This is a genomic window from Donghicola mangrovi, from assembly GCF_013377535.1.
Classification (GTDB): domain Bacteria; phylum Pseudomonadota; class Alphaproteobacteria; order Rhodobacterales; family Rhodobacteraceae; genus Donghicola; species Donghicola mangrovi.
Map to the genome: position 1 here is coordinate 57,672 of NZ_JABCJE010000011.1, position 54,569 is coordinate 112,240.

The window sequence follows — 54,569 nt, forward strand, 5'->3', positions numbered from 1 at the left end:
TGCTGAGGATCGCAAGATCACCCTGATCCTGCCCTGCCTCTATTCCGAACTGGAGCTGCCCGCGATCGACCACATCGTCGACGAGCTGTCCCGCATCCCCTATCTGCACCGGATCATCATCGGTCTGGACCGCGCCAACGCCGAGCAATACGCCCACGCGGTCAAGTTCTTCTCGCGCTTGCCGCAGGACCATGTGGTGATCTGGAACGACAGCCCGCGCAATCTGGCCATTGGCGATCGGCTGAAATCCCACGGGCTCTATCCATCCGAACCGGGCAAGGGCAAGAACGTCTGGGGCTGTCTGGGCTACATGATGGCGTGCCGCGATACTTCGGTCATGGCGATCCACGACTGTGACATCGTCACGTACCAGAAGGACATGCTGACCCGTCTGGTCTATCCGGTGGCGAACCCGCGCTTTTCCTATCAGCTGTCCAAGGGCTATTACCCGCGCATCGGGGACGGCAAGATCAACGGCCGTGTGACCCGCCTCTTGGTCAGTCCCCTGCTGATCGCCTTGAAAAAGGTGGTCGGGGACAAGGACTATATCGATTTCCTGCGCAGCTTCCGCTACCCGCTGTCGGGCGAATTCGCGATGCGGACGGCGATGCTGCCCGACCTGCGCATCCCCAGCGACTGGGGTCTGGAAATCGGCGTTCTGTCAGAGGCTTGGCGCAATCTGGCCCCGAAATCGGTCTGTCAGGTGGAAATCAGCGACGCCTATGATCACAAGCATCAGGACCTGTCCCCCGAGGATGCCGCAACCGGCCTGAACCGCATGTCCACCGACATCTGCAAGGCGATCTTCCGCAAGCTGGCCGCCGATGGCACGGTCTTTACGCCCAACGTGTTCCGCACGCTCAAGGCCGTGTATTACAGGACCGCGCTGGATATTCTGGAAAGCTACTACAACGACGCCGAGATGAACGGCCTGATGATCGACCGCCACAAAGAAGAACAGAGCATCGAGCTGTTCGCCGAGAACATCATGAACGCGGGTCATGCCTTTCTTGATAACCCGTTCGAGACACCGTTTATCCCCACGTGGTCGCGGGTTCATGCGGCTGATCCGACCCTGATGGCGGATATGCTGACGGCGGTGAAACAGGACTATGCCGATCTGGCGTAAAGCAAAGGGGCCCCACGCGGGCCCCTTGGTTTATTGGCGGTTGCTGATCCAGCGGCACTGGTATGGCTCCAGCCGGATTTTCGCGCCGTGGGGGTGGATCACATCGCCGGTCAGCAGATCGTACCAATCGTGCCCGTCGATCAGGTTGATGGCCACGGGGTCAATCTCGACCAATTCGTCGCTGACGTTGTGCAGGGCGAATATGGACTGGTCCCGCTCCAGGCTCTGGCGCCAGATGCCGAAAATCCGGTCGTCCAACTGCAAGGTGAACTGGGTGGCGTTCGGGTGGAAGGCAGGTTGGCGGCCGCGGATCGCGATGCGGCGCTTCATCTCGGTCAAGACGCGGGACTGGGTGCTTTGCGGGTCCATCAGGGCGGCGTTCAGCGCAGGGTAATCCCAGCGATGACGGTTGATCGCACGGTTCACGCCGGTCTTTTCCACGCCCGCCAGATCGTTCGCGGTGGCCAGCAGCACGTGGATGTAGAAGGCAGGAATGCCCTCCAGCGCCATGACGATGCTCTGGGCCGCAAGGAAGCGGTCGATCTGTAGATCATCCTCGCCCTTCATCGTGCCCTTCAGCGCATCAAAGAAGGTGATGTTCAGCTCATAGGGGCTCTGGCTACCGTCGGGCAGGCTGCGCATGGAGACAAGGCCACCGTGGGCCTTGACCCGATCAATCACTTGCTCGGTCTCGGTAGGGGGCAGGATGCCTTCGGCGGGGCGCATCCCGATCCCGTCATGACTGGCCGAGAAGTTCAGATAGGCGCATCCCATCTGCGCAGGCGGCATGGTCGCCTGCCAGCGGTTCAAATATCGCGCTGACCCCGACAGCATCGCGTGCAGCAGCAGCGGAGGGAGCGAGAAGTTATAGACCGCGTGCGCCTCGTTCCGGTTGCCGAAATAGGACAGGTTTTCCGCGTTGGGCACGTTGGTTTCGGTCAGCAGGATCACAGGCTCCTGCGCGAAATCTGCCAGCAGGCGCATCAGGCGTACGATGGCGTGGGTCTGGGGCATGTGGATCGACTTGGTGCCGATTTCCTTCCAGATAAAGGCGACCGCATCCAGCCGCACAATCCGCACGCCGTTGTCGATATGCAGGCGCGTGACCCGCAGGAATTCCAGCAGAACCTCGGGGTTACGGAAGTCCAGATCGACTTGATCGTGGCTGAAGGTACACCAGACGTGGCGCGTGCCGTTGGCGGTGTGAACCTCGCGCAGTAGGGGGTGGGTGCGGGGGCGGACAACCTCGGACAGGTCATCCTCGGGCGAGGCTTCGAAGAAGAACTTGTCGTAGGGCTCGTGGCCCTGACGGTATTCATTGAACCAAGTGGACTGGCTGCTGACGTGGTTCAGCACCAGATCGGACATCAGCTTGAATTCCTTGGCGATGCGCTGGATGTCGGGCCAATCCCCCAGCGTCGGGTTCACCGCGCGGTAGTCGGTCACCGCGAACCCGTCATCCGAGGTAAAGGGGAAGAACGGCAGGATATGCACCCCGTTCACCACGCCCTTCAATTGGCGGGTCAGGAAATCCCGCAGCAGGTCCAAGGGCTTGTGCTGCCCGTCGCGGATCGAGTTGCCATAGGTGATGACCATGCAGTCGCGCTCGGACCACAGATTGTTCGATGGCGCGCGCGCCCGTTTGCGGCGGGACGTCCCCTCTGGCCAGAAGGCATCCTGCACCGATTGGCTCAGGGCTTTGACGTCGTGGTCGGGATAAATCTGCGCCAACAGATCGTTCAGGCGGATCAGAAAAGGGTCGCGCATAATCAAAATGGCCTTCTTTTTAGGCCAGATTAAGCGCTAGGGGGACGAAGTGAAGGGCAGTTGCCCGCATTTCGCCCCGCAAGAATGCAATCGCCGAATTTGTGTGCGTTCGTTAGGCGTCGGGATTGCAGAACAGCTTGTAAAGCAGGTTGATCATCTGCGAGGTCCGGTCATCGGCCAGACTGTAATAGATGGTCTTGCCGTCACGGCGGGTGGCCACCAGACCCTCTTCGCGCAGGCGCGCCAGCATCTGGCTGACAGCCGCCTGACGCATCTCGAGCCGCTGCTCCAGTTCGCCAACGCTGCATTCCCCCGAACCCAAGTGGCACAGGATCATCAGGCGACCCTCGTGGGCCAAGGTTTTCAGATAAGCCGCGGCAGCTTTTGCACTGGCGGACATTTCTACGGGTTCTGCTTCCAGTTCTTCTAGCTGCACTTTTGCGATTCCGAAGTTGTCATTCGAAACAATATACCCACGTTTTCTGATGGTTTCGAGTGTTTCAACCGGATTAATTATCGCCCGCAATCATATGAAGAAGACCAGCCAATCGGATAGGGTCGGCAAAGAAGGGTGAATGGGAACAATTCATCGCATGCACATCCTCGGCCGGCCAGTTTTCGGTCATGGTGCGCTGGTATTCGGGCGGAATGGTGCGGTCCTGATCGCAGCGGATATAGGATTTCGGGACGGACGCGTAATTGGCACCAATCTCGATCGCGGTCTCCTGCGGCTTGATCGGCTGCTGGCCCAAGCGCGTCTGGGCATAGGACACGGTCTCGGGCGGGCAGTCGTGGTAGAACACGTCGGGCGCCATGGTGGGATCAATGCCAAAGCTGATGCCATCGGGCGCTTTGATCACGGCCTTCATCAGGGGCTGATAGGGGGCCTCGCGGCGCATATCGGCCAGCGTCATCCCGTTGCGGGGCGCATAGGCGCAGACATAGACCAGACGGCGGATGTTGGTCGGGTCCAGTTCGGCAGCGCGGGAAATCGGAAAGCCTGCCATGCTGTGGCCGACCAGAATGGTGGGGCCGGTCATCGCCTTGAGGATGGCTTCGGCGTACATGTCCAGCGTCACATCGGCTAACGGCGTCCCGTCCGAGCCGTGGCTCGGCAGGTCGATGGCGCGGGCCTGATGGCCACGGGCACGCAGGGCAGGGATCAGGTCACGCCAGCACCAAGCGCCGTGACAGGACCCGTGGATCAGGAGAAAGTTGCTCATTTCAGGTGCCCCGTGGCGGTCAGGAAATCGGTCAGGATACGTGCATAGGTTTCGGGCTGGTCCACGCAAGGCAGGTGGCCCGCGCGGCGGATCAAGGTGAACTCTGACCCCGGCACGAGTTCGGTGGTTTCGCGCACCAGATCAGGCGGGGTCGAGGCGTCGTTCACACTGCCAATCCCCAAGGTGGGCAGGCGCAGCCCGCTGGTGGGGGTGTAGAAATCGGTGCCGCGGATCGCCTCCATCGAGGCGATGTATCCCTCGGGGCTGGTGCGGCGCAGGATGTCTGCGATCTGCTGGATGTGGGGCTGGGTCAGGTCCTGACGGGGGAACCAACGCTCTAGCGAAGCCTGCACCATCGCCTCGTGCCCTTGGGTGCGGGCGTCTTCGATCCGCTTCTCCCACAGGCTTTCGTGGCCGATGCGGGCGGCGGTGTTCGAAAGGATCAGCGTACGCACCAGATCAAGCCGTTTGACCGCGATCCCTTGGGCCACCAGCCCGCCGATGGACAATCCGCAAAAGGCAACGTCCTTGACGTTCAGGTGTTCCAGCAGGCGTTCGGCATCGCGGACCATGGCGCCCATGGCATAGGGGCCGGTGGGCACATCGGACTGGCCGTGGCCGCGCAGGTCATATCGGATCACACGCAGGTTCGCAGGCAGCATCGCGCAGACCTGGTCCCAAATGGTCAGATCCAACCCCAAGGCATGAACCAGCACCAACGCTGGCGCGTTTTTCGGGCCCTCGTCGCGGTAGTGGAGCCGCAGGTCAGGCAGAAAGGCAAAAGGCATATTTTTTCTGTATCGTTTTTTGGCGCGCACCCTAGCCCGCGCAGAAGGGGCTGGCAATAACGTCGGAAAGGCTGGGAAGAAACCCGCCGATCAGCCCAGTGTTCCCAGCGCCTGCACAAAGATATCGGGGTCGACATTCCCGCCCGAGACCACAGCAATCACCGCATCCCCTTGGATCTGGTCACCGTGATACAGGGCCGCCGCCAGCGCCACAGCGCCGCCGGGTTCCGATACGATCTTCAGCCGCAAGAACGCCTGCGCCATCGCTTGCAGCGCCTGAGTGTCGCTGACCGCGATGCCCGGTCCGCAAAGGCGCTGCTGGATCGGAAAGGTCAGATCGCCCGGCTGGGGTGTGACGATGGCGTCGCAGATGCTGCCCGAGGGGCGGTCGTTCGACAGGATTTGGCCAGCGGCCAGCGAACGGGTGGTGTCGTCGAACCCTTCGGGCTCCACGGGGCGGGCGCGCAGGGCAGGGGCCTTGGCCTCTAGCGCCAAAGCGATGCCCGATGTCAGGCCACCACCCCCGCAGCAAACCAGCACATCGCCCGAGGTCACGCCCAACTCGGCGGCTTGCTCGGCGATCTCCAGACCCACGGTGCCTTGGCCCGCGATGACCATCGGTTCGTCATAGGGGCGGATCAGGGTCAGGCCACGCTCGGTGCTGACGGCCTGACCGATTTCTTCGCGGCTCTCGCCGCCCGCACGGTCATAGGTGATCACCTCGGCCCCCAAGGCGCGGGTGTTGGCCAGCTTCAGCGCGGGCGCGTCGGCGGGCATGATGATGACCGAGGGCACACCGTGCTGTGCCGCCGCATAGGCCACCCCTTGGGCGTGGTTGCCGCTGGAAAAGGCCAGAATGCCCCGCGCCCGAACTTCGGGCGGCAGGGCAGATACTGCAGACCATGCGCCGCGGAACTTGAACGACCCTGTGTGCTGGAGGCACTCTGGCTTTACCAGCACGCGGCGACCGGCGATCTCGTTCAGGAACGGAGATTCCAGCAGCGGGGTGCGGCGGGCATGGCCCTTCAGGCGTTCGGCAGCGGCGGTAATGGCGGCAAAGTCGGTCATGCGGGGACCTGGACACTCTCTAATACGGCGTTGATCGCCTGTAGGGCTTCGGGTTCGTCCAGAAACGGCACATGTCCGCGGTCGGGAACGGTCACGGCGACCAACCCTTTGTGGCGGCGGGCCATTTCGGCGAGCGTTTCGTCGGACAACAGGTCCGAGTTCGCGCCCCGAATGACTGCCACAGGTTTCCCCTGAAGTGCATCAAAAAACGGCCAAAGATCGGGCATGGCCGCACTTGCACCGTCATCGCTCAGGGTGTGGGCAAGGCGGGGGTCATAGCGGATGGCGATCTTGCTGTCCGCCTGCCGATAAAGGTTCGCCGCATGGGCCCGCCAGCGCGCCATCGGCACCGCGGGGAAGTGGGCATCGCGCGCCATGGCTTGGGCCACCGACTCCAGGTCGGGGTGATCGGGGGTGGTGCCCAGATAGCCCTTGATCCGGTCCAGACCCAACGTGTCGATCACGGGGCCGATGTCGTTCAGGATCACCCCCGCCAGCAGTTCGGGATGCGTCACCGCCAGCCCCATCGCGATCAGGCCCCCCCGAGAGGTTCCGAGGATCACGACCCGTTCCAGCCCCAGATGCTGGCACAGCTCGACCACGTCCAGTGCTTCGCGCGGGATGGAATAGTTGGTGTAGTCGCCGTCCCACTCGGACAGGCCGCGCCCGCGGCTGTCCAGCGTGATGGCCCGCACGCCCTTGAGATGGGGCAGGACGAACTGGAAATCATCGCCGTTGCGGGTCAGTCCGGGCAGGCACAGGACAGGCAGGCCCTGACCCTGATCGGTGAAGTGCAGGCTTAGTCCATCGCTGGTGTCAAAGCGGGGCATCTGATTTCTCCAGTAGCTCGGTGATGATCGTCAGGTCATTCGAAATAAAGCGGGGCCGCCAAGGCATCCGGTCCACCGGAACCCCCATGCGGTTAACCCATAACGTGTTAAATCCGTAACCGGCAGCACCTGCCGCATCCCAACCGTTGGACGAAACGAACAGAACGTCCAGCGGGTTGGTGTCGTAATGGGCGCCGACCAGATCATAGACGGCGTAATCAGGTTTATAGACCCCGGCCTCCTCGACCGAGATCAGGCTGTCCAGCAGATGTGCGATGCCCGCGGAATTCACCGCGTCCTCAAGCATCGGCAGCGATCCGTTCGACAGAATAGCACAGCGCACGCCCATATCATTCAGCGTCTGCAGTAGAGCAGGCACCTCTGGGTAAGCGGGCAGAGTGCGGTACAGATCCAGCAATTGGCTGCGCAGGGCCTCGTCCCCGCTCAGCTTCAGCGCCTCGAGCGACCAGTCCAGACTGTCCTGTGTCACCTGCCAGAAATCGGTATGTGCGCCGGTAATGGCCCGAAGCCACGTGTATTCCAGTTGTTTCGCCCGCCAACGTTCGGCCAGTTGCGGCCAGCTTTGGGCCAGCGCCTGTCCCCCCGTTGTGGACGCAGCCTGCCTTGCGGCGCCTGCCACGTCAAAAAGCGTGCCGTAGGCGTCGAAGATACATGTCCTCAGTGTCATCAAGGTCTCCTCCCCTTGTGGCGCATAGACTGCACAGATTCCCCATAAAATAAAAGCGGTTTGCAATCCGAGGGTTGGATGCCTAAGTTTGTGGCATTCGCACGGAGAACCCGCGAAACGCACCGTGGCCTCCTCTAATTCACCCCTCCGAAGACATATGAAAGCGAGACACGATGACCCTAGCGAAATCGGGCGATACCGTACGTATTCACTATACCGGCACTCTGGATGACGGCAGCCAGTTCGACAGCTCGGCTGGTCGCGATCCGCTGCAGTTCACCCTTGGCAGCGGTCAGGTGATCCCCGGTTTTGACAGCGGCGTCACTGGCATGACAGTCGGCGAGAAGAAGTCGATCACCATCCCCGCCGCCGAAGCCTATGGCGAGCGTCAGGAAGATGCCTGCCAGCCGATCCCCCGCGCGGACATCCCCGCAGATATCCCGCTGGAAGTCGGCCTCGAGCTGCAGATGCAGACCCCCTCGGGTCAGGTTGTGCCCGTGGTTGTGGCCGAGATCACCGAAGAGTCGGTTGTTCTGGACGCCAACCACCCGCTGGCCGGCAAGGACCTGACCTTTGCGCTGGAGCTGGTCGAGATCGTCTGATCCCCGGTCTGGCAAATGTTCAGAGGGCGTCCCACGGGGCGCCCTTTTTGTTTGGCCCAACGAAAAACGCGCACCCGTGGGGATGCGCGTTTCACTAATCCGATGTCGGCCTGATCACAGGTTGTCGGGCTGCGGCATCCCCAGAACGTGGAAGCCGCCGTCAACGGTGATGATCTCGCCGCTGGTGCACGCGCCGTAGTCCGAAGCCAGATAGACAGCAGTGCCGCCCACAGCTTCGAGCGTGGCGTTGTCCCCGAGGGGGGCGTTCGCGCCGGTATGCTTGAAGGTCTTGCGGGCACCGCCGATAGCTGCGCCTGCCAGCGTCTTCATCGGGCCGGGAGAGATCGCGTTCACGCGGATGCCCTGCGGGCCCAGATCGTTCGCCAGATAGCGGGTTGCCGATTCCAGCGCCGCCTTGGCCACACCCATCACGTTGTAATAGGGGGTCACGCGGTTCGAGCCCTGATAGGTCAGGGTCAGCAGAGTGCCGCCGTTGGGCATCATCTCGGACGCGCGGCGCGCCACGTCGATGAAGCTGAAGCACGAGATATCCAGCGAGTTTTTGAAGTTCGCACGGCTGGTGTTGATGAACCGGCCGGTCAGCTCGTTCTTGTCCGAATAGGCGATAGCGTGGACCAGAAAGTCGATGCTGTCCCAACGTTCCTTGAGCGCGGCGAAACCGGCATCAAGGGATTCATCGCTGGTGACATCCATATCGACCAGCAAGTCGGACCCGACACTGGCGGCAAGGGGTTCGACACGCTTGCCGAACGCTTCGCCCTGATACGAGAACGCCAGTTCCGCGCCCTCTGCGGCCATCGCGCTGGCGATGCCCCACGCGATCGAACGGTCATTGGCGACGCCCATGACCAGACCGCGTTTGCCCTTCATCAAATCAGCCATTCTTCAAATCACCCGAGATATTTGCTCAGCAGCATGGACCCGTTGGTCCCGCCAAAGCCGAAAGAGTTGGTCATCACGGTATCCAGTCCGGCGTTGTCCACGCGGGTGGTCGCGATTTCGTTGGCGTTCAGCGCGGGGTCCAGATCGATCACGTTGATCGACGGTGCGATGAAGTCGTTTTCCAGCATCAGAAGGCAGTAGATCGCTTCTTGTGCGCCGGTTGCGCCCTGGCTGTGGCCGGTCATCGACTTGGTCGACGAGATCAGCGGGGTCGAACCTTCGCCAAAGACACGGCGCACGGCCTGCACTTCGCCCACATCGCCGACGGGGGTCGAGGTGCCGTGGGCGTTGATGTAGCCAACCTTGCGATCGGGGTTCAGGCCCTGCAGAGCCAGACGCATGGCGCGCTCGCCGCCCTCGCCCGAGGGGGCAACCATGTCGTGACCGTCCGAGGTGGCCGCATAGCCGGTGACTTCGGCGTAGATTTTCGCGCCGCGGGCCAGAGCGTGCTCCAGCTCCTCGAGGACAACGATACCGCCGCCACCCGAGATCACAAAACCATCGCGGTTCGCATCGAATGCGCGGCTGGCCAGTTCGGGGGTGTCGTTGAATTTGGACGACATCGCACCCATCGCGTCAAAGAGGCACGACAGGGTCCAGTCCAGTTCCTCGCCGCCGCCAGCGAACATCACGTCCTGCTTGCCCATCATGATCTGCTCGGCTGCGTTGCCGATGCAGTGCAGAGAGGTCGAGCACGCCGAGGTGATCGAGTAGTTGATGCCCTTGATCTTGAACGCGGTCGACAGGTTCGCCGAGATGGTCGAGCTCATGCATTTCGGAACCGCGAAGGGCCCGATCCGCTTGGGCGACATGTTCTTCAGAACGGTCTGGTGGGCCAGCAGCATCGAGCTGGTCGAAGGACCGCCCGAACCGGCAACCAGACCGGTGCGTTCATTCACGATATCGGCTTCGGTCAGGCCCGCATCGGCGATCGCCTGTTCCATTGCGATATGGGCATAGGCCGCACCGGGGCCCATGAAGCGCAGGGTGCGCTTGTCCACGTGATCCGCCACGTCCAGCTTGATGTTGCCGGCGATCTGGCTGCGGAAACCGTATTCCTGCATGTCCGCATTGGCGGTGATGCCGGAGGTGCCGGCCTTGAGCGAGGCCAGAACCTCGGTGGCGTTGTTACCAATGGACGAGACGATACCAAGTCCGGTTACGACGACGCGACGCATAGGGAAACTCCTTGCAGATGGGCCTTGGTGGATCAGCTCTCGGAGAGAGCGACCTTCATGTCCTTGACCTGATAGATGACTTCGCCATCGGCTTCGACGATACCGTCGGCAACGCCCATGGTCAGGCGGCGGGTTTGCACGGCCTTGGTGAAGTTCACGCGATAGGTCAGCATTTTGCGGTCGGGGCGGACCATGCCGGTCAGCTTGACCTCGCCGACACCCAGCGCATAGCCGCGACCCAGCCAGCCACGCCAGCCCAGGTTAAAGCCGGTCAGCTGCCACAGGCCGTCCAGACCCAGACAGCCGGGCATGATCGGGTTGCCGGGGAAGTGGCAGTCAAAGAACCACAGATCAGGGGTAATATCGAATTCGGCAATCACGTGGCCTTTGCCATGCTCGCCGCCGTCTGCCGAAATCTCGGTGATCCGGTCCATCATCAGCATCGGCGGTGCGGGCAGCTGTGCGTTGCCGGGTCCGAACAGTTCACCTCGTGCACATTTCAGCAGCTCTTCCTTGTCGAAGCTGGTGGGATAATCGGCCATCGAGGCGGCTCCTTGCTTTGATTGACGGTATTCTTACGTTTCGCACCCCTTAGCACCCGCGCACAAAGGGTGGCAAGTGATTGACGACGATCCGCCGCGTTATACGTCCCTTTGATCATCGGTTTCGGGGGGCGTTGAAAATGTGTATGAAAGCGTCCTATATTCCCCTTAACCCAAAGGGACCCAAGGTAGCATGACGACCAAAGCAACTGAACGCGGAACCGACTGGCTGGCAACGGCAGGTCTGCGCCCGACGCGCCAGCGTCTGGCCTTGGCCGAACTGCTTGTGGGCGACGGCGAGGACCGGCACGTCACCGCCGAGAGCCTGTTTTCCGCAGCCAAAGCCAAGGGTCACAAGGTTTCGCTGGCAACGGTCTATAACACGCTGCGGGCCTTCTGCGATGCGGGCCTGATGCAAGAGGTCACCGTGGACGGGTCGAAAAGCTATTTTGACACCAACACCTATGATCACCCCCATTTCTATTGGGAGGATGAGGGCCGTCTGACCGACGCTCCGTCCGAGGATCTGGAAATCCTGCGCCTGCCGAACGCGCCCGCAGGCACCCAGATTGCCAAGGTCGATGTGGTAATCCGCCTGCGCCGCACCTGATCCGTCAGGGCACATAGGGCAGACAGAAATTCGGGGCCTCGCGGGCCCCGTTTTCGTTTATGCGTCGATCTTGATTTTCAGGTCGTCCAGTGTGGCGATGACCTCTTTGCGGGCGATCTGCCAGCTTTGACCCAGTTGCGCCATGCTGGCCGAGATGTCGTAATCCGGGTCCGTTTTCAGGCCCGTCTGCGCGGCGGCCAGATCGTGGTGGAAATCGCTGAGACCAAAGCTGCCTGCGGACCCTGCGGTCTTGTGAACCATCGAGGTGATCTCGACGCGGTGGTCTTCGTCGTGGGGCATGTCAGCCAGCGCGGCGATCACGCTGTCGGTCTCGGTCAGGAAGCGGCCCACCAGTCCGGCCAGATCCTCGGCGGGCAGGTCGCGGGCCAGAGAGCGGATCACGTTCTCTTCATAGCCTTCGTCCAGACCATCGTCGTCATCCTCGTCCATGTCATCCTCACCGATCCATTGGTTCAGAACACGGAAGAGGTCGCCGCGAATGACGGGCTTGTTCAGGACGGCGTTCATGCCCGCGTCGACAAAGGTGCTGACTTCCTCGGGCAGGGCGTGGGCGGTGACCGCGATGATCGGGGTCATGTTGTTGGGGCCTTCGCCCGCGCGGATGTGGCGGGTGGCGGTGATGCCGTCCATGCCGGGCATACTGATGTCCATCAGGATCGCATCGAACCGCTCAAGGCTGGTTTTCTCGACCGCCTGCATGCCGTCATGGGCCTCGGCTACGATGTGGCCTTGGGATTCCAGCATCTCGCGCAGGACGCGGCGGTTGATCTCGTTGTCCTCGACCATCAAGAGGTTGGCGCCGCGGGGCAGGGTGGCCAGCGCGGGGAACATCTCGTTGTCGTCTTTTTGCTGGGTGATCACGACGGGCAGGCGGACCCAGAACAGGCTGCCTTCGTCCAATTCGCTCTCGACCCCGATCTGACCGCCCATCATACGCACCAGTCGGCGCACGATGCCAAGGCCCAGACCCGACCCTTCGTTGATGCGGTCGTAGTTGTTGTCCACGGTCTCGAAGTCGTCGAACACGCGGTCCAGATCGGTCTCGGGGATGCCGCAGCCGGTGTCCAGAACGCGCAGCTCCAGCTCGTAGCGGCCGTCCACGGTCAGGGGCTCCAGAATCTCGGCCTCGACGGTGATCTCGCCGTTGCGGGTGAACTTGATCGCGTTGTTCACAAGGTTCAGCAGGATCTGGCGCAGGCGGGCACGGTCGGACAGAACGCCCGACACCGGATCGCCGACCCATTCGTAGTTCAGGTAGTTCTCGTTCTTGCGGGCCAGCGCCATCTGCGAGGCCAGAACCTCTTGGACCAGACGGGCGGGATCGAAGCTGGAGTTGTTCAGGACATCGACCGCGGTATCCAGCTTGGTCAGGTCCAGAACGTTGTTGATCAGGTCCATCAGGACGCGGCCCGAGAACTCCATATTCTCGATGTAGAAGTTCTGTTTGTCGTCGGTCTTGGACTGGCGCATCAGGTCCAGCATCCCCAGAAGGCCGTTCAAGGGGGTGCGCATCTCGTGGCTCATGATGGCGAGGAAGCGGGACTTGGTCCGCTCGCCGGCCAATGCGCGGTCGCGGGCCTCGACCAAATCACGCTCGGCGCGCTTGCGGTCCGAGATGTCGCGCACAAAGCTGACGAACAGGATGCCTTCGTTGGTTTCGACCTGCTCGATCGACAGTTCCACGGGGAAGACGGCGCCATTCTTGCGCAGGGCCTCGATCTCGATCCGGCCACGACCAACTAGACGCTTTTCACCGCGCTCGCGCATCCGCTGCATGCCGATGTCATGGGCGCGCTTGTATTCGTCGGGGATGATCAGATCGGCAAGGTTCTGGCCGGTGGCCTCTTGCTGGGTGTAGCCAAAGACCTTTTCGGCGGCGCCGTTGAATTCCTCGATGATGCCGTCCGCGTCCACCACCAGAACCGCATCCAGCGAGGTGTTCACGATGGTCTTCATGCGGGCGGCCAGCAGGCGTTGTTCCAGCGCGATGCGTTCGTTGATGCTGGACATCCGGAACAGGATGAAAATCACCACGATGAGGGCGATCATCATCCCGATGGTCATCGCCCCCAAGAGCTGCATGGTGCTTAGAACGGATTCGCGGGCCTGGTTCGAGACAGCCACAAAGTTCTGAAGGTTCTCGAGCGAGGCTTTGCGGACATCGGCGGCGATCCGGTCATTGGCTGCGGACAGCTGCGGCAAGCCCGCCTGAAGGCCGATGTCGTTGGCGTCGATGTAGATGATCGCGGCGTCCAGTTCCTTGCGGATACCGGCAAAGATCGCGCGGGTGCCTTCGCCGCCCTCGTAGTTGCGAAGACCAGCCAGATTGCTAACCGTGTCCACGCGGCTGTAAAAGATGTCGAACTTCTGGCGCAGCTCTCGCAGACGGGCAGGGTCGTCGGGCTGCGCCACGGCATCCCCGATCGCCAACGAGAATTTTAGATATTCGACCTCGAGCTGCGAAAGGGTCCAGATCACGCTGTCAGAGCTGGCGGTTTGCAGCTCTTGTTGTTTCTGGAACACTTTCAGGGTCATCGTCGACACGGACAAAAGAGCCATCGCAATAAAAACCACGAGCGCGACCATGCGTAGGCCGCGCCCCTTGGGCTTGATAGAGCTGGTGGTCTCTGGTCCTGCCAAAGCTGTACCCTCGGCTTAGTTCGCGACCTCGATGGATCTAAGCTGCCAGATGCTGTTCGAGAAAATCAGTTCGTTCTGGAACTTCTGGTCCAGATCGTACGGATATACCAGCCACAGCGGGCCTTTGGTGCGCACGGACATTTCTTCGCCGTTCAGCTTGGTCGCGATGACGGGGCCGGGGAAGTCGTCGGTGCCCGCATCCATCTGGATGGTATAGTCGTTCAGGGCGGTCGCGCTCATCTTGGTCGAGCCTGCGCCAACGGCCTTGAGCACGGTCAGCAGGGTCGGGCCGCTAAAGGCGGTTTTGCCTTCGGTCCAGTTGGTGGTGGTTTCAAAGTTCTGGACCCCCAGAGCCTCGAGCATGGCGATGTCAAAGTCCGCCTGATCACCGTTGTTTTTCTCGGTGATGTTGCCGGTGATGGTCAGAACGACCTCGCCGGTGGGCGCATCCAGCGCACTGGCCAGCGCAGGCGCCAGACAAAGTGCTGCGATTGCACCGGTTTTTCCAACGATACCCCAGAAGTTCATGAGCGGGTCCCCCACATATTTGTTCTCGAAAATTGAATATCACGCGGCCCTATGAGCGGGCACCTGATCAATGGGGGGTCTCTTACGTCCTAAAGGTTGTATTGAGGTCAGAACCACTGCCCTGGTTCCATCAGGCCCAGGTCCATGAGTTGCGCCGAATCCCACTCGAATTTTGTCGAGGCGTGCCACATAAAAGTGTTGATATTGAAGGAGCTACCGGGATTTCGCCGCAACGCTTTTGCCGCGCGGAACGAGGCCACGGCGGCGGTCAGGTTGTGGTGCCACGGACAGGCATAGGTATTGTACTCTTCGACGGTAAATGTGTGATCGCCCATTAAACGGGCATCGGGGTTGGCCCGGAAAATAGAGATTCGGTCGATCTTGCGGCGGGGCTTGGGGACGTATTCCTCGAACCGCCAGCGCAGCCCGCCAAAGAAATCGAGCTGCCGTTCCTTTGGGTGGCGGTTGGCATCGGGGCGCCCCAGCGCGAAATAGCCAGAGCGGTCCAGATAGGCTTCGTTCAGGTCCACGGCGTCGGGGTGGTCGGTCAGGTCGCGCGCATAAAGGTCCACCGCATAGGTCAGCATTGCATCGCGGCGTTCCTCGGTGTGGAAGGTGACCATCTCGCCGATGGTGCGGGTCTCGCAGAACGGGAAGAACAGGTATTCGGCGTTGTAGCAGTAATAGATCCACTGGCCGACCATGACGTCCGACACCGCATTCACCGCTTGGGGCAGGGCGTTATCGGGCAGCAGATCATAGCTGACGAAATGCACACGGGCCGCGCTGGGGCCTTGGGTGATGTCCTGATCGATCTCGATCGTGGGGCCCCCGAAAACGACCACATTGCGGAAGCCGATTTTCAGGTGGTGCAGGATGGTCGAGTCCACCTCGACCGGATCTTCGGCAAAAATCAGTGCCACGGGGCCCTTGGCAAATACGGGCTGCCCGCGTTTCAAAAACTCGTTCAAATTCGCGTAGTTCATCATCCAGCCTTCCGATGTGACCGGCCCCACGTTGGGTCATTCCGCCTGCCATTGCAAGATAGGCCCCGAGGCGATACAAGCTGCGCTCAAATTTCCCCATCCACAATCGGAAGCGCGCCATGGCCGAGCCTAAGAAGCTGTACATCAAAACCTATGGCTGTCAGATGAACGTCTATGACAGCGAGCGGATGGCCGAGGTCATGGACGGCTACGTCAAGACCGAGAACCCCGAAGAAGCGGACATGATCCTGCTGAACACCTGTCACATCCGTGAAAAGGCAGCAGAGAAGGTCTATTCGGAACTGGGCCGCTTCAAGCCGCTGAAGGCCGCGAAACCCGATCTGCGGATTGGTGTCGCGGGCTGTGTCGCTCAGGCCGAGGGCGAGGAAATCATGCGCCGCCAGCCGATGGTGGATCTGGTGGTCGGCCCCCAAAGCTATCACCGTCTGCCCGAGCTGGAGGCAAAGTCCCGTGCGGGCGAGAAGCCGATCGACATCGACTTCCCCGATGAGGACAAGTTCGAAAAGCTGAAAGGCCGCCCCAAGGCGTCCCGCGGTCCGACCGCGTTCCTGTCGGTGCAGGAAGGCTGCGACAAGTTCTGCGCCTTCTGCGTGGTGCCCTATACCCGCGGTGCCGAGGTCTCGCGCCCCGTCGAGCAGGTCCTGCGCGAGGCGAACGATCTGGTTGAACGCGGCGTGCGCGAGATCACACTCTTGGGTCAGAACGTGAATGCCTATCACGGCGAGGGCGTCGGCGGCACGTGGTCCTTGGCCAAGCTGATCTGGGAACTGGACAAGATCGACGGGCTGGAGCGCATCCGCTTTACCACCAGCCACCCCAACGACATGACCGACGACCTGATCGAGGCGCACGGCACCTGTTCCAAGCTGATGCCCTATTTGCACCTGCCTGTGCAGTCGGGCTCGGACCGCATCCTGAAACGGATGAACCGCAGCCACACCGCCGAGGAATACCTGCGCCTGATCGAGCGTATCCGCGAGGCCCGTCCCGATATTCTGATGTCCGGCGATTTCATTGTCGGTTTCCCCGAAGAAACCGAAGAGGATTTCCAGGCAACAATGGATCTGCTGCATGCCGTAAAATACGGCTATGCCTATTCCTTTAAATATTCGACCCGCCCGGGCACGCCGGCGGCCGAACGCCCGCAGGTGGACGAGGATGTGTCCTCGGACCGCCTTGCACGACTGCAGGCTCTGATCACCCAGCACCAGCGCGAAGTGCAAGATTCGATGGTCGGTCGCAAGGTAAACGTGCTTTTTGAAAAGGCCGGCCGACTGGAAGGTCAGATGGTAGGTAAATCAGAATACCTCCATGCGGTGCACGTCCAGGCGGACGGCTTGACGACCGGTGATCTGCGCGAGGTGGAAATCACTGAAAGTGGGCCCAATTCCCTGCGCGGCCGCCTCGTCTGATTCGGTCTTTAGACCTCTCGAACAGTTGACTGTCCCGTTATTCTCATCATTATGAGGGTAACGGGCTTATTGTTTTCATTTGGTCGAGTGTTCTGTTTCCTTAGCCGGAATTAAACCCTTTTTCCCTAATGGATTAGAAGTAAGCCTTCGGGTAAGTTTCATTTAATGTTCCTAATTGCGGAATTGTTCGGACCGGGGAAGGAAATATGCGAAAAGGTATAACTCGCACTGTGGGCGCCGCTGCGGCGATCTGCACTGCACTTGTGGCTGGCACTGCGTTCGCGGATCAGGGCTATGTCACCAACGAGACCTACGGGGTCCAGAAGGTGCAGCAGGGCGCAACCGTCACCGTCAAGGGCGAGCGCTACATCCCGACCATCTGGATCGATCCGGATGGCTGTGAACACTGGGTCATGGACGATGGTGCCGAGGGTTATATGGACCCCCACCTGCGCCGTGATGGCACCCCCGTGTGCCATGAACGCAACCTGTGCGGCGTGCTGAACACCGACCAGTACTTTGCGACCGATAAGTGGGCAATCAATGCGGGTGGCCGCCAGCGTCTGGAAGAATTCTTCCGCGATGCCGATGCGCGCGCCTACATCATCACGGGCCACACCGACAGCCGCGCCAGCGACGAGTACAACATGAAACTCTCGCTTCGCCGTGCGAATGCGGTGGCAAAGGTTGGTAACTCGGTCGGCGCCCCTGTGATCGACATCCGTGGCTATGGCGAACGTCAGCCCAAGGCCTCGAATGATTCTGCAGAGGGCATGGCGGCGAACCGTCGTGTCGAGATTTTCTGCATCCGGTAACGTGAGGAAGACATGAACGTAATCAAATCCCTGCTTATCGGTTCGTGCGTCCTGTCCCTGGCTGGCTGCGAGGGCGGCACTTGGGAAGGTGGCTTTCTGGGTGGCAACCACGGTGACATGACCCGTGACCGTGGCATCGATTCCAAGGACCTGAGCCAGCTTCAGGCCGGCATCTGGGTTGACCCCAACGGCTGTGACCACTGGATCATCGACGATGGCGTCGAGGGCTATCTGTCCCTGCGTCTGGACAAATACGGCAAGCCCGTCTGTTCCGGTGCCGCCCCGCCGACCTACGCGACCGGCGACTTCAAAGAGGGTGCGACCAAGATTATCGGCGACCCGATCTAAAAATCGCAACTGCTTCAAAATTCACAGGAACCCCGGCCCTTGGTCGGGGTTTTTCATTATGTGTTTGTCACAACCTCGTTCCAAGACTTGCGCGACGCGGAACAACTTGGCAGCATCAAGAAAAGACTTAGCGGAGAGCAACTTGGAAATACGTGCCCCGTCCGCCAGCATAAGAAGTGAGCTGGTCCATGGCTGAATTGTTTATCGAATTCGAAGACAATCGTTTGCTGTCATCGCTTTGCGGCGAATACGACAGACACCTTACCCAGATTGAAAAGGCGCTGACCGTTCAGTTGGTGCGCCGCGGCAATCAAATCACCATCATCGGCGAACAGGAAGGCGTGGATGACGCGCTGGATGTCCTTGAAACGCTCTACGAGCGGCTCGAGACAGGGCGCCCCGTGGAAGCCGCCGATGTGGACCGCGAACTGCGCATGGACACCCATCCGCAGGAAAAAGCGCCATCTCAGCTCGAGATGTTCGGTCGCGGCAACTTCGAGATTAAGACCCGTAAAAAGGTCGTCGAGCCCCGGACAGATGCCCAGAAGGCCTATGTGAAATCGCTGTTCGAACACGAGCTGGCGTTCGGCATCGGGCCCGCGGGTACGGGTAAAACCTATCTGGCTGTGGCGGTCGGCGTGTCGATGTTCATCGACGGCAAGGTCGACAAGATCATCCTGTCCCGTCCTGCCGTTGAGGCGGGCGAACGCTTGGGCTTCTTGCCCGGCGCGATGGAGGACAAGGTCGATCCCTACATGCAGCCGCTTTATGACGCGCTAAACGATTTTCTGCCCGGAAAACAGCTGGCCAAGCTGAAAGAGGAAAAGAAGATCGAGATCGCGCCGTTGGCCTTCATGCGCGGGCGGACCCTGTCGAATGCATTCGTTGTGCTGGACGAGGCGCAGAATGCCACGACCATGCAGATGAAGATGTTCCTGACCCGCTTGGGCGAGGGCAGCCGCATGGTGATCACCGGCGACCGCTCACAGGTGGACTTGCCGCGCGGCGTGCAGTCCGGTCTGGCCCATGCCGAGCAACTGCTCAGCGGGATCAAGGATATCAGCTTCAGCTACTTCACCTCGAGCGATGTCGTGCGTCACCCGCTGGTGCGCGCCATCATTGAGGCGTATGACGAGGACTCGCAGAAGGCGTTCGAACGCCAGCAGCAACGTCAGCAACAACAGTAGGACGAAGCATGATTACCGATTGCGTCATCGAGGACGAGCGCTGGGATGCGGTCGCCCTTGATGATCTGGCCGAACGGGCCGCCGTGGCGGTTCTGGAGCATCTGGATCTGGGCACAGAGGGCTATGAAATTGCCGTTCTGGCCTGTGATGACGCGCGGATTCAAGAGTTGAACGCCGACTTCCGTGACAAGGACAAGGCCACGAACGTGCTGTCGTGGCCTTCCGAAGAACGCGCCCCCGACGAACCGGGCGAAGAGCCCTATTACCCCGAGACCCCCGATCCCGACGGCCCGCCCGAGGAACTGGGGGATATCGCGATTTCCTACGACACCTGCCTGCGCGAGGCGAACGACGCCGAGATCCCGTTCGAGAACCATGTGACGCACCTGATGATACATGCGGTCCTGCACCTGTTGGGGCACGACCACATTGATGACCGGGATGCCACGCTCATGGAAGGAATCGAGACGGAAATACTTGGCAAAATGGGTATTCCTGACCCATATACTATTTGAAGTGGCAGACTGGCCGCGGCTTTCGGAACAGGATTAATGGGCGATACCAACGACGGACCTTCTATGGCAGCGCAGAGCGCGCTTCCGGACGATCAGGATGACAGTACGAATAACGGCGGTTTCCTGAGAAAATTCTTTTCGATTATTGGCCCCTCGGGGGACAGTGCCGACGCGGGCGAAGACACGCCCGAAGGTCCGAATGGCGCTGTCGGTCTGGCGAATTTGCGCCGGATGCGGGTCGAGGATGTGGCCATCCCCAAGGTCGAAATCGTCGCCGTTCCGAACGATATTACTCTGGACGGATTGGTGGATGTGTTCCGCGAAAGCGGCATGTCGCGTTTGCCGGTTTACGAAGGCACGCTGGACACGCCGGTCGGCATGATTCACCTCAAGGACTTTGCACTCAGGCACGGGTTCGGCGCGACCGAGCCGTTCGACATTGCGGGTATGCTGCGGCCTTTGCTGTTTGTGCCGCCATCCATGTCGATCGGGGTGCTGCTGCAGAAGATGCAGACAGAGCGTCGGCACATGGCGCTGGTGATCGACGAATACGGCGGTGTGGACGGTTTGCTGACCATCGAGGACCTGATCGAACAGGTCGTCGGCGAGATCGAAGACGAGCACGACACCGACGATGACCAGTTCTGGACCGCCGAGCCCAACGGTCGCTACATCGTGCTGGCCAAGACGCCTCTGGACGACTTCGAAGAGGAACTGGGCCTGTCCCTGACCGACAACGAAGACGTGGACGCCGAAGAGATCGACACCCTTGGGGGGCTGGTCTTTATGCTGGCGGGGCGCGTGCCTGCGCGTGGCGAGGTGATCCAGCACCCAGCGGGCCTCGAGTTCGAGGTGATTGACGCCGATCCCCGCCGCATCAAACGTCTGCGCGTGCGTCCGACCCCCGAAGGCGGAGTTCCGGCGGAATGACCCCACGCGCGCGGCGCTACCTGAGCCAGTGGGTTCCCCCGCTGGCATCGGGCGCGGTTGCCGCGCTGGGGCAGGCGCCTTTTGGGTTGCTGCCCGCTTTGGCCGTGGGGTTTGCCGCCGGTTTCTGGCTGTGGAGCCGGTGCACCGATGCCCGTCAGGCCGCATGGTTCGGCTGGCGGTTTGGCACGGGATACTTCGCGGTCACGCTGCTGTGGATCGTCGAACCCTTTCTGATTGAACCCGAAGTCTTTGGCTGGATGGCCCCCTTTGCCCTCTTGTTCATGGCGGGCGGGTTGGCGCTGTTCTGGGGCTTGGCCGGTTTCATCGGGCGCAAAGTCGGGGGCAGCGGAATTGCCTATGCCGCGGCCTTGGCCGGGGCCGAGATGCTGCGGGCCTATGTGTTCACGGGGTTCCCTTGGGCGTTGGCGTCGCAGGGGCTGGTGGATTGGGCGGCCTATCAGGCGGCGGCGTGGATCGGGTCCCATGGGGTCAATATCGCGTTTCTGGTCTGGTGCGCGGCTATCCCGCTGGTGATGTCCCGCCGCTGGATCGTGTTCCCCTTGGCCATCACGGCGGCTGCGGGCGTGTTCCTGCCCATCCCCAAAGCTGACACCGAGGGCGCGCCGATCGCCCGCGTGATCCAGCCCAACGCCACACAGGAACTCAAATGGACCGAGGAAAACGTCCGCAAGTTCTTTGACCGGCAGGTGGCACTGACCGCGGTGGAAACGGAGCAGAAACCCGATTTGGTGGTCTGGCCTGAAACCGCTGTGCCTTTCCTGCTGGAATACGCTGATCCGGCGCTTGGATATGCTGCGGCCCGTGCCCATGGGGCCGAGCTTTTGGTCGGGATACAGCGGTCGGATGGGTACCACTATTACAACTCGGCGGTGGTGGTGACCCCCGAGGGCAAGGTGGACGCGGTCTACGACAAATACCATCTGGTGCCCTTTGGCGAATACATGCCCTTTCAGGCGCTGTTTGACCGCTACGGGATCACCGGTTTGGCGGCCATCGGGGTGGGGGGCTATAGCGCCGGAACCGGCCCGATGCTGGTGACCGCGCCGGGGATCGGCAAGGTGCTGCCCCTGATCTGCTACGAGGCGATCTTTCCCCAGAACATCTTTTCGGCGCCTCGGCCGGATGTGATTGTCCACCTGACGAATGACGCGTGGTTCGGGAAATTCTCGGGGCCCTATCAGCATCTGGCCATCGTGCGGATGCGCGCGATCGAGAGTGGTCTTTCCGTGATCCGGTCGGCCAATACCGGCATTTCGGCTGTGATTGACCCCTATGGTAACGTGCTTGGCTCCATTCCCTTGGGGCAGCAGGGGCTGCTGGATATGCCCGTTCCGCCTGCTCGAAAGGCTACGCTGTATAGCAGAACTGGGGATTGGCTGGGATTGCTCTTGATTTTAATGATAGTTGCAACAGCTTTCCGGTTTCGCGGTCCGATTTCCGTTGACGCGGATGCGGCAGAGGCTTAGGCCACCCTTCATATTCCTGTCACAACGGCTTCCTGGCGTGACAGGCGACATCTAATGGAGCACTTCAATGACCAGGCAGAATTACATCTTCACCTCGGAATCGGTCTCCGAGGGGCATCCCGACAAGGTGTGTGACCGGATTTCCGACGCAGTGCTGGACGCGCTTCTGGCCGAAGAGGCCAACGCCCGCGTGGCGTGCGAGACCTTTGCCACCAGCGGCATGGTCGTCATCGGCGGCGAAGTGGGGCTGACTGATCAGGACGCACTGAAAAACTATATGGGCAAGATCAGCCAGATCGCCCGCGACTGTATCCGTGACATCGGCTACGAGCAGGAGAAGTTCCACTGGAACACCTGCCACGTGCAGAACTTCTTGCACGAGCAGTCGGCGCATATCGCGCAGGGTGTGGACCGTGACGGGGCAGGCGATCAGGGGATCATGTTCGGTTTCGCGACCAACGAAACCCCCGAGTTGATGCCCGCACCGATCCAGTACGCCCATGCGGTTCTGCGCCGCTTGGCCGAGGTCCGCAAGGATGGCACCGAGCCGACCCTGCGTCCTGATGCGAAATCGCAAATCTCGTTGCGGTACGAGGGCGGCAAGCCCGTCGAGGTGACCTCGATCGTGCTGTCGCACCAGCACTCGGACATCAACCAGACCAGCGACGACATCCGCGCAATCGTAGAGCCCTACATCCGGGAGATCATCCCCGCAGAGCTGCTGACCGAGAACACCGAGTGGTGGGTGAACCCCACCGGGACCTTCGTGATCGGCGGCCCTGATGGCGACGCGGGCCTGACCGGCCGCAAGATCATCGTGGACACCTATGGCGGCGCGGCCCCCCATGGCGGCGGTGCGTTCAGCGGCAAAGACCCGACCAAGGTGGACCGCTCGGCGGCCTATGCGGCGCGTTATCTGGCGAAGAACATCGTGGCGGCTGGTCTGGCGGACAAATGCACCCTGCAGGTCAGCTATGCGATCGGTGTGGCCAAGCCCTTGTCGATCTACGTGGACTTCCACGGCACCGGCAAGATCGAGGAGGCCGCCATCGAGGCTGCGATCCCCCGCGTGATGGACCTGTCGCCCCGCGGCATCCGTACCCATCTGGACCTGAACAAGCCGATCTATTCGCGCACCGCGGCCTACGGTCACTTTGGCCGCGCGCCCGAAGAGGACGGCGGTTTCAGCTGGGAGCGCACCGATCTGGTCGACGCTCTGACCCGCGCGATCCGCTGATTTCCGGCGGGATCAAGGTATGCGGACGGGGCCCCTTGTGGGCCCTGTTTCGTTTTTGAGTATTTAAGGCAAAAAGAAGCTGGGGCTTGTTTTGGGCGAGGCGCGGCTTTATTGGGCAGGGCCATGAGCGAAGAGACACCGAAAACACACCCCAGTGGCGCCCCTTGGCGCAATTTTTATGGCCGGTTCAAGGGTAAGACCCTGCGACCGAACCATAAGGAATTTCTGGAAGAGGATCTGGAGCCTTTGTCGCCCGGTCCCGTGGGTTGGGACGTGAACCCGAACCGCGAAAAGCTGGATGTGGAGGCCATGTTCGATGGTCGCCCCTTGTGGTTGGAGATCGGGTTCGGGGGCGGCGAGCATCTGGTGCACATGGCCAAGACCTATCCCGATATGGGGATCATCGGGTGCGAGCCGTTCATCAACGGTGTTGCCATGCTTCTGGGGAAAATCCGCGAGGCTGGGGTGACCAACTTGAAGGTGCACCCCGGGGATGCGCGTGATCTGTTTGACGTGCTGCCCGATGGCTGCGTTGAGAAGGCGTTTCTGAACTATCCCGATCCGTGGCCCAAGAAGCGCCACCATCGCCGCCGGTTCGTGACCCAAGAGCACTTGCAGCCCTTAGCGCAGGTGATGGCGCGGGGGGCCGAGTTCCGTGTGGCCACCGATATTCCCGACTATGTCCGCCAGACCATGCAAGAGGTCCCGCAGGCCGGTTTCGAATGGCTGGCCGAGGGGCCTGCTGATTGGCGCGAGCCTTGGGGCGACTGGATTTCCACGCGCTACGAGCAGAAGGCTCTGCGCGAGGGGCGCACGCCCCATTACATGACTTTCCGTCGCCGCTGAGGGCGATAGACCAGGCCCTTTGTTTGCGATAACAGAAGGGCGGATTGATTGAACGAGGAACGCCCGATGTCTGCACATGGCACGCCCATCCCGATGACCGCCTATGCCTCTGGTCCCCTGACCGGGGCGGCCCATGTTCCGGGGGACAAGTCGATCAGCCACCGTTCGCTGATCCTTGGGGCGATGGCCGTGGGCGAGACCCGCATCAGCGGTCTGCTGGAAGGGCAGGACGTTCTGGATACCGCCAAGGCGATGCAGGCTTTTGGCGCCGAGGTGACCAACCACGGCGGTGGTAACTGGTCGGTCAAGGGTGTGGGCGTTGGCGGATTTGCCGAGCCTGACAATGTGATCGACTGCGGGAACTCTGGCACTGGCGTGCGTCTGATCATGGGCGCGATGGCGACTTGCCCGATCACCGTGACCTTTACCGGCGATGCCAGCTTGAACAAGCGTCCGATGGCCCGTGTGACCGACCCGATCGCGCTGTTTGGCGCGCAGTCGGTGGGTCGTAGCGGCGGCCGTCTGCCCATGACCATCGTTGGCGCGGCTGATCCGGTGCCGGTGCGCTATACCGTTCCGATGCCTTCGGCTCAGGTGAAGTCGGCGGTTCTGCTGGCCGGCTTGAACGTGCCGGGCGAGACTGTGGTCATCGAGAAAGAAGCCACACGCGACCATACCGAGCGGATGCTGGCAGGCTTTGGCGCCGAGATTTCGACCGTGGAAACCGAAGAGGGCCGCGTGATCACCCTGAAGGGCCAGCCCGAGCTGAAGCCTCAGGACATCACCGTGCCGCGCGATCCGTCGTCAGCGGCGTTCCCCGTGTGTGCGGCGCTGCTGGTGCCCGGCTCGGACGTTGTGATCCCGAATATCGGTCTGAACCCGACCCGCGCCGGTCTGTTCACCACGCTGCGCGAGATGGGCGCGGACCTGACCTATGAGAACGAGCGTGTCGAGGGCGGCGAGCCTATGGCCGACCTCCGTGCGAAATACTCGCCCAACATGAAGGGCATCACTGTACCGCCCGAGCGCGCGGCCTCGATGATCGACGAATATCCGATCCTGTCGGTGGTTGCCGCGAACGCAACCGGCGAGACCGTGATGCGCGGCGTCAAGGAACTGCGCGTCAAGGAAAGCGACCGCATTGATGCAATGGCCAAGGGCCTGCGCGCCAACGGGGTCGAGGTCGAAGAGGGCGAGGATTGGTGGATCGTCAAAGGCGTTGGTGCGGGCAATGTGGCCGGTGGTGCCACCTGCGCGACCCATTTGGATCACCGCATCGCGATGTCGTTCCTGATTGCGGGCCTGTGCAGTAAGGCTCCGGTCAGTGTGGATGACGGTGGCGCGATTGCCACCAGCTTCCCGATCTTCGAGGGGCTGATGAAAGACTTGGGCGCAGATATCAAGCGCACGTAAATTTCAGGGGGCGGTCCGGTGGGGCCGCCCCTGTTCGTTTCGGGGGGCGGAATGGCGACGGGATCGTGTTTGTGCGGCGGCGTGCGGTATCAGGTCGAGGGGCCGATGGGGCCGACCTTTGGCTGCCACTGTTCGCAGTGTCGCAAGACCAGCGGGAATTTCGTGACCGCTTTTTTCGCGCCGCGTAACGGTGTGACGATCCATGGCGAGGTGCGGTGGTATCAGAGTTCGGCCACGGGGCGGCGGGGATTTTGCCCGACCTGCGGCGGCCAGATGTTCTGGGATGGGGGCCATCCCGATCTGGAAATCCACGCCGGATCGCTGGATGGGGACGCGCCCAAGCTGGCCTATCACATCTATTGTGCGGACAAGGCGGGGTTCTACCGGATCACCGACGGGTTGCCGCAATTCGCCGCCGAGGCAGAAGACGGGGACGCGCAGGCTTGAGGCCACGCGCAAGCTGCGCTAGGACATGGGTCCGCATTTCAGGAGGCACAGATGTTCACAGTGGCGATTGACGGACCGGCAGCTTCGGGCAAAGGCACCATTTCCCGCGCGATTGCGGCCCATTTCGGGTTCGCCCATCTGGACACCGGCCTGTTGTACCGCGCCACGGGGCGCAAGACCCTGAACGGCACCCCCGCGCTGGAAGCGGCGCAAACCTTGGTGGCCGAGGATCTGCAAGGGGACGAGCTGCGCTCGCCCGAGGTGGCTCAGGCTGCCAGCAAGGTCGCGGCGATGCCCGAGGTGCGCAAGGCTTTGGTCGATTTCCAGCGTGCGTTTGCCCAGCGGGCAGGGGGCGCGGTTCTGGACGGGCGCGACATTGGCACCGTGATTTGTCCCGATGCCGAGGTGAAGCTGTTCGTCACCGCCAGCGATCAGGTCCGAGCCGAGCGCCGTTGGAAGGAACTGACCTTCAAAGGGCATAAGGTGACCGTGGATGAGGTGATGGCGGACCTGCAGGAACGGGACCGCCGTGACAGCACCCGCGCGGACGCCCCGATGAAGGCCGCCGATGACGCGCTGCAACTGGACACCACCACCCTGTCGATCGAAGAGGCCGTCGCCGAAGCCGTCAAGCGCATCGAGGCCCGTCAGGCCGAGTTGGCCAAGCTCTGATCCAGCCGGATTTGCATGTCGCGGCAGGGCTCTGTTTCTTTGAAATAGGGATCGCCAAAGGCCTCTAGACCAAAGCGCGCGTAAAACCCGCTGGCACTGGCGCGGGCGCTCAGCCACAGACGGCGCGCGCCGGATGCGCGGGCGCGGTCCAGTGCTGCGGTGAACAGGGCGCTGCCGATCCCCTGATTTTGCCGGTCCGGACGGGTGGCGAATTTGCGCAGGCGGATGTCGGTCCCTTCGGCAAACAGGGACAGAACGCAGACCAGTTCGTCCCCCTCATAGGCGCCCAAATGCAGGGCCGACTCGTCTCCTGGCACGCGGCTGAAGTCCGCTGGATGGTCTGGCCACAACACGCGGTGGCGCAGGGGCAGGGCGGTCTCGGCGTCGATTTCTACGATTTGCAGGGACATTTCGGTTCGTTTCATCCAATTGTGCTTGGGGGGGCGCTTGCCTCAGAGGGCGAAATCGCTTATCTCGCGCCTCGTCTATACGGCAAAGACCAGACTCTGACAGGGGCAGGTTTCAAAAACCGGCCTCTTCTCGTTTGTAAAACGGCCAACACGACCAACCCAAAGACCGGCGGAGACAACCGCTCGGCCAGCATAACGTTAGTAAAAGGAAAACGGACGCCATGGCGAACGCAATGATGGAGGAATTCGAAGCCCTCCTGCAAGAAAGCTTCGAAATCGACACCCCCGAAGAAGGTTCGGTTGTCAAAGGCAAGGTTATCGCGATCGAAGCGGGCCAGGCCATCATCGACGTAGGCTACAAAATGGAAGGCCGCGTTGATCTGAAAGAATTCGCAAACCCCGGCGAAGCTCCTGAAATCGCAGTCGGCGACGAAGTAGAAGTGTTCCTGCGCTCTGCTGAAAACGCCCGCGGCGAAGCTGTTATCTCGCGCGAGATGGCACGCCGTGAAGAAGCATGGGACCGCCTGGAAAAAGCATACGCAGACGACGCGCGCGTCGACGGCGCGATCTTTGGCCGCGTCAAAGGTGGCTTCACTGTGGACCTGGGTGGCGCAGTTGCGTTCCTGCCCGGCTCGCAAGTTGACGTACGCCCCGTACGTGACGCAGGCCCGCTGATGGGTCTGAAGCAGCCCTTCCAGATCCTGAAAATGGACCGTCGTCGTGGCAACATCGTTGTGTCGCGTCGCGCCATCCTGGAAGAGTCGCGCGCCGAGCAGCGTGCAGAAGTTATCGGCAACCTCACCGAAGGTCAGGCTGTCGAGGGTGTTGTCAAGAACATCACCGAGTACGGTGCATTCGTTGACCTGGGCGGCGTAGACGGCCTGCTGCACGTCACCGACATGGCATGGCGCCGTGTGAACCACCCGAGCGAGATCCTGGCGATCGGCGAAACCGTCAAGGTTCAGGTCATCAAGATCAACAAAGACACCCACCGCATCAGCCTGGGCATGAAGCAGCTGCAAGCCGATCCGTGGGATTCGGTTGCTTCGAAGTACCCGCTGGAGTCGGTACACACCGGCCGCGTCACCAACATCACCGATTACGGTGCGTTCGTGGAGCTGGAGCCCGGCGTCGAAGGTCTGGTACACGTTTCGGAAATGTCGTGGACCAAGAAAAACGTACACCCCGGCAAGATCGTTTCGACCTCGCAGGAAGTCGAAGTCATGGTTCTGGAAATCGACGAGTCCAAGCGTCGCGTTTCGCTGGGCCTCAAGCAGTGCATGCGCAACCCCTGGGAAGTCTTTGCTGAGACCCACCCCGAGGGCACCGTTGTCGAAGGCGAAGTCAAGAACATCACCGAATTCGGTCTGTTCATCGGCCTCGAAGGCGACATCGACGGCATGGTTCACCTGTCGGACCTCACCTGGGAAGGCCGTGGCGAAGACGTTATCGGCGAATACAACAAGGGCGACATCGTCAAAGCTGTTGTTTCGGAAGTCGACGTCGAGAAAGAGCGCATTTCGCTGTCCGTCAAAGCAGTTGATGGCGACCCGTTTGCAGAAGCAATCGGCGGCGTGAAGCGTGGCTCGGTGATCACCGTTGAAGTCACCGCGATCGAAGAAGGCGGCATCGAGGTCGAGTACGAAGGCATGAAGTCGTTCATCCGTCGTTCGGACCTGTCGCGTGACCGCGCAGACCAGCGTCCCGAGCGCTTCTCGGTTGGCGACAAGGTCGACGTTCGCGTCACCAACGTCGACAACAAGTCGCGTCGTCTGGGCCTGTCGATCAAAGCTCGCGAGATCGCAGAAGAGAAAGAAGCCGTCGAACAGTTCGGCAGCTCGGACTCGGGTGCATCGCTGGGTGATATCCTTGGCGCAGCGCTGAAGGGCAACGAGTAATCCTCGCTTCCTTTTCCAAAGCTTACCGGGCCCCGCAGGTTTTCCTGCGGGGCTTTTTCGTTGTTGATTCGCCCGCTTAACAACCGAATGTGTAGTTTCTGTGCTGCGGCATCCCGCGAAAATCGGCTTTACGCAGGGGAAACAGACTAATTTTCGGGCTACTTCTGCGATTTTGTTTCGTTTTCAGGTATTTGACCCTATTATCAGATATACGAGATATATGGCTGGCGAGGGGGAGACATCTGATGATCCGTTCGGAACTCATTCAGATCATTGCCGACGAAAATCCGCATCTGTACCAGCGCGATGTCGAGCGCATCGTGAATACAGTGTTCGAAGAAATCACCGAGGCCATGGCCCGCGGAGACCGGGTCGAACTGCGAGGCTTTGGTGCATTTTCAGTGAAAAAGCGCGATGCGCGCACAGGTCGCAATCCTCGGACCGGTGAAACGGTTGATGTCGAGGAGAAGTTCGTGCCATTTTTCAAGACCGGCAAGCTGCTGCGTGACCGGCTCAATGGCCTTGAAAATACTGAAGAAGAATAATGATCCGTTATATCCGTTATGCATTTCTGGCCGCGATCGCGGTCTGTCTGGTGGCCGTTGCGGCCGCCAACCGCGACACCGTCACCCTGAACCTGCTGCCACAGGATCTGGCTGACGTTGCGGCTTGGAACTTCTCGATCCAGTTGCCCCTGTTCCTGGTGATCTTTGCCAGCGTCATCGCGGGCCTGCTGATCGGGTTCTTCTGGGAGTGGATGCGCGAGCACAAGCACCGCGCCGAAGCGACCCGTCACAAGAAAGTGGCGCAGAACCTGAACCGCGAAGTCGAAAAGCTGCGCGGTGAAAAGCATGCGGGCAAGGACGAGGTTCTGGCTCTGCTGGAGGCCAAGGGCTGAGACCATGCCCTCGGGAATCAGAGTTAAGATCTGCGGTCTGAGCACCGTAGAAGACGTGCGCGCCGTGGCCGATGCTGGGGCGCGCTACGTTGGTTTTGTGTTCTTTGCCAAAAGCCCGCGCAACGTGACCATCGAACAAGCCCGTGAATTGGCGCTCGAGGTGCCTTTGGGCGTGGCCAAGGTGGCGCTGACCGTGAACGCGGACAACGCCCTGCTGGACGCCATCACAGAGGCTGTGCCGCTGGATATGATCCAGTTGCACGGGTCCGAAAGCCCCGAGCGGGTGGCCGAGGTCAAGGCGCGCTATGGCTTGCCGGTGATGAAGGCGCTTGGCGTTGCCGATGCCGAAGACCTGCCCAAAATCGCCGATTACGAGACGGTTGCGGACCAGCTCTTGATCGACGCAAAGCCGCCCAAGGGCGCGGATTTGCCAGGTGGCAACGGGCTGGCCTTTGACTGGCGTTTGCTGGAGGGCCGCGAATGGGCGGTGCCGTGGATGCTGGCAGGGGGCCTGCACCCCGAGAACGTGGCCGAGGCGATTGCCCGCACCGGCGCCCGTCAGGTGGACGTGTCGTCCGGCGTCGAAAGCGCGCCGGGGGTCAAGGATGCCGCCAAAATCACCGCTTTCGTACAGGCCGCACTGGCCTGATCCGGCGCATTGTGGGGCCCCGTTCGCAGGGGCCGCACATTTCGCCGCTTTTCGCTGGAAATGCCGCCCTTTGTTGCATATCCACGTGCAAAATCTCAGTTGAAAGGCGCCCGAGATGAATGATCTTTTCAACAGCTTCATGACCGGACCCGATGAAAAAGGCCGTTTCGGCCAGTTCGGTGGACGCTTCGTGTCGGAAACGTTGATGCCGCTGATCCTCGAACTGGAGGCCCAGTACGAGCGTGCCAAAACCGATCCCGAATTCTGGGCCGAGATGGACTATCTGTGGAAACACTATGTGGGCCGTCCGTCGCCCCTGTATTTCGCAGAGCGCCTGACCGAAGAGCTTGGCGGGGCCAAGGTGTACTTCAAGCGCGACGAGCTGAACCACACCGGCGCCCACAAGATCAACAACGTGCTGGGTCAGATCATTCTGGCGCGCCGCATGGGCAAGACCCGCATCATCGCGGAAACCGGTGCCGGCCAGCACGGCGTTGCGACCGCGACCGTTTGTGCGAAATTTGGTCTGAAATGCGTTGTTTATATGGGCGCGCACGACGTTGAGCGTCAGAAGCCCAACGTGTTCCGCATGCGCCTTCTGGGGGCTGACGTGATCCCCGTGACCAGCGGCCGTGGCACCCTGAAGGACGCCATGAACGATGCGCTGCGCGACTGGGTGACCAACGTCAACGAGACCTTCTACTGCATCGGCACCGTGGCCGGTCCGCACCCCTATCCGGCGATGGTTCGCGACTTCCAGTCGATCATCGGCAAGGAAACCCGTGAACAGATCATGGAAGCCGAAGGCCGTCTGCCCGACACTCTGGTCGCGGCGATCGGTGGCGGTTCCAACGCGATGGGCCTGTTTTATCCGTTCCTCGACGATGCCAGCGTGAACATCATCGGCGTCGAAGCGGGCGGCAAAGGCGTGGACGAGAAGATGGAGCACTGCGCGTCGCTGACCGGCGGTCGCCCCGGCGTGCTGCACGGCAACCGCACCTATCTGCTGCAGGACGAGGATGGCCAAATCCTTGAAGGGCATAGCATTTCGGCGGGTCTGGACTATCCGGGCATCGGGCCGGAGCACAGCTGGCTGCACGAAACCGGCCGCGCCAAATACGTGTCGATCACCGACAAAGAGGCGCTGGGCGCGTTCGAGCTGTCCTGCCGGACCGAGGGCATTATCCCCGCGCTGGAGCCCTGCCACGCGCTGGCACATGTGGCCAAGATCGCACCGACCCTGCCCAAGGATCACCTGCTGGTCATGAACATGTGTGGCCGCGGCGACAAAGACATCTTTACCGTCGCACGCCATCTGGGTGTGAACATCGCCGGCTCCGAGGGCCGCGATCTGGGTTAACAAACCCTGACACCATCGAATCGGATCCCGCAGGGCAACCTGCGGGATTTTGCGTTTCTGGCCTTGTAAAACAGGGGAATCCGGCTGCCATCTTCCGTATGGAGTACGTCTGGCTTCCGTCATGACGTTCAAGGTGGACGCTATACCGCTGGTTTACGGGCGGTTACTGCCCGTTTGGTGGGCCGGTTTATACCCTGCGGCGCATTTTCGAGCGGGCCGGGGACGGGCAAGGGTCGATCCAACGCCGGAATTCCTCTGGCTGCATCGGGAGAGACCCACATGATCAAGACCTTTACCGTTCGCGCTGCATTGTTCGCAGCGACCGCGACCTTGGGCGCACAGGCGCAGGCCCTGACCGTATCCGAGGCCATCACCGCAACCACCGACGCGGGCTATAGCGCCGTGGCGGTCCGCACCTCGCGCGATGGGACCGTGACGTCGGTTCTGGCGACCGACGGCACCAGCTACTACGAGATCGACTATGACACCGACACCGGCGAGGCGACCTCGACCACCGAGGTGACCCCGCGCAACAGCACCTTCGAAACCCTGTCCAGCGATGACGCCGCCGCCGCGATTGCCGCCGCCGAGGACGCAGGTCTGACCGTTGTGGGCATCCGCGAGACCGACAGCGGCGCAGAAGTGATCGCGACCGACGGCACCACCACCTATGAGGTCAGCTATGACAGCTCGACCGGCGAGACGACCACCACCGAAGCCACCCGTGGCCACGGCAAGGGCGGCCGTCATGGTCACGACGATGATGACGACAGTACCACGTCGGATGACAGCAGCACGACCACGTCGGACGACAGCAGCGACGATAGCTCGACCGATGACAGCAGCGACGATAGCTCTGACGATAGCTCGGACGACGACAGTGACAGCGACTCGGGTCACGACCATGGCGGCCGCGATGGCGGTGACCGCGAAGGTGGCCACGGCGGCGGTCGTCACTAAGGTCTGCGGACGGGCAGGGGGCGGATGGCTTGGTCATCGGGTCCCCCTGCAAACGGCCCAAGAAACGTTGGGGGTTCGGCGGGGTCATATACCTGAGGGCAGATAGGAATGTGGCACGGCTGCCTTAATTTCCGCTGTAAACCTGCGGTCTAATAGCGGCTAAGTGGCTGTTCTGGATGGGGTTTATGGGGGAAAGGCGGTTTACGGATCAGAGGCCAGCGGTCATCACCTGCAATGCTGAATATGTAATTTCAGCTAAATTGGAGAGTAATGATGACCAAGGTTTCGACCATCCGCGCCGCTCTGTTCGCTGCGGTTTCTGTATGTGCTGTTTCCGCTCAGGCGATGCCGATGAGCGTAGTTGTTGTGGCCTCTTCGGGCAGCTTTGGCGCGGCGCGTAGCATCGCGGACAAAGACGGCGCGGGGAAAACCGAAAGCACCAAACAGGGATGCTCGGGCTCGGGTGAGGCGAGTGCGACCACTGGAACGGACGCTTCGGACGACACCGCGACTGACGACAGCGCATCGGACGACACTGCTGCTTCGGATGAGACTGCGACCGACGACACCGCAACCGAAGAGACCACCGACGACACCAGCACCGAGGACACCACTTCGGACGACACCACCACCGAGGACACCTCTACCACCGACACGTCGGGCACGGGTATTTCCGTTGGTGGCGCGTTGACCGCGTCCTAAGGTGGTGCGGGACCTGGGGGCTGGTCTTGTTATTTCACCGCTGCCATAGGCAGCAGCGTCCCCCGCGTGTATGATGCGGGGGGCACTTTGATCACCTGACCGGAATGGCTTTTATGCGAACGCTTCTGAAAACTGTCTGTGTCTGCCTGTGCGCGGCGCTGCCGATGGCGGCCCATGCGCAATCGGTGAAGGACGAGATCATCGCCGATCTGGTCAAGGACGGGTACACCGAGATCACGGTCTCGCGGACTTTGCTGGGGCGGCTGCGGTTTATTGGCGTGGGGCAGAACGGCACCCGAGAGGTTGTCGTGCAGCCCAGCAACGGGGCCATTCTGCGCGACCACGTGGATGACGATGATGACGAGCGGACCGCGCGGACCTCGGGCAATGATGATCGCGGCGGGTCGGGCAGCACGGCGGGTTCGGACGACAGTTCGGGATCGGGCGATAGTGGCTCGGCGTCCGATGACAGTGGCGGCGACGATGGCGGCAAGGATGACGGCCGTGATGAGGGCCACGGCGGCAAGGACGATGACAAAAGTGATGACAAAGACAATGATCGCGGGAATGATCGGGATGACGGTCACGATAACGATCGTGGGAGGGACCGATGACCGAACGTAAAAAGGCGTTGCAGGTCGAGCGCGTGATCATGGTTTCAGTGATCGCGCTTCAGGCGTTTTGTGCCCTCATTTTCATTTGGGAAATTTTCGTTTCGGTTCTGGGACTGCCGTTCAATCTGGTCCCGTGGGGTCTGTTCGAGCTGGTGGAAATTGGGGCCGCCGTCGGATTGGGTCTGGGGATCGTGCTGGGCGGGATGGTGCTGCGCAACACCGCGCGCCGGGCCCAGCGGGCCGAGGAACGGCTGCGGGCGGCGTCCCGCGAATTTCTGGAACTGCTGGAAGAGCGGTTTGTGGATTGGGGGCTGACCCCCGCAGAGCGCGACGTGGCGCTGTTTGCCTTCAAGGGGCTGACGACCGCCGAGATTGCGGGGCTGCGCAACACCTCTGAAGGCACAGTCAAGGCGCAGACCGCCGCGATTTACCGCAAGGCGGGCGTGTCGGGCCGAGCGCAGCTAATGAGCGTGGTCATCGAGGACCTGCTGATGGACGAAACCCAGCCCAGCCCGTTCCGTCAGGCGGCGGAATAAAGCTCTAGTACTTCGATCGGGACGATTTCGAGGGCGCGCTGGTGGGTGGCCTCGAGGTCGACCAAGGGGGCGCAACCTTCGTCATGGGCCTGCAGGAAGCGGCTGGCGCAGAGGCACCATTTGTCCCCGTCCTTGAGCCCCGTGAACCCGAATTCGGGGCGGGGTGTGCTCAGGTCATTTCCCACATATTTCGAGAACGCCAGGAATTCGGCGGTCATCACGGCGCAGACCGTGTGGCTGCCCCTGTCCTGATCGCAGGTGTTGCAGGACCCGTCGCGGAAAAAGCCCGTCAGGGGCTTGGTCGAGCAGGGCCGTAGGGGGCCGCCGTTCACGTTCACAGAGGGGTCTTTGCGGATCACAGCGCGCGCCTTTCATGGATGCCACAATAGCTTAGCGCATCCTTGGCTGCTGGCTAGCCCCCTTAGCGGAACTTGTCCGCGAGCTTTTGTAGGGGCGAGCGGTTGTCCTCGGGCTCGGCCTGCGGGGCGGGGGCCTCGGGGCGCGGGGTAGGGGCCTGTTTGGGGCCTTTGCCCTGCGGGGCCTGACCGGTGCCGGTGCCGCTGCGGGGCGGGTTCACGCGCAAGGCCACAGCGTTCTGGAACTTGGCGTTGTCGCCGCGGGCCAGCGCGGGCGCGCCGTCCGAGATGCCGCGCATCATATCGTCGAGCCAGTCCTGTTCGGCCTTGGCAAAGTCGTTCAGTACATAGGAGGCGACTTTGTCCTTGTGACCGGGGTGGCCGATGCCCAGACGGACGCGGCCATAGTTTTCACCGATGTGCTGGTGGATCGAGCGCAGCCCGTTATGGCCCGCATGACCGCCGCCCTGTTTGACGCGCAGCTTGCCGGGGGCCAGATCCAGTTCGTCGTGGAACACGATCACGTCCTGCGGTTCCAGTTTGTAATAGCGCATCGCCTCGCCCACGGACTGGCCGGAGAGGTTCATGAAGGTCTCGGGTTTCAGCAGGACGGCGCGGTCGCTGCCAAAGCGCCCTTCGGAGAGCTGGCCGCTGAAGCGCGATTTCCAGCCGGGAAAGCCGTGATCTTCGGCGATGCGATCCAGCGCCATGAAGCCGATGTTGTGACGGTTTCCGGCATATTTCGGACCGGGGTTTCCAAGACCGACAAAGAGAAGCATCGCGCGGGCCTTTCTGATCACTGCTGTTTCGGGGGCGTTATGCCCTTAGTGGCGTCCAAGCGCCACCCTGCAACGAAAAACGGAGCCGCGAGGGCTCCGTTTCCGTATCCGTAGGGATCGAAGGGGGAAGATTATTCTTCGCCTTCGTCGTCGCTCGCTACCAGACCTGCGGGCGCCGAGATGTTCGCGATTACGAAATCGCGGCCGGTGATGACCGGCGAGGTGCCTTCGGGCAGCTCGATGTCCGAGATGTGGATGACGTCGCCGATCTGACGGCCGGTCAGGTCAACGGTCAGCTTCTCGGGGATGTCGCCAGCCAGAACGTTCAGTTCTACGTCAGCGCGGACAACGGTCAGAACGCCGCCCTTTTTGATGCCGGGTGCTGCATCTTCGTTGATGAAGTCAACGTGGATGAACAGGTTCACGCGGCTGGTGCGACGCAGGCGCAGGAAGTCAACGTGGGTGGGAAGGTCTTTGACGACGTCACGCTGAACAGCGCGGCATACGACGCGAACGTCTTCCTGACCTTCGACCTTCAGGTTCCACAGCTGCGACAGGAAGCGGCCGTTTTTCAGCGCTTTGATCAGCTTGTTGAAGGGGATGTTGATCGGCAGGGGATCCTGACCGCCACCGTAGACGATACCCGGAACCAGGTTCTCGCGACGAGCTTGACGAGCGGCCCCCTTGCCTGTCCCCGTACGTGCTTGTGCTTCAAAATCAAGGACTTCAGTAGCCATGATTAATCTCCAAAAATTGTGGGCATCCTCCAAGGGTGTATGCCCGGTCAATGGCCGGTTCGCGCCGGCCCCAAAACGCAAAGCCCCGCGCGTTTCGGCGGCGGGACTGTCCGTTCGCGGGCGTATAGGGGAAAACGGGTCCAAAGGAAAGGCCGGATCACAGGGGAATCCGGCCTGAATGGCGAAAAACCGGTGGTTTTTGCGGGGTGGGGGCCTGTTTGGCGGCGGTTATGATTCGTCGCCAGGCAGTTCGGTGTGCAGATAGCCCCCCGATTTGATCAGCGCATCATAGAGCGCGTATTCCTCCGCCCGTTCCTGCCGGAAGCGCTGGGCCAGTTCGTCGGACAGCGGGGTCGGGGCCTTGGGCGAGACGTTTTTGCGCGGGATTTTGGGCATCTCGCCGAAGATATTGGCGAGGAACTCGTTCAGAAGCTCGGCGTGTTCGATCGCAAAGAGGTGCTGCACGGCGTTGGTGCCGTCCTTGCCCATGACGAAGTGGAGTTGGTTGCCCACGGAGGCGGCGGGGGTGGGCTTGGGGTCCAGAGATTGCAGAAGGAACTCCTCGAACGTCATGTTGGCGGTCGAGTTCTTGTCGTTCACACGCAGGCGCGAGCGGTATTTGTACCAGCTGCGCATCTGGTCGAGGGGTTCACGCAGAACGGCCATCCGCTCGGGGCGGAGGTTGAAGGTTTTGTCCAGAAAGGGGGCAAAGGCGCGCTCATACTTGCGCACGTTCATATGCTTGGCCGCAGGCGCGCCGCGCATGATGATGTCGGCTTTGCCCTTGAGGGCGGCCTGATAGGAGGTGGTGCCGGTCTTGGGGACGGCAAAGAAAACCAAGTTGTGCTTTAGAAAAACCAGCATGAAATTCCCCGTGTTTCCGCATGGTTGTCCGCTGGCGGGGGCGGTTGTCAAGGATTGCGAACCGTAAGCCCTGTGGCCGGGGTGCGGGACGGCCTGCGGCCGATGGGTATTTATGCCAAGATGAAGGGGGCTCAGTTTTCTGGAAATTCGGGCGGGGGCGCGGTATGCACAAGCGTAAGTGTGCGTTTGGAGGATGTCATGGCGCCCGAAGAGGTCGAAGCCCTGTTTACCCGCAGTAGCGGCCAGTATCTGTTTGCCCGTTGGGGGCGGCCCATTGCGCCGGTGGTTTTCGGGGTCGAGGAGGCGACGCTTCAGGTGGTGAAGGGCGCGCTGGAGGCGGTCGCCGCGCTGGCGGGGCATCAACTGGCCGAGACGGATCCAGAGCTGGGCTCCAACCTGATGGTGTTTTTCTTTCGCGAGTGGAAAGAGCTGACCGAAGTGCCCCATATGGAGCAGCTGGTGCCCGATCTGGAGCCCTTGGTTCAGCGGCTGGAGGCGGCCGAGGCGAACCAGTACCGGTTCTTCCGGTTCGACAAGCAGGGGGCGATCCGTGCGGCCTTTGTTTTCCTGCGGATGGACGAGGAACTGTCGAAGGTGCCGGCCGAAACCTTGGCCCTGTCGCAGGTGGTGCAGACCATTCTGCTGTGGTCCGATGAGGCGTTCCGCGAACAGTCGCCCTTGGCCGTGGCGGGGGGACATACCATCCTGCGGCCCGATTTCGCGGGGCTGATCAAGGCGGCCTATGATCCGGTAATGCCTGCGGTGGCTCAGGATGCCAGCCATGCCCTGCGCCTGTCCGCGCGGGTGGGGATGTATGCGCCTTTGTAAGGCATGATGAGGGTTGTGGAGCAGGGGCGGCGCGCATAGGGTCGGGCCTGTCGAGCAAGAGGCACTTTCATGACGCATCGCTTTTCCCTGCGGGTTTATTACGAAGACACCGATCTGGCGGGAATCGTCTACTACGCGAACTATCTGCGGTTTATCGAACGGGCCCGGACCGAGTGGGTGCGGGGACTGGGAATCGATCAGAAAGCCCTGCGCGAGGCCGAGGGAATCGTTTTTGCAGTGCGGCGTGTGGAGGCCGATTACCTGCATCCGGCCAAGTTCGACGACGAGTTGGTGGTGGAAACCAGCCCCACGGTTGTTACAGGCGCCCGCATTATTCTGCACCAAGAAGTCAAGCGCGGCGAAGAAGTGTTATTCAGCGCACAGGTCACAGTTGTTGCCCTATCTGAAACGGGGCATCCGGCGCGGCTTCCGGCGAACATTCGCCTGCTATTGCACTAAAAAAGTCACTGTTACGGCCTGTTGACGCGCTTGTGTTGGCTTGCCTCTCCAAAGTTCTGTATTTTGCTGCGAAAATATCCGCGCATTGAAGAATGCGGAATTAAGGCAAGAGCAGGCATATGGACGCAACGACCCTCGCAGTGGCGCAGGAGATTGATTTCTCCTTCTGGGCCCTTTTTGCACGCGCAACGTTTATTGTTAAAATCGTCATGATCATGTTGATCGCGGCGTCGTTCTGGGCGTGGTCGATCATCATCCAGAAATACATCGTCTATCGTAAGGCGAAAAAGGACGCGGAGGCCTTTGATCAGGCGTTCTGGTCCGGTGAGCCCTTGGACGAATTGTTCGATAACCTCGGGTCTGATCCCGAGGGCAGTCAGGCCAGGATCTTTGCCGCGGCCATGACCGAGTGGCGGCGCAGCCATGACGCCGAGGGGCAGCTGATCCCCAACGCCCAATCCCGCATCGAGCGCAGCATGAACGTGGCCATCGCCCGCGAGGCTGACGATATGCAGTCCGGTCTGGGGTATCTGGCAACCATCGGGTCGGTGACGCCGTTTATCGGTCTGTTCGGGACCGTCATGGGCATCATGAACGCCTTTATCGAGATCGCAGAGCAGCAGAATACTTCGCTGGCCGTGGTTGCCCCCGGTATCGCCGAGGCGCTTCTGGCGACGGCGCTGGGTCTGCTGGCGGCTATTCCGGCGGTCGTGTTCTATAACCAGCTCAGCACCATCGCTGACAAGGTTCTGGGCGGCTACGAGGCCTTTGCCGACGAGTTCGCCACCATTCTGTCCCGCCAGCTGGATAGCTGACGCATGGGGGCGGGTGTCATCAAAAAGGCCAGTGGAGGCAGCCGGCGGCGTCGCAGCCGCGCGCAGCCAGTGGCCGAAATCAACGTCACGCCCTTTGTGGACGTGATGCTTGTGCTTCTGATTATCTTCATGGTGTCGGCGCCGCTGATGACCGTGGGTGTGCCCGTCGAGCTGCCGAAATCGGCCGCTGGCGCGCTGTCCGCGGACAAGGAAGAGCCGCTGACGGTTACGATGACCGGTGATGGCCGCGTCATGATCATGAAAACCGACGTAACCCGAGAGGAACTTGTGACCCGCCTGACCGCCATCGCGGCCGAGCGCGAGAGCCGCAAGGTGTTCCTGCGGGCCGACGGTGCAGTGCCTTATTCGGACGTAATGACGGTGATGGGCGCCCTCAGTGCGGGTGGTTTCCCCGATATCGGTCTGGTGACCGATACGGGCGGCTCCCGACTGACGGGAAGCGGGAACTAGGGGCGAACGGTGAAGACCGGCACCTATATCTCTGGCGCAGGGCATACCCTGGTTTTGTTGTGGGCGATCTTTGGTGGCGTCTTCAAGAGCGAGCCTTTGCCCATCGTCAACGCAACCGACGTGTCGCTGATTTCCGCCGAGGAATTCGCCAACCTGATGTCGCCGGAGACCGATCCGAACGCGACAGAGGTGGTGCCCCAAGAGGCGCCCAAGGCAGAGCCTCAGGAGATCAAGCAGGCCTTGCGTCCGCCTGAACGGCCCGAACCGCAGCCCGAACCCGAGCCAGAGCCAGAACCGGCTCCTGCGCCCGAACCCGAGCCTGTGATCCCCGAAGTCCCGGTCGAGGCACCCGATGCCCCGCCCAGTGAAACCCCGACCCCCGAGCAGGCGCCGCGCGTGTCTGACACCGCCGTGCCCAAGCCGCCCGAGGATGCCGAAGTGGCCCCCGAAAAGGTCGAGGCCGCCGATGCCGACGTGCCCGCCGAAACGCCGGTCGAGGAAGAAAAGAAACCCGCAGCCCCCGAGGCCGCAACGACCGAAATCGTGACCGAGGCCGAGAAGCCTTCGTCGTCGATGGACAAGTCGCTGCGCCCGATGCTGCGTCCCAACCGGCCCACGCCTCCGCCCGTGGAGACAGCCGAAGCCAAACCCGACGCGAAACCCGCCAAAAAGGCCGAGGAAAAGCCGAAGGAAGAGCCCAAGAAAGAGGCCGCGCCCGCGAACGATCCGCTGGCCGGAGCGCTTGAGGGGGCCTTGGCCGAAGCTCTGGGTGGCGCGACCGGTGATCCGGCCCCCAGCCGCAGTGCTGCCCCGCCCCTGAGCGCGGGCGAGCGCGAAGGTCTGCGGGTGTCGGTCCAACAGTGCTGGGTTGTGGACGTGGGATCGCAAGCGGCGAACGTGACCGTGGTTGTGTCGATGAACATGAACCCCGACGGCACCGTGGATCAGGGCAGCATCCAGCTGGTCTCGTCCTCGGGGGGCGAGGGGCCTGCCATCGAAACCGCCTATCAGGCCGCCCGCCGCGCGATCGTGCGCTGCCAACGCCAAGGCTATCCGCTGCCGTCGGAAAAGTACGACCAGTGGAAACAAATCGAAATGACTTTTGATCCTTCGCAGATGCGACTGCGCTAGGATCGGACCTGAACAAAACTCTACGAACGTGGGGACGGAGTAATGATGAAACCCTTTGCACATGCCGCCGCTCTGGCATTGGCGCTGATGGCGGGAACCGCAGCGCCTGTGCTGGCGCAGTCCGGTCCTTTGCGGATCGACATCACCCAAGGTGTGATCGAGCCGATGCCGATCGCGATCCCGCAATTCGTTGCCGAAAGCGCGGGCGCGCAGGACGTGGCAGCCCAGCTGACCAGCGTGATTGCCGCCGATCTGGTGGGAACCGGCCTCTTCCGCGAAATCCCCCGCGAGGCGTTCATCAGCCAGATCAGCAACTTCAACGCCCCCGTTCAGTACGCTGACTGGAAGGCCGTGAACGCGCAGGCTCTGGTGACTGGTGCGGTGTCGACCGATGCCAGCGGTCGCCTAATCATCAAGTTCCGCCTGCATGACGTGTTCAGCGGCGGCGAAATGGGCGAGGGTCTGCAATTTGCCGGCACCGTCGATGGCTGGCGCCGTATGGCCCACAAGGTGGCCGATCAGGTCTACAGCCGCATCACCGGCGAAGGCCCGTACTTTGACAGCCGCGTGGTGTTCGTGTCCGAGCAAGGCTCCAAGGCGCAGCGTCAGAAGCGTCTGGCGATCATGGATTACGACGGTGCGAACGTGAACTACCTGACCGATGCCAGCAGCATCGTTCTGGCGCCGCGCTTCTCGCCTGATGGCAGCCGTGTGCTGTACACCAGCTACGAAAGCGGCTTCCCCCGCATCTATGTAATGGATGTGGGCTCGGCTTCGCGCCGTGCGCTGGCGGACCAGCCCGGCACCATGAGCTTTGCCCCCCGTTTCGGCCCCGATGGCAACACCGTGGTCTATTCGGTCACCGAAGGCGGCAACACCGATCTTTATGCGCTGAACATGGCAACCGGCGGGCGTTCGCGTCTGACCAGCGCCCCCTCGATCGAGACCGCGCCGAGCTTTAGCCCCGATGGCAGCAAGATCGTGTTCGAGAGCGACCGTTCGGGCAGCCAGCAGCTGTATATCATGTCGTCCGGCGGCGGTGAGCCGACCCGCATCAGCTTTGGTGACGGCCGTTACGGCACCCCCGTATGGTCGCCCCGCGGTGATATGATCGCGTTCACCAAGCAGAACAAAGGCCGCTTCCACATTGGCGTGATGCGCGTCGATGGCAGCGAAGAGCGCCTGCTCACAGCGTCTTTCCTTGACGAAGGCCCGACTTGGTCCCCCAATGGCCGCGTGATCATGTTTACCCGTGAAAGCCAGGGCGAAAGTGGCGCCGCGGCAATGTATTCGGTCGATATCTCGGGACGTAACCTGAAGCGCGTGCCCCTTCCCGCCGGTGGTTCCGACCCCGCGTGGTCGCCGCTGCAGCGCTAACCGTATCTTGGGCGGAAGCCCTGTGTTATAACGCTCAAAAATCGAAAGAGCAGGAACCAACATGAAATCTCTTGGCACAATCGTACTTCTCGTTGCCGCACTGGGCCTGTCGGCCTGTTCGAAGACCGGCGCGGACCGTTTCGGCAACGGCGCGGGCATGGACGGCGCGAACGCCTATGGCGCAGGCGCGAACGGCGCGTATGGCGATCCCAGCAGCATCGGTTATTTCCAGAACGCCGTCGGCGACCGCGTGTTGTTCGAGGTTGACCAGTCGACCCTGACCGCGACCGCGCAGGACACCCTGATGAAGCAGGCCCAGTGGCTGCTGACCAACGGCGACTACAAAGCCATCATCGAAGGCCACGCCGACGAGCAGGGCACCCGTGAATACAACATCGCGCTGGGCGCACGCCGCGCCACCGCAGCGCGTGATTTCCTGGTCTCGCAGGGTGTGCCCGCGAGCCGTCTGGAAATTGTGTCCTATGGCAAAGAGCGCCCCATCGCGGTTTGCTCGACCGAGAGCTGCTATTCGCAGAACCGTCGTGCTGTGACCGTAATTTCGGGCGGTTTCTCGAGCTAATCTGACACAGAAAGGAAGAACGCGATGCTTCGGCAAACCTTTGGCGCGCTGATGATCGGGACTGTGCTGGCCACTTCGGTGCCAGCCGTGGCCCAACAGGCCGATGCGGCAACGCTGGCCGATCTGCGCCAGCAGCTGTCGGTTCTGCATGTGGACATCCAGCGTCTCAAGCGCGAGCTGTCCACCACTGGCGCCCCCGGTGGCGGCACTCAGGGCGGGACCCTGTTGAGCCGTGTGGATTCGATCGAGGCCGAAATGACCCGCCTGACCAACCGTGTCGAGGAACTGGGCCATCGCGTGGAGACGGTCGTTGAATCGGGCACCAACCGCGTCAACGACCTGAACTTCCGTCTGTGCGAACTGGAGCCCGGCTGCGACGTGTCCACTTTGCAGGACATGCCGCGTCTGGGCGGGGCCGATGCGAGCGCGAATATGCCCGTGTCGCCCATCGCGCCCGCGGGGGGTGCTGCGGCGCCCACCACGGAGCTGGCCATGAGCGAGCAGGCCGATTTCGACAGTGCGCAGGCCGCATATGCCGAGGGCCGCTTTGCGGACGCGGCGGCTGGCTTTGCCACCTTTGTCGAGACCTATCCCGGCAGCCCGCTGACCGCTGACGCGCATCTGGGCCGCGCCCGTGCGCTGAAGCAGGTGCAGGACACCCGTGAAAGCGCGCGCGCCTATTTGCAGGCGTTCTCGACCGATCCCGAGGGGCCCGGCGCTGCCGAAGCCCTGACCGGACTGGGCACCGCATTGGGCGCTTTGGGCCAGAACAACGAGGCCTGCGTGACCCTGTCCGAGGTCAGCGTGCGCTTCCCCGGCGATCCGGCGGTGGCAGATGCCACTGACGCGATGGGCCGACTGGGCTGCTCGTGAGCGAGGCGCTTCGCGACGTTATTGCGCGGCTTCGGGCCGCGCCACAGCCCCTCGGCATTGCGGTGTCGGGGGGCTCTGATTCTGTGGGTCTGATGCGGATGGCGGCAGTCGCGGGCATCAAGCCGCGCATTGTGACCGTCGATCACCGACTGCGCCCCGAAGCGCGGGACGAGGCCGAAGGGGTCGCCGCCCATGCCGCCGCGCTGGGCTTCAAGCACGACATTCTGGAATGGACCGACTGGGACGGGCAGGGGAACCTGATGGACGCCGCCCGCCGGGCGCGCCAGCGTCTGATCGGCGCGTGGGCCGCCGAGCATGAATTGCAGGTCGTGGCGCTGGGACACACGCTGGATGATCAGGCCGAGACGGTTCTGATGCGTCTGGCGCGGGCCTCGGGGGTGGATGGTCTGTCCGCCATGTCCGAATGGCGCGAGGCCGCGTGGGGCTTCTGGTGGCGTCCGATGCTGGACTGCCCCCGTCAGGACATCCGAGACTGGCTGGCCGGGGACGGGGTGCCTTGGGTCGATGATCCCTCGAACGAGAACGAGCGGTTTACCCGCGTGCAGATGCGCAAGGCCTTGCCCTTGCTGGCGGAACTGGGGATCGGGCCCGATGTGCTGGCGCAGGTCGCCTTGCACCAGCAGGCCGCCCGTGACGCGCTGGACGAAGTGACCGCAGAACTGGCGGGCCGGATCGCCACCGTGGACGGGGGAATGCTGGTTTTGCAGGCAGAGCCCCTGTGGGCCGCCCCCGCTGAAATCGCCCGCCGCCTGATCACCGCCGCCCTGCGCTGGATTGCGCCCGCGCCCTATGCCCCGCGGTCCGATGCGGTCGAGGGGGCGATCGCCGCCCTGCGCGCCGATCAGGGCACCACGCTGGCCGGCTGCGCCCTGCGCCCGCGCCAAGGCACCGTGACGATTTTCCGCGAATATAATGCCGTCCGCGATCTGGTTGCCGCGCCGCCCGCCCTGTGGGACGGGGTCTGGCACACCGCCGCCCCCGAAGGCGCCGAGCCGGTCCAAATCCGCGCCCTTGGCCCCGAAGGGATGCGCCAACTGCCCGAAGGCCGCCCCGACACACGCCCCTATGCGGCCCTGATCGCCGAGCCCGCCTTGTGGCAAAATGACCGCCTGATTGCCGCGCCAATGGCCGATTGGCCGAATGGTTGGCGGATTTACCGCGAAAACGGCACAGATGATTTCATTCAATGCATCTTATCGCATTGAACCTCGCTTCTTAGTCTCTATTTTGATGTGAAAAGGTCGGGGCGCGTCTTCGGCTTTGGACTTCAAGGAGATGACTTTTGCAAAACGCGCGTAGCATCGCATTCTGGGTCGTGCTGTTCCTGCTGGTCCTTGCCCTGTTCAATCTGTTCAGCGGCAGTGGCACCTCTATGCAGAGCCAGACCGTCAGCTATTCGGAGTTTGTGCAGTCCGTGGATAACGGCAACGTCGCCCGTGTGACGCTGGATGGGGAAACCGTCCGCTTCCAGGGCAGCGATGGCCGCGATTACCAGACCATCAAACCCGCTGACGCTCAGATCACCCAGACCCTGATCGCCAAGAACATCCCGTTCGAGGCTCGTAGTCAGGAACAGAGCGGTCTTCAGACCTTCCTCGTATCGCTTCTGCCTTTCCTGCTGCTGATCGGCGTCTGGATTTTCTTTATGAACCGGATGCAGGGCGGCGGCGGTGGCCGTGGTGGCGCTATGGGCTTTGGCAAGTCCAAGGCCAAGCTGCTGACCGAGAAGCATGGCCGCGTCACCTTTGACGACGTGGCAGGCATCGACGAAGCCAAGGAAGAGCTTGAAGAGATCGTGGAATTCCTGCGCAACCCGCAGAAGTTCAGCCGTCTTGGCGGCAAGATCCCCAAAGGTGCGCTGCTGGTGGGCCCTCCGGGTACCGGTAAGACGCTGCTGGCCCGCTCGATCGCGGGCGAGGCGGGCGTTCCGTTCTTCACCATCTCGGGCTCTGACTTCGTGGAAATGTTCGTGGGTGTGGGCGCAAGCCGCGTCCGTGACATGTTCGAACAGGCGAAAAAGAACGCGCCCTGTATCGTCTTCATCGACGAGATCGACGCTGTGGGCCGTGCCCGTGGTGTCGGCATCGGCGGCGGCAACGACGAGCGCGAGCAGACCCTGAACCAGCTGCTGGTTGAAATGGACGGCTTTGAGGCGAACGAGGGCGTGATCATCATCGCGGCCACCAACCGCCGCGACGTTCTGGACCCCGCACTGCTGCGCCCCGGCCGCTTTGACCGTCAGGTCACCGTGCCGAATCCCGACATCAAAGGCCGCGAAAAGATCCTGGGCGTTCACGCGCGCAAGACCCCGCTTGGACCCGATGTGGACCTGCGCATCATCGCGCGCGGTACTCCGGGCTTCTCGGGTGCGGATCTGGCGAACCTCGTGAACGAGGCCGCGCTGATGGCTGCCCGTATCGGTCGCCGCTTCATCACGATGGAAGATTTCGAGAACGCCAAGGACAAGGTCATGATGGGCGCCGAGCGTCGCAGCATGGTCCTGACCGCCGACCAAAAGGAAAAGACCGCCTACCACGAGGCTGGTCACGCCGTGGTTGGTCTGGTGCTGCCCCAGTGTGATCCGGTCTACAAGGCCACGATCATCCCGCGCGGTGGTGCCTTGGGCATGGTCGTCAGCCTTCCGGAAATCGACCGCCTGAACTGGCACAAGTCGGAATGCGAGGAAAAGATCGCGATGACCATGGCCGGCAAGGCCGCGGAAATCATCAAGTACGGCGAAGAGAACGTGTCGAACGGCCCCTCGGGCGACATCCAGCAGGCATCGGCCTTGGCGCGTGCCATGGTTCTGCGCTGGGGCATGTCGGACAAGGTCGGCAACATCGACTATTCCGAAGCGCACGAAGGCTACTCGGGCAACACGGCGGGTCTGTCGGTTTCGGCACACACCAAAGAGTTGATCGAAGACGAGGTGCGTGCCTTTATCCAGCGTGGCTATGACCGTGCGTTCCAGATCCTGACCGACCACCATGATGAATGGGAACGTCTGGCCAAGGGTCTTCTGGAGTACGAAACCCTCACCGGCGAAGAGATCAAGCGCGTCATGCGCGGCGAGCCTCCGCAGGCGAACGGTCAGGACGACGAAGACGATGCAGGTTCCAGCAGCCTGACCTCGATCCCCAAAACGCGGGCGAAAACCAAACCCGCAGGGGACGAGCCGGAACCCGAGCCCACCGCATAATTCCCGATCACGCCCCGCCCAACCGCGGGGCGTTTTCTTTTGCCAGACAGGGGTTTGCCGCTCATCGGGAAAACCCTGCTTCTTTTTGCTCCAAATACTCACTATCCCGAAGCGGACCACAGGCCCGACGCGCGAAAGGACTCACTATGCCCGCCCTCAAGCCCACCGATTTCACCGCCACCATCACTTGGCTGGGGCACGTGTCCGACCGCGAAGCCTCGCTGGCCTCGCAGCCGCTCGATGAGATGGAGCTGACCTTTGCGGGCGTCGCGACCGAAATCCACGGCGGCCTCACCCGTCCGTCCTGTAGCCGCGTTGTGTCCCAGCACCCCAAGGGCACCGAGATCGCCAACGTCCGCCAGCTGACCATTCTGTCCGCCGAAGAACTGGCCCAAGTGGCCGAGAAGATCGGCGTGGATGCCTTCAACCCCGCTTGGGCGGGAATCAGCATCGTCATCGAGGGGATTCCCGATTTCAGCCATGTGCCGCCCTCGTCGCGCCTTCAGGCCGAAAGCGGGGCCACCATCGTGATCGACATGGAAAACCGTCCCTGCCATCTGCCCGCCAAGGTTATTGATCAGGACGCCCCCGGCGCGGGCGGCAAGTTCAAAACCGCCGCTTCGGGCCGCCGCGGTGTGACTGCTTGGGTCGAGCGCCCCGGTACGCTCAAGGTCGGTGATACCCTGCGCCTGCACATCCCCGATCAGCCCGTTTGGCAGCATTTGGACGCAGCCCGCAGCTAATATGCCGCTCTGAGGCCGATCGGGCACTTGTCCCGCGCCTCAGAACCGACTACCTGCGGGCGCAACACCGACAGCCCGCAGGAGATGTGACAGCATGGACAGGACGCGCCGCGCCCCTACCGAGTGCCCCGACATGCCTACCTTGCGTGCCCAGATCGACGATCTGGACACCCAGCTCGTGACCCTTTTGGCGGAACGCGCGACCTATATCGACCGCGCCATCCAGCTGAAGCCGAGTGCAGGTCTCCCCGCCCGTATTCGTGATCGGGTCGAGGAAGTTGTCGCGAACGTACGAAATAAGGCGGATTTGCAGGGGCTCGACCCCGAATTGATTGAGAGCCTCTGGCGCAAGATCATCGACTGGTCGATCGATCGCGAGGAACGGGTTCTCGGGACCCACAAGGAGTAACCAGATGACCGCGAAGATCATCGACGGCAAGGCCTTTGCGGCCACGGTACGCGAAAAGGTGGCAGGCCATGTCAGCCGCCTGAAAGAAGAGCACGGCATCACCCCCGGTCTGGCGGTGGTTCTGGTGGGTGAGGACCCCGCGTCGCAAGTCTATGTCCGCTCGAAGGGCAAGCAGACAGTCGAAGCTGGCATGAACAGCTATGAGCACAAGCTGGATGCCACCACGTCCGAGGCGGATCTGCTGGCGCTGATCGACCAGCTGAACAACGATCCGGCGGTTCACGGTATTCTGGTGCAGTTGCCGCTGCCCGACCATCTGGACAGCGATCTGGTGATCAACTCGATTGATCCGGCCAAGGATGTGGACGGCTTCCACATCTCGAACGTGGGTCTCTTGGGCACGGGTCAGAAGGCCATGGTGCCTTGCACCCCGCTGGGCTGCTTGATGATGCTGCGCGATTACCATGGCTCGCTCTCGGGCATGAACGCTGTGGTCATTGGACGCTCGAACATCGTGGGCAAGCCGATGGCGCAACTGCTGCTGGGGGATAGCTGCACTGTGACCATCGCCCACAGCCGTACCAAGGATCTGGCCGATGTGGTTCGCCGCGCGGATATCGTGGTTGCCGCCGTTGGCCGCCCCGAGATGGTCCCCGGCGACTGGATCAAAGAAGGCGCGACCGTGATCGACGTGGGCATCAACCGCATCGACGCCCCCGAAAAGGGCGAGGGCAAGACCCGTCTGGTCGGCGACGTTCATTTCGACAGCGCTGTCGAAGTTGCTGGCGCGATCACCCCCGTTCCGGGCGGTGTTGGCCCGATGACCATCGCGTGCCTTCTGGCGAACACCGTCACCGCGTGCTGCCGCGCGAACGGTTTGGCCGAGCCTCAGGGCCTGACCGCGTAAACTGCGATTTGACGGAATTGAATGACGCGCGGTCCCCCAAGGGCCGCGCGTTTTTCTATGGGATCAGGTGCGGCGTTCGAGCTTGGTGGCGAGGTGGATCAGGCTCTCGACCTCTTTGACGCCGCGGGCGCTGCCAATCCATTCGAGGGTCCGGTCCAGCGTGGCGGTGTCGTCCGTGGCGACCTCGATGATCAGGTCATAGCGGCCAGAGGCGCTGTGGACGGCCTTGACCTCGGGTAGGGATTTGATGCGGCTGATGATGGCGGCGTTTTCGGCCGGTTCCGTGCAAACCAGCAGGGTGCCGCTGATGGCGGGGCGGGCACCGGCGCCCAAACGGATCGAATAGCCCGCGATCACCCCCGACTTTTCCAGCCGTTCCAGACGGGCCTGAACCGTGGTGCGGGCCAGCCCGATGCGGCGGGCGATGGTCGACACGCTCATGCGGGCGTTTTCCGAGAGGGCGGCGATCAGAGCGAGGTCGGTTCCGTCAAGTTGCATCGGTTTCTCTGGGCTTTGGGCGATTTGCTTTGCTGAATCTTACGATGTGACTTTGCATTTCGGCAAGGTGCTGAATCGGTGACAGTGTTGTGACCGATTTGAATGCCCGCTGGACTTGAGGCGGAACAGGTCTACTCTGAATATAAAGGGACGGGAAAAACGTCCTTTTGAATAGGACACATAAGAGGCGGCCCCGGTTGGGCCGTTTAACTAGGTACGAGACCGATGCAGGCTGGCACGGTTGGTGCAGGCCTGAGCTTTAGGGAAGCGGCACACGCTGCCGTCCGGAGTAGGGGTATCACACGGGTCCATCGCCGTTCACGCCCCTGAATGCTAGGGAGTTGATGAACCAAATGCGGTTGCGGCTGAGTGATAAGATCCTTGGTTGGCTGCGTGCCAGCCCCAAGGAGATCCATGCGCCGACAGGTTATAGCCGGCAGCCGATCACTCATGTCATCATCATCGACGGAACGCTGTCCAGCCTGACGCTGGGCATGGAGACGAACGCGGGCCTGACCTATCGCCTGCTGCGCGAGGTCGGGATGCCCGTTTCGGTCTATTACGAGGCCGGTATCCAGTTGAACGACTGGCGCGGCTGGAACGACGTGATGCAGGGCAAAGGGCTGAACCGGCAAATCCGGCGGGCCTATGGATACCTTGCGTCGCGCTATCATCCCGGGGATCGGGTGTTCCTGTTCGGCTATTCGCGCGGGGCCTATGCGGTGCGGTCCTTGGCTGGCGTGATCGACTCGGTCGGGCTGCTGAAGGGGCCCGAGGCCACGGTGCGCAATGTCCGCCAGATTTACCGCATCTATCAGCGCGGGGTGCACGAAGGGGATCACGGGTTCATCCGGCGGGCCTGTCACGCCGAAGTTCCGATCGAGATGATCGGCGTATGGGACACGGTCAAGGCGCTGGGGAATCGCTTGCCCTATTTCGCGGCGCGGTCGGATCTGGAGCACGGGTTCCACGATCACCGGCTGGGGCCCTCGATCCGGCATGGGTATCAGGCGCTGGCGCTCGACGAGACCCGCGAAGGGTTCGCCCCGATTCTGTGGGAAACCGACCCCGAGCGCGAGGTCCATGTGGAACAGGTTTGGTTCCGCGGCTCCCACGGGGATGTGGGCGGGCAACTCGGGGAGTTTCTGGAGGCGCGGCCCCTGTCGAACATCCCGCTGGTCTGGATGCTGACCAAGGCCGAGGCCTGCGGGCTGCCGTTGCCCCACGGGTGGCGGATGCGTTTCCCGACCGATGTGCGGGCGCCGTCTTTGGGGACGTGGCGCAGTTGGGGCAAGCTGTTTCTGGCGCGCAAACCGCGGGTGGTGGGGCTGGACCCCTCGGAAAGCCTGCACGATTCGGTTGCGCGGCGGCACGATGATTTCACTTGGGCCAGCGAGGCCGCGTTGACCCCGCCAAGCCCGCATCTGGCGCCGGATGTCCCGCGCGAGATGGCGGTTAGCTGATGGTCAGCATCGTGGTCGAGGCGGTGGCGTAAAGCTTGCCATCCTCGACCCCGCGCAGTTCGGCATGGGCCACACCGGTGCGGCGGCCGGCGTGATCGACGTGACCGATGGCCTCGACCTGCATCCCGACGGGGATCGAGCGCAGGATGTTCACCTTCAGCTCCAGGGTCAGGGAATGCACGCCGGGTTTGCTGGTGCTGTTCACCGCGCCGCCAAGGGCGCTGTCCAGAATCGTTGCGTACCAGCCGCCGTGGGTCGAGCCGACCAGATTGGTGTGATCCGATTTCGGGGCGCCGCGAAGGGTGACGGTGCCGATGGCGGCGTGGGTCATCCGGTAGCCCATCGCGGCCCAGATCGGCGGCTCGGGCGAGTCGCCGTTGATGATCCGCAAAAGGTTTTCGAGCCCCGATAGCTCTGGGCTAAGGGGCGCGTCGGATGAAACAGTGTTGGTCATAAGTCCTGCCGGAAAAGAAAAGGGGCATGTTGCAGATGCAGCATGCCCCGTTCTGTTCGATCAGGCAACGTTCTGAAGCTTGACCTGAGGGGTGACGCCGATGGCGTGGCACACGTCGCGGGTCAGTTCGGGACGGTTCAGGGTGTAGAAGTGCAGGTCTTCGACGCCTTCGCGCAGCAGATCATCGCACAGCTCGGTGCAAAGCGCGGTGGCCAGCAGGTCCTGACGGCCATCACGGAGCGCCTTGTCAAAGGCATCGTCCAGCCATGCGGGGATCGAGGTGCCGCACGCCGCCGAGAACTTCTTAACGCCCTTCCAGTTTTCGATCGGCAGGATGCCGGGGATGATCGGCGCGGTGATGCCCGCATCGGCGCACGCATCACGGAACCGCAAGAAGGTCTCTGCCTCGAAGAAGAACTGGGTCAGCGCCTCGGACGCACCGGCGTCCAGTTTGCGCTTCAGCCACTCAACGTCCGCTTTGTGGTCAGTCGCTTCGGGGTGCTTCTCGGGGTAGGCGCCCACACGCAGGGTGAACTTGCCGGTATCGGCCAGCGCGCTGATCAGCTCGCAGCTGTCGGCAAAGCCTTCGGGGTGCGCTTTGAAGCCGCCCGAGCCCTTGGGCGGATCGCCGCGCAGGGCCACGATCTGGTTGATGCCGGCCTCTGCATAAGCGTTGGCGATGTTCAGCGTCTCTTCCTTGGTGGCGTTGACGCAGGTAAGGTGAGCTGCAACAGGCAGACCGGTGGTCTTGTGCAGAGTGGTTACGGCCTCGTGGGTCAGGTCACGGGTGGTGCCACCTGCGCCGTAAGTCACTGAAATGAAACGGGGTCCCATGGGCGCCAGCACCTGCACGGTATCCCAGAGACGGAACGAAGCTTCCAGCGACTGGGGCGGGAAGAATTCGAAGGAAATGCGCGGTGCGGTCATGGATAAACTCCTTTGCTATGTCGCTCTTGTCTCACAAACGTCGTTGTGAGACAAACTCATTATCTTCAAGATCAACATGAGCCACACATCAAGATGCACATCGAATTCCGCCATTTGCGCAGCATCAAGGCTATTCACGAGGCGGGCGGTCTGGCCCGCGCCGCAGACATCCTGAACATCACCCAGTCCGCTTTGTCCCACCAGATCAAGGGCTTGGAAGAGCAGTGCGGGGTCGAACTGTTCGTGCGCAAGTCCAAGCCGATGAAATTGTCGGCCGCGGGGATGCGTCTCTTGCGTGCTGCGAACCGGATTCTTCCCGAGGTCGAAGCGATTCAGGAAGAATTTTCCGGCTTGCGCGCGGGCAAATCGGGGCGCCTGCATATCGCCATCGAATGCCATGCCTGTTTTGAATGGCTGTTCCCCGTGCTGGAAAAGTTCCGCAAGCTGTGGCCTGACGTGGATGTGGACATCCGCCCCGGTCTGGCCTTCGACGCGCTGCCCGCCTTGCAAAAAGAGGACGTGGATGTGGTCGTCTCCTCGGACCCCGAGGATCTGAACGACGTCGTCTTCGAGCCCCTGTTCGACTATCACCCGATCTTCGTGGCCTCCAAGGACAACCCGCTGTCCCAGAAAGCCTACATCGAGGCGACCGATTTCCGCACCGAAACGCTGATCACCTATCCGGTCGACCGCGCGCGTCTGGACATCTTTAACCAGCTTCTGGGACCGGCCAAGGTCGAGCCCGCTGCCGTGCGTCAGGCCGAACTGACCGCGGTGATCCTGCTGCTGGTGGCGTCGAACCGCGGTGTGGCTGTGCTGCCCGACTGGGTCGTCCGCGAGGTGAAATACAACAGCGATTACATCACGCGCCCGCTGACCCGTGGCGGCATCACCCGCCGTCTTTATGCCGCCTTGCGCGAAGAAGATCGCCAGAAACCCTATATGGTTGATCTGCTGCGCCTTGCGGGCGAAGAAGCCCACAAATTACAGGCCGTCTGAGCGGGAATCAGCCCTTGGCAACAGGGCGATCAACGCGTAAATGGGCGGCTTGAGACAAAGGAGCCGGATGGATGCAGGGCAGCGCAAATCTGAACATCATGATCAAGGCGGCACGCAAGGCGGGCCGTTCGCTGGTCAAGGACTTCCGCGAAGTCGAAAACCTTCAGGTCTCGCGCAAGGGCGCGGGCGACTTCGTGAGCCGCGCGGACATGGCGGCAGAGCAGATCCTGCGCGAGGAACTGCTGGGTGCCCGCCCGACCTATGGCTATCTGGGCGAAGAAACCGGCGAAGTGAAGGGCGAAGACCCCACCCGTCGCTGGATCGTGGACCCGCTGGACGGCACCACCAACTTCCTGCACGGTATGCCCCACTGGGCCGTGTCGATCGCGCTGGAGCACAAGGGCCAGATCGTATCGGCCGTGGTCTTTGACCCCGCCAAGGACGAGATGTTCTTTGCCGAAAAGGGCGCGGGCTGCTGGCTGAACGACCAGAAGCGTCTGCGTGTGTCGGGCCGTCACCAGATCGTCGACTCGGTGTTTGCGACCGGCGTTCCGTGGGGCACCAAGCGCACTCTGCCTGCAACCATCCGCGACCTGTCGCGCCTGATGCCCGAATGCGCTGGTGTCCGCCGCTGGGGCGCAGCCTCGCTGGACCTGGCTTACGTGGCAGCTGGCCGTTACGAAGGCTACTGGGAACGCGAAATGTTCGCATGGGATTTCGCAGCGGGCATGCTGCTGGTTTCCGAAGCGGGCGGCATGG

General features: G+C 62.0%; 61 protein-coding genes and 1 riboswitch (2 of these 62 cut by a window edge). Of the genes, 40 read left to right on the plus strand and 21 right to left on the minus strand.

What is annotated here, in order from left to right; all coding sequences use genetic code 11:
* A protein-coding gene (locus HJ536_RS17105) for a glycosyltransferase family protein (protein WP_176855905.1) crosses the window boundary here: on the plus strand, positions 1 to 1,129 show its 3' portion. 92 nt of this gene lie to the left of the window's left edge; 1,129 of the gene's 1,221 nt are visible here — the last part of the coding sequence; its start codon lies beyond the left edge, outside the window; the stop codon is at positions 1,127 to 1,129.
* 30 nt (positions 1,130 to 1,159) lie between these two features.
* On the opposite strand, the gene HJ536_RS17110 is transcribed toward HJ536_RS17105, so the two are convergent.
* The 7 genes from HJ536_RS17110 to HJ536_RS17140 all read right to left on the minus strand — a co-directional run bounded on the left by HJ536_RS17110 (position 1,160) and on the right by HJ536_RS17140 (position 7,493).
* On the minus strand, positions 1,160 to 2,896 hold the full coding sequence (locus tag HJ536_RS17110) for a sugar phosphorylase (RefSeq protein ID WP_177158667.1): 1,737 nt from the start codon (positions 2,894 to 2,896) through the stop codon (positions 1,160 to 1,162).
* A gap of 112 nt (positions 2,897 to 3,008) precedes the next feature.
* Complete coding sequence (locus HJ536_RS17115) at positions 3,009 to 3,296, minus strand: ArsR/SmtB family transcription factor (RefSeq protein WP_176855960.1); 288 nt, start codon at positions 3,294 to 3,296, stop codon at positions 3,009 to 3,011.
* Between the two features lie 109 nt (positions 3,297 to 3,405).
* A complete protein-coding gene (locus HJ536_RS17120; RefSeq protein WP_177158668.1) occupies positions 3,406 to 4,119 on the minus strand; it encodes an alpha/beta fold hydrolase in 714 nt (237 codons plus the stop codon).
* Complete coding sequence (gene pcaD, locus HJ536_RS17125) at positions 4,116 to 4,907, minus strand: 3-oxoadipate enol-lactonase (protein WP_177158669.1); 792 nt, start codon at positions 4,905 to 4,907, stop codon at positions 4,116 to 4,118. The genes HJ536_RS17120 and pcaD overlap by 4 nt, the downstream gene beginning before the upstream one ends.
* Before the next feature lie 90 nt (positions 4,908 to 4,997).
* Complete coding sequence (locus HJ536_RS17130) at positions 4,998 to 5,975, minus strand: threonine ammonia-lyase (protein ID WP_177158670.1); 978 nt, start codon at positions 5,973 to 5,975, stop codon at positions 4,998 to 5,000.
* Positions 5,972 to 6,805 carry an alpha/beta fold hydrolase gene (locus tag HJ536_RS17135; protein WP_177158671.1) on the minus strand — a complete coding sequence of 278 codons (834 nt, stop codon included), beginning with the start codon at positions 6,803 to 6,805 and terminating at the stop codon, positions 5,972 to 5,974. Before HJ536_RS17135 ends, HJ536_RS17130 begins: the two co-directional genes overlap by 4 nt.
* Positions 6,792 to 7,493 (minus strand): haloacid dehalogenase type II, encoded by a 702-nt coding sequence (locus tag HJ536_RS17140; protein ID WP_177158672.1) that lies wholly within the window; start codon positions 7,491 to 7,493, stop codon positions 6,792 to 6,794. The genes HJ536_RS17135 and HJ536_RS17140 overlap by 14 nt, the downstream gene beginning before the upstream one ends.
* Positions 7,494 to 7,666: 173 nt before the next feature.
* Between HJ536_RS17140 and HJ536_RS17145 the strand changes: the two genes are divergently transcribed.
* A complete protein-coding gene (locus HJ536_RS17145; RefSeq protein ID WP_176855912.1) occupies positions 7,667 to 8,095 on the plus strand; it encodes an FKBP-type peptidyl-prolyl cis-trans isomerase in 429 nt (142 codons plus the stop codon).
* A gap of 114 nt (positions 8,096 to 8,209) precedes the next feature.
* On the opposite strand, the gene HJ536_RS17150 is transcribed toward HJ536_RS17145, so the two are convergent.
* From HJ536_RS17150 to fabA, 3 genes are read right to left on the minus strand one after another with little or no spacing between them, the layout of a single operon-like run.
* Entirely contained in the window at positions 8,210 to 8,998 is a 789-nt protein-coding gene (locus HJ536_RS17150; RefSeq protein WP_176855913.1) for an enoyl-ACP reductase FabI, read from the minus strand.
* 8 nt (positions 8,999 to 9,006) lie between these two features.
* On the minus strand, positions 9,007 to 10,236 hold the full coding sequence (gene fabB / locus HJ536_RS17155; protein ID WP_176855914.1) for a beta-ketoacyl-ACP synthase I: 1,230 nt from the start codon (positions 10,234 to 10,236) through the stop codon (positions 9,007 to 9,009).
* A 32-nt stretch (positions 10,237 to 10,268) separates the two neighbouring features.
* Complete coding sequence (fabA, locus tag HJ536_RS17160; RefSeq protein ID WP_176855915.1) at positions 10,269 to 10,778, minus strand: bifunctional 3-hydroxydecanoyl-ACP dehydratase/trans-2-decenoyl-ACP isomerase; 510 nt, start codon at positions 10,776 to 10,778, stop codon at positions 10,269 to 10,271.
* A 193-nt stretch (positions 10,779 to 10,971) separates the two neighbouring features.
* Between fabA and irrA the strand changes: the two genes are divergently transcribed.
* Positions 10,972 to 11,388: an iron response transcriptional regulator IrrA gene (gene irrA / locus HJ536_RS17165; protein WP_176855916.1), complete on the plus strand. Its 417-nt coding sequence runs from the start codon at positions 10,972 to 10,974 to the stop codon at positions 11,386 to 11,388.
* A gap of 57 nt (positions 11,389 to 11,445) precedes the next feature.
* Here irrA and HJ536_RS17170 read toward each other — a convergent pair whose 3' ends face one another.
* The 3 genes from HJ536_RS17170 to HJ536_RS17180 all read right to left on the minus strand — a co-directional run bounded on the left by HJ536_RS17170 (position 11,446) and on the right by HJ536_RS17180 (position 15,563).
* Positions 11,446 to 14,049 (minus strand): hybrid sensor histidine kinase/response regulator, encoded by a 2,604-nt coding sequence (locus tag HJ536_RS17170; protein ID WP_177158673.1) that lies wholly within the window; start codon positions 14,047 to 14,049, stop codon positions 11,446 to 11,448.
* Positions 14,050 to 14,064: 15 nt separating this feature from the next.
* Positions 14,065 to 14,577: a putative pterin-binding protein gene (locus HJ536_RS17175; RefSeq protein WP_228028545.1), complete on the minus strand. Its 513-nt coding sequence runs from the start codon at positions 14,575 to 14,577 to the stop codon at positions 14,065 to 14,067.
* Positions 14,578 to 14,684: 107 nt separating this feature from the next.
* A complete protein-coding gene (locus tag HJ536_RS17180; RefSeq protein WP_177158674.1) occupies positions 14,685 to 15,563 on the minus strand; it encodes a hypothetical protein in 879 nt (292 codons plus the stop codon).
* Between the two features lie 119 nt (positions 15,564 to 15,682).
* Here HJ536_RS17180 and miaB point away from each other — a divergent pair, with 119 nt between their 5' ends.
* The 12 genes from miaB (at position 15,683) to cmk (ending at position 26,893) form a co-directional block, all read left to right on the plus strand.
* Positions 15,683 to 16,996 carry a tRNA (N6-isopentenyl adenosine(37)-C2)-methylthiotransferase MiaB gene (gene miaB, locus HJ536_RS17185; protein ID WP_176855919.1) on the plus strand — a complete coding sequence of 438 codons (1,314 nt, stop codon included), beginning with the start codon at positions 15,683 to 15,685 and terminating at the stop codon, positions 16,994 to 16,996.
* A 206-nt stretch (positions 16,997 to 17,202) separates the two neighbouring features.
* Positions 17,203 to 17,811: an OmpA family protein gene (locus tag HJ536_RS17190; RefSeq protein ID WP_176855920.1), complete on the plus strand. Its 609-nt coding sequence runs from the start codon at positions 17,203 to 17,205 to the stop codon at positions 17,809 to 17,811.
* A gap of 12 nt (positions 17,812 to 17,823) precedes the next feature.
* Positions 17,824 to 18,159: a hypothetical protein gene (locus HJ536_RS17195; RefSeq protein ID WP_177158675.1), complete on the plus strand. Its 336-nt coding sequence runs from the start codon at positions 17,824 to 17,826 to the stop codon at positions 18,157 to 18,159.
* Positions 18,160 to 18,347: 188 nt separating this feature from the next.
* Entirely contained in the window at positions 18,348 to 19,346 is a 999-nt protein-coding gene (locus HJ536_RS17200; protein WP_176855922.1) for a PhoH family protein, read from the plus strand.
* 8 nt (positions 19,347 to 19,354) lie between these two features.
* Positions 19,355 to 19,861 (plus strand): rRNA maturation RNase YbeY, encoded by a 507-nt coding sequence (ybeY, locus tag HJ536_RS17205; protein WP_177158676.1) that lies wholly within the window; start codon positions 19,355 to 19,357, stop codon positions 19,859 to 19,861.
* 36 nt (positions 19,862 to 19,897) lie between these two features.
* Positions 19,898 to 20,791 carry a hemolysin family protein gene (locus HJ536_RS17210; RefSeq protein WP_177158677.1) on the plus strand — a complete coding sequence of 298 codons (894 nt, stop codon included), beginning with the start codon at positions 19,898 to 19,900 and terminating at the stop codon, positions 20,789 to 20,791.
* Complete coding sequence (gene lnt, locus HJ536_RS17215) at positions 20,788 to 22,278, plus strand: apolipoprotein N-acyltransferase (RefSeq protein ID WP_177158678.1); 1,491 nt, start codon at positions 20,788 to 20,790, stop codon at positions 22,276 to 22,278. The genes HJ536_RS17210 and lnt overlap by 4 nt, the downstream gene beginning before the upstream one ends.
* A gap of 13 nt (positions 22,279 to 22,291) precedes the next feature.
* A riboswitch (SAM-SAH riboswitch) is annotated at positions 22,292 to 22,340 on the plus strand.
* 5 nt (positions 22,341 to 22,345) lie between these two features.
* Positions 22,346 to 23,515 (plus strand): methionine adenosyltransferase, encoded by a 1,170-nt coding sequence (gene metK / locus HJ536_RS17220; RefSeq protein WP_177158679.1) that lies wholly within the window; start codon positions 22,346 to 22,348, stop codon positions 23,513 to 23,515.
* Positions 23,516 to 23,638: 123 nt separating this feature from the next.
* Positions 23,639 to 24,361, plus strand: coding sequence for a tRNA (guanosine(46)-N7)-methyltransferase TrmB (gene trmB, locus HJ536_RS17225; RefSeq protein WP_177158680.1), 723 nt, complete (start codon positions 23,639 to 23,641; stop codon positions 24,359 to 24,361).
* A 66-nt stretch (positions 24,362 to 24,427) separates the two neighbouring features.
* Entirely contained in the window at positions 24,428 to 25,774 is a 1,347-nt protein-coding gene (gene aroA, locus HJ536_RS17230) for a 3-phosphoshikimate 1-carboxyvinyltransferase (protein WP_177158681.1), read from the plus strand.
* Positions 25,775 to 25,825: 51 nt separating this feature from the next.
* On the plus strand, positions 25,826 to 26,221 hold the full coding sequence (locus HJ536_RS17235; RefSeq protein WP_177158682.1) for a GFA family protein: 396 nt from the start codon (positions 25,826 to 25,828) through the stop codon (positions 26,219 to 26,221).
* A gap of 51 nt (positions 26,222 to 26,272) precedes the next feature.
* Positions 26,273 to 26,893 (plus strand): (d)CMP kinase, encoded by a 621-nt coding sequence (cmk, locus tag HJ536_RS17240; protein ID WP_176855930.1) that lies wholly within the window; start codon positions 26,273 to 26,275, stop codon positions 26,891 to 26,893.
* Here the strand turns inward: cmk and HJ536_RS17245 are convergent.
* Positions 26,869 to 27,318 carry a GNAT family N-acetyltransferase gene (locus HJ536_RS17245; RefSeq protein WP_228028773.1) on the minus strand — a complete coding sequence of 150 codons (450 nt, stop codon included), beginning with the start codon at positions 27,316 to 27,318 and terminating at the stop codon, positions 26,869 to 26,871. The genes cmk and HJ536_RS17245 overlap by 25 nt on opposite strands.
* A gap of 206 nt (positions 27,319 to 27,524) precedes the next feature.
* Here HJ536_RS17245 and rpsA point away from each other — a divergent pair, with 206 nt between their 5' ends.
* From rpsA to HJ536_RS17290, 9 genes are all read left to right on the plus strand, one after another.
* Positions 27,525 to 29,201 (plus strand): 30S ribosomal protein S1, encoded by a 1,677-nt coding sequence (gene rpsA / locus HJ536_RS17250; RefSeq protein WP_177158683.1) that lies wholly within the window; start codon positions 27,525 to 27,527, stop codon positions 29,199 to 29,201.
* A 245-nt stretch (positions 29,202 to 29,446) separates the two neighbouring features.
* Positions 29,447 to 29,746, plus strand: a complete 300-nt coding sequence (gene ihfB / locus HJ536_RS17255) for an integration host factor subunit beta (RefSeq protein WP_176855932.1) — start codon at positions 29,447 to 29,449, stop codon at positions 29,744 to 29,746.
* Positions 29,746 to 30,099, plus strand: a complete 354-nt coding sequence (locus tag HJ536_RS17260; RefSeq protein WP_194245136.1) for a LapA family protein — start codon at positions 29,746 to 29,748, stop codon at positions 30,097 to 30,099. The genes ihfB and HJ536_RS17260 overlap by 1 nt, the downstream gene beginning before the upstream one ends.
* Positions 30,100 to 30,103: 4 nt before the next feature.
* On the plus strand, positions 30,104 to 30,748 hold the full coding sequence (locus HJ536_RS17265; protein ID WP_177158684.1) for a phosphoribosylanthranilate isomerase: 645 nt from the start codon (positions 30,104 to 30,106) through the stop codon (positions 30,746 to 30,748).
* Positions 30,749 to 30,863: 115 nt separating this feature from the next.
* Positions 30,864 to 32,108 carry a tryptophan synthase subunit beta gene (gene trpB, locus HJ536_RS17270; RefSeq protein ID WP_177158685.1) on the plus strand — a complete coding sequence of 415 codons (1,245 nt, stop codon included), beginning with the start codon at positions 30,864 to 30,866 and terminating at the stop codon, positions 32,106 to 32,108.
* 279 nt (positions 32,109 to 32,387) lie between these two features.
* Positions 32,388 to 33,068 (plus strand): hypothetical protein, encoded by a 681-nt coding sequence (locus HJ536_RS17275; RefSeq protein ID WP_177158686.1) that lies wholly within the window; start codon positions 32,388 to 32,390, stop codon positions 33,066 to 33,068.
* A gap of 273 nt (positions 33,069 to 33,341) precedes the next feature.
* Positions 33,342 to 33,770, plus strand: coding sequence for a hypothetical protein (locus HJ536_RS17280; RefSeq protein ID WP_177158687.1), 429 nt, complete (start codon positions 33,342 to 33,344; stop codon positions 33,768 to 33,770).
* 113 nt (positions 33,771 to 33,883) lie between these two features.
* On the plus strand, positions 33,884 to 34,384 hold the full coding sequence (locus HJ536_RS17285) for a hypothetical protein (protein WP_177158688.1): 501 nt from the start codon (positions 33,884 to 33,886) through the stop codon (positions 34,382 to 34,384).
* A complete protein-coding gene (locus HJ536_RS17290; protein ID WP_228028774.1) occupies positions 34,381 to 34,920 on the plus strand; it encodes a helix-turn-helix transcriptional regulator in 540 nt (179 codons plus the stop codon). The genes HJ536_RS17285 and HJ536_RS17290 overlap by 4 nt, the downstream gene beginning before the upstream one ends.
* On the opposite strand, the gene HJ536_RS17295 is transcribed toward HJ536_RS17290, so the two are convergent.
* The 4 genes from HJ536_RS17295 to HJ536_RS17310 form a co-directional block, all read right to left on the minus strand.
* On the minus strand, positions 34,905 to 35,276 hold the full coding sequence (locus tag HJ536_RS17295; protein WP_177158716.1) for a DUF2237 family protein: 372 nt from the start codon (positions 35,274 to 35,276) through the stop codon (positions 34,905 to 34,907). The genes HJ536_RS17290 and HJ536_RS17295 overlap by 16 nt on opposite strands.
* 65 nt (positions 35,277 to 35,341) lie before the next feature.
* Positions 35,342 to 36,055, minus strand: a complete 714-nt coding sequence (gene pth / locus HJ536_RS17300) for an aminoacyl-tRNA hydrolase (protein ID WP_176855966.1) — start codon at positions 36,053 to 36,055, stop codon at positions 35,342 to 35,344.
* A gap of 131 nt (positions 36,056 to 36,186) precedes the next feature.
* The gene (locus HJ536_RS17305) at positions 36,187 to 36,792 is read right to left on the minus strand and encodes a 50S ribosomal protein L25/general stress protein Ctc (RefSeq protein ID WP_177158689.1); all 606 of its coding nucleotides are present in this window, start codon (positions 36,790 to 36,792) and stop codon (positions 36,187 to 36,189) included.
* Positions 36,793 to 37,020: 228 nt separating this feature from the next.
* Positions 37,021 to 37,656: a sulfotransferase family 2 domain-containing protein gene (locus HJ536_RS17310; protein WP_176855939.1), complete on the minus strand. Its 636-nt coding sequence runs from the start codon at positions 37,654 to 37,656 to the stop codon at positions 37,021 to 37,023.
* 198 nt (positions 37,657 to 37,854) lie between these two features.
* Between HJ536_RS17310 and HJ536_RS17315 the strand changes: the two genes are divergently transcribed.
* From HJ536_RS17315 to folD, 13 genes are all read left to right on the plus strand, one after another.
* Positions 37,855 to 38,484: a hypothetical protein gene (locus HJ536_RS17315; RefSeq protein WP_177158690.1), complete on the plus strand. Its 630-nt coding sequence runs from the start codon at positions 37,855 to 37,857 to the stop codon at positions 38,482 to 38,484.
* A 69-nt stretch (positions 38,485 to 38,553) separates the two neighbouring features.
* Positions 38,554 to 38,943, plus strand: coding sequence for a tol-pal system-associated acyl-CoA thioesterase (gene ybgC / locus HJ536_RS17320; protein WP_176855941.1), 390 nt, complete (start codon positions 38,554 to 38,556; stop codon positions 38,941 to 38,943).
* A gap of 119 nt (positions 38,944 to 39,062) precedes the next feature.
* A complete protein-coding gene (gene tolQ / locus HJ536_RS17325; RefSeq protein ID WP_176855942.1) occupies positions 39,063 to 39,758 on the plus strand; it encodes a protein TolQ in 696 nt (231 codons plus the stop codon).
* A gap of 3 nt (positions 39,759 to 39,761) precedes the next feature.
* On the plus strand, positions 39,762 to 40,229 hold the full coding sequence (gene tolR, locus HJ536_RS17330; RefSeq protein WP_176855943.1) for a protein TolR: 468 nt from the start codon (positions 39,762 to 39,764) through the stop codon (positions 40,227 to 40,229).
* Between the two features lie 9 nt (positions 40,230 to 40,238).
* Positions 40,239 to 41,360 carry an energy transducer TonB gene (locus HJ536_RS17335; RefSeq protein WP_177158691.1) on the plus strand — a complete coding sequence of 374 codons (1,122 nt, stop codon included), beginning with the start codon at positions 40,239 to 40,241 and terminating at the stop codon, positions 41,358 to 41,360.
* Positions 41,361 to 41,405: 45 nt separating this feature from the next.
* Positions 41,406 to 42,737 (plus strand): Tol-Pal system beta propeller repeat protein TolB, encoded by a 1,332-nt coding sequence (gene tolB / locus HJ536_RS17340; protein WP_177158717.1) that lies wholly within the window; start codon positions 41,406 to 41,408, stop codon positions 42,735 to 42,737.
* Positions 42,738 to 42,798: 61 nt separating this feature from the next.
* Entirely contained in the window at positions 42,799 to 43,317 is a 519-nt protein-coding gene (gene pal / locus HJ536_RS17345) for a peptidoglycan-associated lipoprotein Pal (protein ID WP_177158692.1), read from the plus strand.
* 24 nt (positions 43,318 to 43,341) lie between these two features.
* Positions 43,342 to 44,190: a tol-pal system protein YbgF gene (ybgF, locus tag HJ536_RS17350; RefSeq protein WP_177158693.1), complete on the plus strand. Its 849-nt coding sequence runs from the start codon at positions 43,342 to 43,344 to the stop codon at positions 44,188 to 44,190.
* Positions 44,187 to 45,416, plus strand: coding sequence for a tRNA lysidine(34) synthetase TilS (gene tilS, locus HJ536_RS17355; protein ID WP_338082016.1), 1,230 nt, complete (start codon positions 44,187 to 44,189; stop codon positions 45,414 to 45,416). Before ybgF ends, tilS begins: the two co-directional genes overlap by 4 nt.
* Positions 45,417 to 45,493: 77 nt before the next feature.
* Complete coding sequence (gene ftsH, locus HJ536_RS17360; protein WP_176855947.1) at positions 45,494 to 47,410, plus strand: ATP-dependent zinc metalloprotease FtsH; 1,917 nt, start codon at positions 45,494 to 45,496, stop codon at positions 47,408 to 47,410.
* A 146-nt stretch (positions 47,411 to 47,556) separates the two neighbouring features.
* Positions 47,557 to 48,153 (plus strand): MOSC domain-containing protein, encoded by a 597-nt coding sequence (locus tag HJ536_RS17365; protein WP_177158694.1) that lies wholly within the window; start codon positions 47,557 to 47,559, stop codon positions 48,151 to 48,153.
* A gap of 94 nt (positions 48,154 to 48,247) precedes the next feature.
* Positions 48,248 to 48,562 carry a chorismate mutase gene (locus tag HJ536_RS17370; protein ID WP_177158695.1) on the plus strand — a complete coding sequence of 105 codons (315 nt, stop codon included), beginning with the start codon at positions 48,248 to 48,250 and terminating at the stop codon, positions 48,560 to 48,562.
* A gap of 4 nt (positions 48,563 to 48,566) precedes the next feature.
* The gene (folD, locus tag HJ536_RS17375) at positions 48,567 to 49,469 is read left to right on the plus strand and encodes a bifunctional methylenetetrahydrofolate dehydrogenase/methenyltetrahydrofolate cyclohydrolase FolD (protein WP_177158696.1); all 903 of its coding nucleotides are present in this window, start codon (positions 48,567 to 48,569) and stop codon (positions 49,467 to 49,469) included.
* A 63-nt stretch (positions 49,470 to 49,532) separates the two neighbouring features.
* Here the strand turns inward: folD and HJ536_RS17380 are convergent, their stop codons facing one another.
* Positions 49,533 to 49,967: an Lrp/AsnC family transcriptional regulator gene (locus tag HJ536_RS17380; RefSeq protein WP_176855951.1), complete on the minus strand. Its 435-nt coding sequence runs from the start codon at positions 49,965 to 49,967 to the stop codon at positions 49,533 to 49,535.
* A gap of 353 nt (positions 49,968 to 50,320) precedes the next feature.
* Between HJ536_RS17380 and HJ536_RS17385 the strand changes: the two genes are divergently transcribed.
* Positions 50,321 to 51,430: a DUF2235 domain-containing protein gene (locus HJ536_RS17385; RefSeq protein ID WP_177158718.1), complete on the plus strand. Its 1,110-nt coding sequence runs from the start codon at positions 50,321 to 50,323 to the stop codon at positions 51,428 to 51,430.
* On the opposite strand, the gene HJ536_RS17390 is transcribed toward HJ536_RS17385, so the two are convergent.
* A complete protein-coding gene (locus HJ536_RS17390) occupies positions 51,423 to 51,884 on the minus strand; it encodes a PaaI family thioesterase (protein WP_177158697.1) in 462 nt (153 codons plus the stop codon). The genes HJ536_RS17385 and HJ536_RS17390 overlap by 8 nt on opposite strands.
* Positions 51,885 to 51,944: 60 nt before the next feature.
* Positions 51,945 to 52,811 (minus strand): methylenetetrahydrofolate reductase [NAD(P)H], encoded by an 867-nt coding sequence (gene metF / locus HJ536_RS17395; protein ID WP_176855953.1) that lies wholly within the window; start codon positions 52,809 to 52,811, stop codon positions 51,945 to 51,947.
* Positions 52,812 to 52,904: 93 nt separating this feature from the next.
* On the opposite strand from metF, the gene HJ536_RS17400 reads away from it, so the two are divergent.
* On the plus strand, positions 52,905 to 53,810 hold the full coding sequence (locus tag HJ536_RS17400; RefSeq protein WP_177158698.1) for a LysR family transcriptional regulator: 906 nt from the start codon (positions 52,905 to 52,907) through the stop codon (positions 53,808 to 53,810).
* A 71-nt stretch (positions 53,811 to 53,881) separates the two neighbouring features.
* Positions 53,882 to 54,569, plus strand: the 5' portion of a protein-coding gene (locus tag HJ536_RS17405; RefSeq protein WP_176855955.1) for an inositol monophosphatase family protein. It continues 104 nt past the right edge of the window; the window shows 688 of its 792 coding nt (coding positions 1-688); its start codon is at positions 53,882 to 53,884; its stop codon lies beyond the right edge, outside the window.

Coding starts and splice junctions, on each gene's coding strand:
- HJ536_RS17110 (WP_177158667.1), bottom strand. CDS start 2,896: ATGCGCGACCCTTTTCTGATCCGCCTGAACGATCTGTTGGCGCAGATT.
- HJ536_RS17115 (WP_176855960.1), bottom strand. CDS start 3,296: ATGTCCGCCAGTGCAAAAGCTGCCGCGGCTTATCTGAAAACCTTGGCC.
- HJ536_RS17120 (WP_177158668.1), bottom strand. CDS start 4,119: ATGAGCAACTTTCTCCTGATCCACGGGTCCTGTCACGGCGCTTGGTGC.
- pcaD (WP_177158669.1), bottom strand. CDS start 4,907: ATGCCTTTTGCCTTTCTGCCTGACCTGCGGCTCCACTACCGCGACGAG.
- HJ536_RS17130 (WP_177158670.1), bottom strand. CDS start 5,975: ATGACCGACTTTGCCGCCATTACCGCCGCTGCCGAACGCCTGAAGGGC.
- HJ536_RS17135 (WP_177158671.1), bottom strand. CDS start 6,805: ATGCCCCGCTTTGACACCAGCGATGGACTAAGCCTGCACTTCACCGAT.
- HJ536_RS17140 (WP_177158672.1), bottom strand. CDS start 7,493: ATGACACTGAGGACATGTATCTTCGACGCCTACGGCACGCTTTTTGAC.
- HJ536_RS17145 (WP_176855912.1), top strand. CDS start 7,667: ATGACCCTAGCGAAATCGGGCGATACCGTACGTATTCACTATACCGGC.
- HJ536_RS17150 (WP_176855913.1), bottom strand. CDS start 8,998: ATGGCTGATTTGATGAAGGGCAAACGCGGTCTGGTCATGGGCGTCGCC.
- fabB (WP_176855914.1), bottom strand. CDS start 10,236: ATGCGTCGCGTCGTCGTAACCGGACTTGGTATCGTCTCGTCCATTGGT.
- fabA (WP_176855915.1), bottom strand. CDS start 10,778: ATGGCCGATTATCCCACCAGCTTCGACAAGGAAGAGCTGCTGAAATGT.
- irrA (WP_176855916.1), top strand. CDS start 10,972: ATGACGACCAAAGCAACTGAACGCGGAACCGACTGGCTGGCAACGGCA.
- HJ536_RS17175 (WP_228028545.1), bottom strand. CDS start 14,577: ATGAACTTCTGGGGTATCGTTGGAAAAACCGGTGCAATCGCAGCACTT.
- HJ536_RS17180 (WP_177158674.1), bottom strand. CDS start 15,563: ATGAACTACGCGAATTTGAACGAGTTTTTGAAACGCGGGCAGCCCGTA.
- miaB (WP_176855919.1), top strand. CDS start 15,683: ATGGCCGAGCCTAAGAAGCTGTACATCAAAACCTATGGCTGTCAGATG.
- HJ536_RS17190 (WP_176855920.1), top strand. CDS start 17,203: ATGCGAAAAGGTATAACTCGCACTGTGGGCGCCGCTGCGGCGATCTGC.
- HJ536_RS17195 (WP_177158675.1), top strand. CDS start 17,824: ATGAACGTAATCAAATCCCTGCTTATCGGTTCGTGCGTCCTGTCCCTG.
- HJ536_RS17200 (WP_176855922.1), top strand. CDS start 18,348: ATGGCTGAATTGTTTATCGAATTCGAAGACAATCGTTTGCTGTCATCG.
- ybeY (WP_177158676.1), top strand. CDS start 19,355: ATGATTACCGATTGCGTCATCGAGGACGAGCGCTGGGATGCGGTCGCC.
- HJ536_RS17210 (WP_177158677.1), top strand. CDS start 19,898: ATGGGCGATACCAACGACGGACCTTCTATGGCAGCGCAGAGCGCGCTT.
- lnt (WP_177158678.1), top strand. CDS start 20,788: ATGACCCCACGCGCGCGGCGCTACCTGAGCCAGTGGGTTCCCCCGCTG.
- metK (WP_177158679.1), top strand. CDS start 22,346: ATGACCAGGCAGAATTACATCTTCACCTCGGAATCGGTCTCCGAGGGG.
- trmB (WP_177158680.1), top strand. CDS start 23,639: ATGAGCGAAGAGACACCGAAAACACACCCCAGTGGCGCCCCTTGGCGC.
- aroA (WP_177158681.1), top strand. CDS start 24,428: ATGTCTGCACATGGCACGCCCATCCCGATGACCGCCTATGCCTCTGGT.
- HJ536_RS17235 (WP_177158682.1), top strand. CDS start 25,826: ATGGCGACGGGATCGTGTTTGTGCGGCGGCGTGCGGTATCAGGTCGAG.
- cmk (WP_176855930.1), top strand. CDS start 26,273: ATGTTCACAGTGGCGATTGACGGACCGGCAGCTTCGGGCAAAGGCACC.
- HJ536_RS17245 (WP_228028773.1), bottom strand. CDS start 27,318: ATGAAACGAACCGAAATGTCCCTGCAAATCGTAGAAATCGACGCCGAG.
- rpsA (WP_177158683.1), top strand. CDS start 27,525: ATGGCGAACGCAATGATGGAGGAATTCGAAGCCCTCCTGCAAGAAAGC.
- ihfB (WP_176855932.1), top strand. CDS start 29,447: ATGATCCGTTCGGAACTCATTCAGATCATTGCCGACGAAAATCCGCAT.
- HJ536_RS17260 (WP_194245136.1), top strand. CDS start 29,746: ATGATCCGTTATATCCGTTATGCATTTCTGGCCGCGATCGCGGTCTGT.
- HJ536_RS17265 (WP_177158684.1), top strand. CDS start 30,104: ATGCCCTCGGGAATCAGAGTTAAGATCTGCGGTCTGAGCACCGTAGAA.
- trpB (WP_177158685.1), top strand. CDS start 30,864: ATGAATGATCTTTTCAACAGCTTCATGACCGGACCCGATGAAAAAGGC.
- HJ536_RS17275 (WP_177158686.1), top strand. CDS start 32,388: ATGATCAAGACCTTTACCGTTCGCGCTGCATTGTTCGCAGCGACCGCG.
- HJ536_RS17280 (WP_177158687.1), top strand. CDS start 33,342: ATGACCAAGGTTTCGACCATCCGCGCCGCTCTGTTCGCTGCGGTTTCT.
- HJ536_RS17285 (WP_177158688.1), top strand. CDS start 33,884: ATGCGAACGCTTCTGAAAACTGTCTGTGTCTGCCTGTGCGCGGCGCTG.
- HJ536_RS17290 (WP_228028774.1), top strand. CDS start 34,381: ATGACCGAACGTAAAAAGGCGTTGCAGGTCGAGCGCGTGATCATGGTT.
- pth (WP_176855966.1), bottom strand. CDS start 36,055: ATGCTTCTCTTTGTCGGTCTTGGAAACCCCGGTCCGAAATATGCCGGA.
- HJ536_RS17305 (WP_177158689.1), bottom strand. CDS start 36,792: ATGGCTACTGAAGTCCTTGATTTTGAAGCACAAGCACGTACGGGGACA.
- HJ536_RS17310 (WP_176855939.1), bottom strand. CDS start 37,656: ATGCTGGTTTTTCTAAAGCACAACTTGGTTTTCTTTGCCGTCCCCAAG.
- HJ536_RS17315 (WP_177158690.1), top strand. CDS start 37,855: ATGGCGCCCGAAGAGGTCGAAGCCCTGTTTACCCGCAGTAGCGGCCAG.
- ybgC (WP_176855941.1), top strand. CDS start 38,554: ATGACGCATCGCTTTTCCCTGCGGGTTTATTACGAAGACACCGATCTG.
- tolQ (WP_176855942.1), top strand. CDS start 39,063: ATGGACGCAACGACCCTCGCAGTGGCGCAGGAGATTGATTTCTCCTTC.
- tolR (WP_176855943.1), top strand. CDS start 39,762: ATGGGGGCGGGTGTCATCAAAAAGGCCAGTGGAGGCAGCCGGCGGCGT.
- tolB (WP_177158717.1), top strand. CDS start 41,406: ATGAAACCCTTTGCACATGCCGCCGCTCTGGCATTGGCGCTGATGGCG.
- pal (WP_177158692.1), top strand. CDS start 42,799: ATGAAATCTCTTGGCACAATCGTACTTCTCGTTGCCGCACTGGGCCTG.
- ybgF (WP_177158693.1), top strand. CDS start 43,342: ATGCTTCGGCAAACCTTTGGCGCGCTGATGATCGGGACTGTGCTGGCC.
- HJ536_RS17365 (WP_177158694.1), top strand. CDS start 47,557: ATGCCCGCCCTCAAGCCCACCGATTTCACCGCCACCATCACTTGGCTG.
- HJ536_RS17370 (WP_177158695.1), top strand. CDS start 48,248: ATGGACAGGACGCGCCGCGCCCCTACCGAGTGCCCCGACATGCCTACC.
- folD (WP_177158696.1), top strand. CDS start 48,567: ATGACCGCGAAGATCATCGACGGCAAGGCCTTTGCGGCCACGGTACGC.
- HJ536_RS17380 (WP_176855951.1), bottom strand. CDS start 49,967: ATGCAACTTGACGGAACCGACCTCGCTCTGATCGCCGCCCTCTCGGAA.
- HJ536_RS17385 (WP_177158718.1), top strand. CDS start 50,321: ATGCGGTTGCGGCTGAGTGATAAGATCCTTGGTTGGCTGCGTGCCAGC.
- HJ536_RS17390 (WP_177158697.1), bottom strand. CDS start 51,884: ATGACCAACACTGTTTCATCCGACGCGCCCCTTAGCCCAGAGCTATCG.
- metF (WP_176855953.1), bottom strand. CDS start 52,811: ATGACCGCACCGCGCATTTCCTTCGAATTCTTCCCGCCCCAGTCGCTG.
- HJ536_RS17400 (WP_177158698.1), top strand. CDS start 52,905: ATGCACATCGAATTCCGCCATTTGCGCAGCATCAAGGCTATTCACGAG.